Origin of the sequence: Pseudomonas pergaminensis (assembly GCF_024112395.2) — a bacterium.
Taxonomy (GTDB): Bacteria; Pseudomonadota; Gammaproteobacteria; order Pseudomonadales; family Pseudomonadaceae; genus Aquipseudomonas; species Aquipseudomonas pergaminensis.
The window spans coordinates 4,576,477-4,632,393 of sequence record NZ_CP078013.2 but is presented as its reverse complement, the minus strand read 5'-3'; the positions used below and the strand labels follow the sequence as shown (position 1 = coordinate 4,632,393).

Here is a 55,917-nt window from a genome sequence, read left to right as displayed (position 1 = left end):
ATGGCGTTGCTTCCTGAGTGGGCACGACGGGGATCGCGATTTTCCTTGGATACCGTTGTGAGCACTCTCCAATCGGGCATGGGCAAGTCCAATGTCGGCCAGCGCATAGACCGCCCCTACATGCGCCCGCAGTTGGCCCTGCGCAACCAACGTACTCAACTCATCCAGCTTGCCGCGATTCTGCCGCGTGAACACAAAGTGGTAGCTCGCGTTCTTGCCCCAGGCCTGGACCAGGTTCTGCGGCTGCGCTATGTATCAGAGTTTTGATCCACCTCCTATAGCGCGCTGTTCACGACCGTGAGTATCAAACGGCTCGGATGCCCGGCGCCGATATGCACGGTATTGCGCGCCACCTGCGGATGCTCGCCCATGCCTTCGGCCTCGCCACTGTTGGGGTTTACATCGAAGCGCGGAAAGTTGCTGCTGGCGATATCCAGGCGCAGGCGGTGGCCACGCTTGAACAGGTTGCAGGTGGCGAAGGGTTCGATCACCACCTTGAAGGGCTCTCCCGGCGTGAGCGGAGCAGGGTGTTCCCACGAGTCGCGGTAGCGACACCGGATAATCCCGTCGGTGATATTCATGGCGTACCCCTGCGGGTAATCGTCGCTCGGCGGATAGACGTCCACCAGCTTGGCGGTGAAATCGGTATCCGGCGCGCTGCTGTGCACCCACAGTTCGACTTTCACCGGGCCGGCGACCACCCAGTCGTGCTCAAGCGGTTGGGTTTCGAAGCTCACTACGTCATCTCGGTCGCACAGTGCCGAGTGGTCACCCCGGGTGCCGAAAAAGTCCGGGCTTTCGATCTGGTTGAAAGCGCCACCCACGAACACCGGAGCGCCCGATGTCAGCGAGCCGCCAATGGTCGGTACCGGGTGGGCGGGATCGCTTGAGTAGCTCAATGAGCTGGGCGCCCCCACAGGAGCAAGCGGCGAAAGGGCTCTTTGTGCTGTCAGGTAAAGGTTCAGCTGGTGGCTGCCCGCGAGCGGCCAACACGGCGACTTGAGCCAACGCCCGCCATGCTCCAGCCGACCCTGCGCATTTTTTCGGCCGCTGCCGCCGCCCATCAGGAACACATCGACCTGATGAGTGGCGCTCCGTTCGGCGTCGGTCGGTTTGAGCCAGCGTTGCATCCATTCCACTCGGCAACTCAACCAGTCTTCGCCCAGGTTGCCGTCGAAAGGCGCGGCGTTGCCAAATTCGGCGTTGCCGCTGTAGCTGATGTTGCGGTCACCGTGTAGCCACGGGCCCATGATCAGGCGTTGAGGTGACTGCTTGCGTGCGGTGAACGCCGTGAAGTTGTCCAGCGTGCAACTGACATAGGCGTCGTACCAACTGGACATGAACAACACGGGGATGTCCGGGATCTGCTCGTAGAAACCTTCGGCATAGATACCCAGTTGCTTCCAGTACTGATCGAAGTCCCCGTGGGACCACTGCTCGAACAGGTAGTTTTCGTACTCCGGTACATGGCGCAATGGCGAATGCCCTGGGCGCCACGGCATGCGTGCAAACCAATCGAGAATATCTTCCTGGGCCAACGCCTCTCGCAACTGCGGGTCGGCCTGCACGGCGGCGCTTTGCTGGGCTTGCTTGTAGGCCCAGGTCGCTTGCTTGAGTTCGAACGCGCCGCCCTGGCGAATGCCGCACTGGTAGGCGTTGGCGAACCCCCCCGAGTCCAGCACCATGGTCTTGAGACCTGGCGCATTGCAGCAGGCCATCGCCATCTGCGTGTGCGCTGCATAGGACAGGCCCATGCTGCCGATGTGGCCATTGCACCAGGGCTGTTCGACGATCCAGCGCAAGGTGTCGTAGCCGTCTTCGCCTTCATTGATGTATTTGGTGAACACGCCTTCGGAACGGTAACGCCCGCGACAATCCTGGAAGATCGCCACAAAGCCCTGCTCGGTAAAAGCTGCGGCCATTTGCTCGCGGGTAAGGTGCAGCCCGTCCAGGCGTTTTTCCGAGCGTGAGGGGCCGGATTTGTCGTAGGGCGTACGCTCGATGACAACCGGCCAGGGCCCGCTGCCCAGCGGTAGATAAATGTCGGTGGCCAGGCGCACGCCATCGCGCAGGGTGATCATCTGGTTGCGTACGATGTGCATGTTTTCGAATGCAGGGAGGGTCATGACAAAGCCTTGGTCAGTCGAATTCAATAGCCGGTGAGGGCGGCGCAGGCGAGCAGGAGCAACGCCACCGCGGTGCAGATCAGGAACAGCGGCAGCACAAACCGAGCCCACTGCACCCAGCCCACATTGGCCGCAGCAAGCAGTACCAGCAGGCCGCTGGAAGTGGGCGTGATCATGTTGGTCAAGCCGTTGCCCAGCAGGAAGGCATACACCGTGGTCTGCGGGCTCACGCCGGCCAGTTGGCCCAGCGGACCGAAGATCGGCATCGTCACGGCGGCCTGCCCGCTGGTGGACGGAATCACCACATCCAGGCTCATCTGCGCGAAGAACATGCCGAACGCCGCAGGCAGTTGGCCGTGCTGGCCAATGATCTGCGACAGGCCGTGCACGATGGTGTCCAGCACCTGGCCGCTGGCGAGGATCGACTCCACGGCCGTGGCCAGTGCGATCAGCACGCCGGCCATGAGCATCTTGTTCATGCCTTCGACAAAGGTGCTTGCCGTGGTGCTCGGGCTCATGCCTGCGATGGCGGCGAAGACGATGGTCAGCGCCAGGTAATACGAGGACAGCTCGGGGTACTTCCAGTGCCAGGTGTTGGAGGCGTACACCAGGAAGCCGACCCCAACCCCCAGTGTGATCAGGCTGAGAGTGTGCCGCACGGAGAGTTTTTTGCCCGAGTGGGAAAATGTGGCCGAGGTATCGAAGCCGCTCCGGCGGATATAGAACAGGATGTAGCCCACGGCCAGCGTGACAAAAATGAAGTACGCGACGATGCGCATGCTCAGCCCGCTGAACACTGGCAGGCCGACCAAGGGTTGCGCGACAGACAGCGCGATGGGGTTGGAAATCGAGCCCATGTACCCAGTCTTTACCGCCAGCGCGACGATTGCCAAGCCGACGATGTTGGGCAGGCCCAGGCGGTTTGCCATGGCCACCATCACGGGCACGAACATGATGTATTCCTTCGCCAGCCCCATGAAGGTGCTGCCTGCCGACAATGCGAGCATCAGGGTTGGCACCAGAATGTAGACGTTGCCTTTGGTGGCACCGAGCAGCCGGTCCAGGCCGGCATCGATGGTGCCGGTCTTGTTCAGCACGGCAAACATGCCACCGATGAACAGCACCATGAAAATCAGCCCGGCGCGTTTCTCGATGGCCAGGGGAATGGCCAGAAAGGTCTCGGCCAGCGATACCGGTTGTGCCACGGTTTTATTCGACGAGCGCGGCGGCAGGGCGAAGAGTTGGCTGAGCGAGGTGTCTTTTTCCAGTACCTGATAGGTCCCGGGAATCACGCGGACGTCTTGGCGTTCAAACTGGCCGGAGCGCACCACATAAGTCAGCACCATGGCCAGGAACACAATGCTCAGCAAGATGATTGCCGGGTTGAGTTGGCGGGTGTTTTTGGGTGGCGCGGTGTCGGTGACTGTTGGCGCAGTGGATGACATAGCGGTGCTCTCATCTTTTTTTTATGGGGATAGCCAACGGCTACATCGGCACAGTAGGGCAATCATAAATACCTCACAACGTTATGAAGAACGCGTATTGGGCTATGCGTTTCAAGGTGTTGTCGGGTTATCTGTCATAGCCTGATGCGCTTTTGTCATAAGCTTGTCGCCCCTGTTTTAATTCGATAGCGTTGTTTGCTCATTCAGGTCATTAACACCGAAGAACATCGGCCAGGAAATACTTGGTCAAGTTACTTTTCTTACTCTCTGCCACAAAAAATAAAACACAGCTGAGGGCTTAACTATGCGTGCGTTTATAACGACCGGCGGGCTTTTGTGCGCCAGCTTAATGGTGCCTGGTATATCAAGCGTGCGCGCCGAAGGTTTCCTCGGGGATTCCACCGGCCACCTTGCGTTGCGTAATTACGCCTTCAATCATGACAACCGCAGCGGCGGCAACGACCGTGTCGAATGGGCACAGGGGTTGTTGCTGACGATGCGTTCCGGATTCACGCCCGGGGCCGTCGGGTTTGGCCTTGACACCCTTGGCCTGCTGGGGCTGAGGCTTGACTCCAGCCCTGCACACGCCGGTACAGGCCTGTTGCCAGTGCATGATGATGGCCGCGCCGCCCGTGATTTTTCCAGCCTAGGCGTGACCGGCAAGCTGCGTTTTGCCGATGTCGTGGTGAAGACGGGCACGTTGTTGCCCAAGAACCCGGTGGTCAGTTACAACGATGGGCGTTTACTGCCACAGACGTTCCAAGGTACGCAGTTTGAATACACCGGTATCGAACATCTATTTGTGCAAGGTGGGCGACTGGATCAATCAAAGTTGCGTAACTCCAGCGATAACGTCGATCTGATACCGAGCGGTTACAAAGGTCCGAAGCATGGTGATTTTTACTTTGTGGGTGGTACGTATGCACTCAATAAAACCATCAGCCTGTCTTATTACTACGGTGAACTTGAAAACTTCTATCGCCAGCACTTTTTCGGGGTTGTGCATAAAGTGGCTGTCGGGCCAGGTCACTTGACGACGGACGTGCGTTATTACAACAGTTTTGAAACGGGGGCGGCCTATAACGGTGCTGCGGACGCCGACATGTTCAGCGGCTCCTTGAGTTATCGGCTCGGCGGGCATACGTTCGGAGGCGGCTATCAGCAATTGTCCGGTAACGCCGCATTGCCCTATTTGAATGGTGCGGCCACCACGTCCTTTACCAGTCCGGGCGTGAGCAAATTCATCCTGGAGGATGAGAAAACCTGGATGCTGCGCTACGACTATGACTTTTCCGCCCTGGCGATCCCGGGCTTGAGTTTCATGATCCGCTACTACAAAGGATTCGACGCCAAGTATTCTGGCAAACCGGCCGATGAGCACGAGCTGGATACCAGCCTCAAGTACGTGATCCAGGACGGCACGTTCAAAGGCCTGGGGGCAGAATTTCGCAACACGGCGTACCGCTCAAATGTGCTCACCAGTTGGGACTACAATCGCCTGTACCTGACCTACGACATCAAGCTCTGGTAGGGCTGCAAGGCTGGACGCCGCCGGTGTTGCCAGCGGAAACTGCGCCCAGTCGTGTCTGCTTGGAGCCCGAGCGTGAATCTCAAACAACTGGAAGCGTTCCAGGCCATCATGTCGACCGGTTCGACCATCGATGCCGCCACGCGCATGGGCTTGTCCCAGTCGGCCATCAGCCGTTTGCTCAGCCAGCTCGAAGAGTCACTGGGCTTTGCCTTGTTCCTGCGCAGGAAGGGCAGGCTGACGCCGACCTCCGAGGCCGAGGCGTTTTTGCCGGAGGTGTCGGGGCTGGTCGACAACATGCAACGCGTCCAGCGCATGGCCGACGACCTGCGCCTGGGTCACGCTGGCCGGGCGCTGCTGCGCGTGGCGGTGCCCACCAGCATGACCCACCAATGGTTGCCCCGTGTGGTTGCCGAATTCATGCAGGGCCGCGACGACCTTGTTATCGAACTGGTCACCGGTTCCTACGATGCGCTTGAGCGCGCGGTGCTGGACCGCAGCGTCGATTTTGCCTTTGTGCGCCTGCCCACCGAATTGCCGGGCTTCGACGTGGTGCCGGTGTTGCAGGTGCAAGGCGTATGCGTGCTTCCCCAAGCGCACGCGCTGTGCGAAAAGCGCGTTATCCAGGTGAGTGATTTGCGCGGTGTGCCGCTGGTGCTGCTGGGCCGCCAGCGCAACCTGCGCACGGAGCTTGACCAGGTGTTTCGGCAGGCGTCCATTCTTCCCAACGTGCGCATGGAAGTGCATTCGGCAGGTGCCGCCTGCGCTTTCGTCGCCGAGGGCATCGGCGTGTCGATCATCAACGAATTGCTGGCCAATGATTTCTTGGACTTGCCGATCGTGACGCGGCCTTTTCTACCGGTTTTGCCGTATTCATTCGGCCTGGTTTTTCGCAGTGATGTTCCCCGTACGGCCCTGACGCAAGCGTTCTCCGATTTACTTGCCCAGCGTTTGCGAATGGCGATGCCGCAGGTGCATTGACGTCAGCGCAGCCCTTCGAGCGTGCGCCACAACTTCCTCATCGTCGGGTTCTGGTTTTCAATCGCGCAGTACGAGCGAATCTCCAACCGCGTACCCCACTCCTCGCCACCCGCCCGCACCAGCAGCCCACGCTCCAACTCATCCACCACCGCGCTCTGTGGCAACCACGCCACACCGTAACCTTCGATAGCCATGCGCATCAGCAGCATGGCCATGTCGGCTTCGTAGCAGCGCTCCAGCACGGCGGGTGCAGGGCCGTTCTTGATCACGATTTCCGCGACCCTGCCCAGGAACGTGGTGGCCGTGTAAGCCAGATGCGGGACGGGTTTTCCCGTGCTCCCCGGCAGGCGATACAGCGGTCGACCGCGTTTGTCCGGCGCGCACAACGGAATAAACGCATCATGCCCCAGGGCCAGGCTGCCGAAGCGTTGCGCATCCAGCAGGATCGGCGCCAGGGGATGGTGGTAGACGATCATCAAATCGCAACTGCCTTCTTCCAGCGCAATCACCGCGTCATGAATATTCGCCGCCACTACCCGTGCATTGAACTGCTCGGTCTGGCGCTGGAACTGCGCCAGCCACTTGGGCAGGAAGGTCATCGACAGGCTGTGGCCGGCGGTCACCTGGATCGAGCGGCCCGGCATGCGTTCCACCTCGCGCAGGCTGGCGCGCAGGCGCATCAGACCGGCCAGGGCTTCGCGGCTTTCGCTGCAGAAGGCTGCGCCTGCGGCGGTCAGTTGCACCGGGTAGGTGCCACGGTCGACCAGTTCGACGCCCACCCATTCTTCCAGTGAACGAATGCGCCGCGACAACGCCGATTGCGTCACGCAGCGCACTTCGGCGGCGCGGGAGAAATTTTTCCACTCGGCGATGGCCAAGAGGTCGTCCAACCATTTGATCTGCATGCCGGTTCTCCAGGCGATGAGCCCTGAGTGTATGCCGCCGCGCGCAGCCTGGGCTGGGCATTCTACAAACTATTCCAAAAGCGCATGGGGTTAGCTGGATTACTCATCATGGCGGGCGGGGTGGGTCCCTAGAATCCGCTCCATACAACAAAAGCCATCTGAGGGCCGCACCTGTGAAGAAGAACAAACTCCCCCGTCGAATCGCAGTTGGCATCGTCTTGGGCGTGCTGGTGGGTTGGGCATGTCACCACTATGCAGGAAGCGAGCAGGCCGCCAAGGCGCTGGCCGGGTACTTTTCGATGGTCACCGATATTTTCCTGCGCATGATCAAGATGATCATTGCGCCGTTGGTGTTCGCCACCCTGGTGGGCGGCATCGCGAGCATGGGCAGTTCGCGCTCGGTAGGGCGCATCGGCTTGCGTGCGATGCTGTGGTTCGTCACGGCGTCGCTGGTCTCGCTGATGCTTGGCATGGCCCTGGTCAATCTGTTCCAACCGGGGGCCGGGCTGAACATGCAGGTGGCGCAACATGCGACGGCAGCGGTGCCAGTCAACACCGGGGACTTCAGCCTCAAGACCTTCATCAGCCACGTATTCCCGCGCAGCATTGCCGAGGCGATGGCCAACAACGAGATCCTGCAGATCGTGGTGTTTTCGCTGTTCTTCGGCTTCGCCCTGGCCGGGGTCAAGCGCGCCGGCTACACGCGCATCACCGACACCGTGGACGAGCTGGCCAAGGTCATGTTCAAGATTACCGACTACGTGATGGCTTTCGCGCCGATCGGCGTGTTCGCCGCGATTGCCTCGGCGATCACCACCAACGGCCTGGGCCTGCTGGCCGATTACGCCAAGCTGATTGCCGAGTTCTACCTGGGGATCGCCCTGCTCTGGGTATTGTTGTTCGCCGCCGGTTACCTGTTTCTCGGACGCTCGGTGTTCACCCTCGGCAAGCTGATCCGCGGGCCGATCCTGCTGGCGTTTTCCACGGCCAGCAGCGAGTCGGCCTACCCCAAAACCATGGAGGCGCTGGAGAAGTTCGGCGCGCCCAAGCGGGTCTCCAGTTTTGTGTTGCCGCTGGGCTATTCCTTTAACCTTGACGGCTCGATGATGTACCAGGCGTTCGCGATCATGTTCATCGCCCAGGCCTACAACATCGACCTGAGCTTCACCCAGCAACTGCTGATTTTGCTGACGCTGATGATCACCAGCAAAGGTATGGCCGGCGTGGCGCGGGCGTCGGTCGTGGTGGTGGCGGCGACGCTGCCGATGTTCAACCTGCCCGAGGCGGGTTTGTTGCTGATCATCGGTATCGACCAGTTCCTCGACATGGCGCGCACCGCCACCAACGTGGTGGGCAACAGCATCGCCACGGCGGTGGTGGCCAAATCCGAGAGCGCGGAAGAACCCGCTGAACTGCCGCAGGGAGTGCACGCATGAAAACCACCTCCCGGCTGGGCATCGTCGGCGGGCTCGGTTCGCTGGCGGGCGGCGATCTGTTCTACAAACTGGTCAAGTCCCGTGCCGTGCTGGAGGACCAGGGGCGCTATCACTTCCTGTTCGAGCAGCACCCGTTCAAGGATGTACTGCTGCCCCTGGACCGTAACGCGAGCATGACCGCGCGCAAGTTCTATGTGTTCCAGGTATGCAAGACCTTTGAAAACACCGGGGTGGATGCGGTGCTGCTGCCGTGTTTCGCCAGCCAGACCTTTCGCGCTGAAATCCAGCAGGAACTGGGCATTCCCGTGCTGGACATGATGCACGCGCTGGTCCGGCACATCACCCGTCGAATAGCGCCTGGCACCACCCTCGGCGTGATCGCATCGGACTTCGTGCGTCACAGCGGCTTGTTTGAACAGCACCTCGGTCAGCACTTCAACCTGGTGTACCCGGAGGACCACGCCCAGGCCGCCTTGATGGAGGCGATGTACGGCGTCAACGGCATCAAGGACGGCCACCTTGACGGTGTGCCGCTGGAGTCGGTGTACCAGGCGTGCCTGTCGCTGCAAGGGCAGGGCGCCACGGTGATTGTGCCGGGCATGACCGAGCTGTCGCTGGTCTGCGGCGACCTGCAACGGCGTGGCATCAGCGCCCTCGACATCAACCAGATCTACGCCGAGTTCGCCACCCAGGCCGATGGTCCGGCGCGTCAGCCGCCGTTCAAACTGGGCATCGTCGGCGGCGTCGGCCCGGCGGCTACCGTGGACTTCATGGGCAAGGTGGTCGCCCATACCCCGGCCGGCAAAGACCAGGACCACATCAAGATGGTGGTGGAACAGAACCCGCAGATCCCCGACCGCACCGCCAACCTGCTGCGTGATGAAACCGACCCGACCCTGGCCCTGTACGCCACCTGCAAACGCCTGGAAAGCGCCGGCGCCCAGGCCATCGCGATTCCGTGCAACACCGCCCATGCGTTTGTCGAACGCATCCAGGCGCACCTGCGCGTGCCCATCGTCAACATGCTCAGCGAGACGGTGGAGTGGATCGTGCAGACCTACGGCAGCGGCCAGGCCGTGGGCTTGCTGGCGACGTCCGGCACCCTGCAAAGCCAGGTCTACCACCAGGCCGCGCGAGGCTGCGGCTTGCAACTCATCACACCTGGCTTTGATTACCAGGCGCTGGTGATGGAGGCGATCTACGGCGAACGGGGGATCAAGGCGGGGTTTACCGCTGGCGTGTGCCGTGAGCAGTTGCTGCTGGCGGCAGAGCATTTGTGTGAACAAGGGGCGAAGGTGTTGATTCTCGGGTGTACCGAGTTGCCGTTGGTGCTGGCGCATTGCGAGGTGTTCGAGATCGGCGCCCACCGGGTCGCCCTGGTTGACCCCACGACGGTTCTGGCGCGCCGTTGTGTCAGCCTTTCGTCGGGAGCTCATCGTGTCGGATAAAAAAATTTTGTGAGCGCCGCTTGAAAATTTCCAGCCTGAACCTACTTAGGTTTTACGCGATGCCGAATGCGGGTCGCGTATCAAATCACTTGGAGAAACCTCAGGAGATTTTGCAATGGCTACTACTCTTTCGTTGGCCCCACTGTTCCGTCACTCTGTCGGCTTTGACCGTTTCAACGACCTTTTCGAATCGGCGCTTCGCAGCGAGGCCGGCACCACCTACCCACCTCACAACGTCGAAAAGCACGGTGACGATCATTATCGGATCGTGATTGCGGCCGCAGGCCTGGTGGAGGATGACCTGGAAATCCAGGTGGAAAAAGGCGTGTTGACCGTCGCCGGCGGCAAGCGCGAACACGATGAGGGCATCACCTACCTGCACCAGGGCATCGCCCAGCGCGCGTTCCGCTTGTCGTTCCGCCTGGTCGACCACATCGAAGTGCAGGGCGCGCAGCTTTCCAACGGCCTGCTGAGCATCGACCTGCTCAGGGTGGTACCGGAGGAAGCCAAGCCAAAACGCATTGCGATTGGTGGCGCTGCCAAGGCGGATGTGAAATCCATCAGCGAGCAGTGAGTTGAAATGAATAAAGGCGCTCTTTGGAGCGCCTTTATTTTGCCCAATGATTAACAGTCATTTTCTATCTTATTTGCGCTCGTCGTTTGAGCCCGAGTCCACCCCTGCGCGGCCGGGCACGATGCCAAGGGCTCGGGATCGTCCGGTGCATATGGGGTCAGGCCTTTATGAAGAATTATTTAAGAATGACCTGGCACATCCTGTCGGCGTGAGTGCTTTCTGGGCGTACCGCGTTTTTGACTCCCTTCATTAACCCCTAATAATCAATTGCTTGAAAAAGAATAGTCAGTGTCGGATCGGGAAACCGTTCATAAGCTGGCTATCTTTTTATGCGCGTTTTATTCCAAAAAGGTCTTTTGTCGAAAAAGCGGCGACATGATTGATTCACGTTGAAGTGTAATAACTTGTTTCAGATTTTTTGCCGCTTTTGGGTACCGATCTGAGGGCTTTGTGTCGGCTAACAGGGGGATATCCGTTCGTTGCGATGCGGTGGTTTCGGCCTGTGACATTGATGATTTTGCTTCCACCCACGCGGTGGAGTGCAAACAAGGGATCTGTATTAATTATCGAGGCTTGAACCGATGAACCTACAAGGGCCAGGACTACACACTTGGTAAAGCACCCGCCGACAGCCGGGGCGACCTGGCTGTCGGCGCGGTTGTGCGCCTTTCAAGAGGATCACAAGCATGGCATTCACCACCCTGATACTCGATGCACCCGGCCCGCCGTTGTTATTCGAGGAAGTCGACCGATTCCTCGCGTTGGGCCTGGTCGTCACCCTGAATCTCTACTATTTCACTGATAAGGATGGTATCCGCGAGCACTATGGCGAGCGCATTCACTACACCGAGATCAACGGTCACGACCGGCAGGCTTTCATGGGGGCCGTGATGTTGGCCGGAGGGTACAGCGTGTTCAAGACGCGCCTGAATATTCCCATTGAGGGCGAACTGATTCGCAACGCTGCGTCACCGGCTCTGCCAACGCCGCTGCGCGCTATTGCTCAAGCCGGTACGGGTGTCAACCATATCGACCGGCAAGCGGCCCAGCAGTGTGGCGTGACCCTGCTGAACACTCCAGGCGCCAACGCGGCTGCGGTTGCTGAATATGTCCTGGCCCAGGCGTTGTATTTATCCCGGGACCTGGACCACTACAACGCTGAAACGCACAAGGGATGCTGGTCCAAGGGCACCTTGGCGCCAGGCCTGGAGTTCGGCGAACTCACGCTAGGGGTGGTCGGCACGGGCAGCATCGCTCAAGAGGTCGCACGCAAGGCGGGAGCGCTCGGTCTCAAGGTCATCGCCACCGGTTCGGAACGCTTTACCGACCAGGTCGCGCGCAGCCTTGGCCTTGAGCGCCGGCAAACCCTCGAAGCATTGCTGAGGGAGGCCGACGTGGTCTCGATCCACGTACCGTTGACCCCGCTGACCCGCGGCCTGTTTGGGCTGACCCAGTTCAGGCAGATGCGCCAAGGTTCGATACTGATCAATACCGCGCGCGGCGGCATCGTCGATGAAGCGCAGTTGGCGAGTTTCATGACGGCGTTTCCCAGGCATATAAAAGCAGTCGCCATCGATACCTTTGCCCTGGAAAAAGACTGCTTCCACTCGCCACTGGCAGGCGTCGGCAATGCCCAGCTCACACCGCATATTGCAGGCACCACAACGACGGCAATCCGCAAGGCTTCGCGGCAGATTGTCGACAAGATCCACGCGCTCAGCCTGGCGGCGAACGCAGGTTAACCCCTCGACACAAGGAAGCCTTCCTCATGCAACGCTCTATTCATCAACGCCTGGACGCCCTCAGTTGTACCGACCTCAGCGATGCCATGGATCGCCTGAAAATCCTTTGTCAATGTACCGACATCAAGCCGCTGGACCGGTCCTTCAGCCTTACGGGCAAAGCCTGGACCCTGCGCTACGGACCTGTTGGCCTGGAGGGGGGCTCGGTGGGCGACGGCCATCGACGCCGGTGTCCCATTGCGGCAAGCGCGCGCAGACTACGGGTACCACGCCTTGCAAACCCCGCGCGGCTGACAACCCTGATCGAGCCAACGGCGTAAGCAAGCAGTGGCACACTGGGCGCGGACGTGTTGCAATCCCCCGCAGCCGTAACCGGGTGGACCCAGTGTGAAACGCCATTTCGAAGACCTGCAGCTCGGCAGCATCGAGCTGTTTTGCCTCGCCGCCGAAGCCAACAGCTTCACCGCCGCCGCGCAGGTTGCCGGTGTCACGCCGGCGGCCGTGAGCCGCAGCATTTCACGCCTGGAAGAGCGCCTGGGCTCGCGGCTGTTTGTGCGCACCACGCGCAGCATCCGCCTCACTGACAGTGGCCGCACCTTCTTCGAACAATGCCGCCAGGCCCTGACCCAACTGGTGGAAGCGCAACAGGAGGTGATGGGCGCGCAAGCAGTGCCGTCCGGCCTGTTGCGCATCAGTATTCCCACCACCTACGCCCATCACCGTCTGCTGCCGCTACTGCCCAGGTTTCGTGCGCTGTACCCGCAGGTGACGGTGGATATCCACATCAGCAATCGCAATATCGACTTCGTCGCCGAAGGCTACGACCTGGCGGTCCGTGTGCGCGCCCAGCCCGACTCATCGCTGATTGCGCGCCTGCTGGAAGACGCCGAGTTGGTGGTGGTCGCGGCACCGTCCTATCTTGAACGCGCCGGCATCCCACAGACGCTGGAAGATCTGCCCGCCCATGAATGCATCCAGTACGAATTGCCCAGCAATGGCCGGCGTATCTCCTGGCTGTTTCAGGTGGATGGCAAGGCGCAAGAGTATGCGGGGCAGGCGGGGTACAGCTGCTCCGATGATGTGCTGGGCGGGGTGACCCTGGCCAGGCACGGCGCGGGGTTGTTTCAGACCTACAAGTTTATTGTCGAGCAGGAACTGGCTGACGGCAGCCTGGTAGAAGTCCTGCAGCCGTTCGGTGGGCGTTCACGGCCGTTTACCTTGTTGTATCCCCATGGTCGCTATGTGCCGCATCGTGTGCGGGCGTTTGTGGATTTCCTGATGCAATGCCGGGACGAATCGGCGGCGCCGTAGACGCGGCAATATCCCAGGTCAGCAGCAGTTGGCTGATCGCCGCGTCGATGCTGGCGTGGGGTACGTTGTCGCGCGCAAGGATCGAAATGCCCTGCAGGAAACTGTCAAATACCGTCGCCATCACCGCCGGGTCAATCGTGCCTGGCAATTGCCCTGCACGTATCGCACGCTGCACACAGGTCACAATCCCCGCCCGTGTGCGCAGCCGCGATTGCGTCAATCCATTCGCCACCCGCGCATTCTCGGGGCTCGGCGCACTCATCACGCCCAGCGCCACCATGCAGCCCTTGGGATGCCCGTCTTCACACTGCATGCGTGCCGACTGGCGCAGCGCCGTTTCAACCGCCTGACGCGGCGACAGGCTTTCGTCCCACAGGCATTCGGTGACCTGTGCGTAGGTCGTCAGGTAGCGCTGTACACATTCGTCGAACAGCGCCTCTTTGGAACCGAACGCCGCATAAAAACTCGGCGCGGAGATACCGCCACCCAGGCCAGCCTTGAGTTGGGCGAGTGAGGTGGCGTCGTAGCCGTGCTGCCAGAACAGGTGCAAGGCCTGGTCTACGGCGTGATCGCGGTCGAAGGTGCGGGGGCGGCCCATTTGTGCCATGGCGGATCTCCGGTGGAGGAAGCGAGATAAATACTAGTCGATACATAAGTCGTTGACAACACGCTATGTCCAGACGCAACATTTGTATCGATCAGTATTTAAATCTCGCTCAAGGAGTTACCTGTGACACCTCCACTCACTTTATCGGCGTCATCCGACCGCCTGCCCATCGGCGCCTTGCTCGCCCTGGCCATGACCGGCTTTATCTGCATCGTCACCGAAACCCTGCCCGCCGGCCTGTTGCCGTTGATCAGCGACGGTCTGGCGATTTCCCCGTCGATGGCCGGGCAGATGGTCACCGCGTATGCCTTGGGCTCGGTGCTGGCGGTGATCCCCATGACCGTCGCGACCCGTGGCTGGCGCCGGCGCAATGTGCTGTTGCTGACCATCGTCGGTTTCCTGCTGTTCAACTCCATCACCGCGCTGTCGTCCCACTACGGTGTGACCCTGGTGGCGCGTTTTTTTGCCGGTGTGGCAGCGGGGTTGGCCTGGAGCCTGCTGGCCGGTTACGCCCGGCGCATGGTCGCGCCGCACCAGCAGGGCAGGGCGCTGGCGTTGGCGATGGTCGGCACGCCGATTGCGCTGTCGTTGGGTGTACCGCTCGGCACTTGGCTGGGTGGGTTGGTGGGATGGCGCACCACGTTTGGCCTGATGTCGGCGGTGAGTCTGGTGTTGATTGCGTGGGTGTTGGTCAAAGTCCCGGACTACGCTCCCCAGCCCGCCCATCAACGTATGTCGCTGGGCCAGGTGCTGAGCACGCCGGGCGTACGGCCGGTGCTGGCGGTGGTGATCAGTTGGATGCTGGCGCACAACATTCTGTACACCTACATTGCACCCTTCGTGGCGCCGGCGGGGTTGGCCGAGCGGGTCGACCTGGTGCTGTTGGTGTTCGGGGTTGCCGCGCTGGCAGGGATCTGGCTCACGGCCAGGCTCGTTGAGTCGTTGTTGCGCAAGACCGTGCTCGTCAGCCTGGCGGTGTTCGCGGTCGTCTCGCTTGGGCTGGGTCTTTTTGGCAGCCTGCCGGAAGTGGTCTACCTCGGCGTGGCCGTGTGGGGCCTGAGTTTCGGCGGCGCCGCGACCCTGCTGCAGACCGCCCTGGCCGATGCGGCGGGCGATGGCGCCGACGTGGCGCTGTCGCTGAATGTGGTGGCCTGGAACAGCGCTATCGCCGGCAGCGGTGTCGTCGGTGGGGTGTTGCTCGAGACCTGGGGCGTGGCCTCGTTTCCGTGGGCGATGTTGCTGTTGATCGGTGTGTCGCTGGCGATTGCCTGGAGCGCCCGTGCCCATGGTTTCAAACCCGGGCGGCGCATGGGGGCGCAGATAATGGCTCATTAAACCCTCGGACGAATGCCAGAGGGTGTACGCTGGGTATCAATTCATCGGATATCAGCCCTTCATGTCCACGCTAAGCGAAGAGAGCCGCCAGATCGTAGCTTCTCTGGCGCACCGTGTTGGTCCCTCCGCGGATATCGCAGGCATCGCCGAGGCGATCACGTCGATATTGCAGGACATGGACGCAGCACTCACGCCCATCATCGGGCAGCAAGGCTGTGTCGCCTTGCTGCGCCGCAGCCTGCACCTCAGCGCCTCGGCCCATGCGCGATTGGCCGGCATGCACGATCGTGTGCAAGCCACGCCTGACAGATCCGGGCTCAAAGCCGTACTGCTTGAGCAGACTGAGGCCGATGCGCTGTTTTTCGGTGAGGTGCTGCTGACCACTTTTTACACTTTGCTCACCACGCTGATCGGGCCTTCGCTGACCGCGCGTTTACTACGCGACGTGTGGGAACCTTCTTTGAGCGACACCCCTTCGCAGGAAAATTCGCCATGAGCACCAAAGTAACGATCAACCGCCTGGCTACCGGTGTGCCAGGGCTGGACGAGGTGCTGGGCGGAGGTTTGCCGGAGTTTTCGTTCAACCTTATCGCCGGTCCGCCTGGCTGTGGCAAGACCACCCTGGCGCATCAGATGATGTTTGCCCTGGCGACACCCGAGCGTCCGGCGCTGTTTTTCACCGTGCTGGGCGAGCCGCCGCTGAAGATGCTCCGTTATCAGCAGCAGTTCGACTTCTTCGACAGCGACGCGATCAACCAGTCGATCCGCTATATCAACCTGGCCGACGACACCCTGGCCGGCGACCTGGACGAAGTGCTGCGCCGGATTGTCAGCGAAGTGGAGGCGCATGCGCCGTCGTTGGTGTTTGTCGACTCCTTTCGTTCGGTGGTGCTGGCCAGCCAGACCCAGCACAACCCCAATAACAACCTGCCGCAGTTCGTACAACAATTGGGTATGTTGATGACCACGTGGCAAGCGACCACCTTCCTGATCGGCGAGTACTTCACCGAGACCGACACCAACCCGATCTTCACCGTGGCCGATGGATTGATCTGGTTGCGCCAGAGCGTCGAGCGCAATTCGATGGTGCGCAAGATGGAAATCATGAAGATGCGCGGCCAACCGACCTTGCCGGGGCTGCACACCTTTCGTATCGCCAGTTCAGGCATCAGGGTGTTCGCACCGGCCCCGCTCAACCCGGACGAGACGCCGAGATCGCTGCCCATGCAGCGCCTGAAAATGGGCGTGCCACGCCTTGATGAGATGCTCGGTGGCGGCCTGCCCCGTGGCTATTCGTTGCTAGTGGCGGGGCCTTCGGGGTCGGGTAAGAGCATCCTGGCAGCGACCTTCCTGGCCGAGGGCGCGCGCAATGGCGAAGCCGGTGTGATCGCGGTGTTCGAGCAACGGCCCAACCACTCGCAAAACGCAACGCTGGCCGACTTGATCCGCAGCGGCCAGGTCAGCCTGGTAGACAGCCGGGCGCCGGACCTGTCGATCGACGAAATTGTCCAACTGCTGCTCAGCGAAATCAGCCGCTTGAACGCCACGCGGGTGGTCATCGATTCGCTGTCGGGCTTTGAGCTGGCCCTGGCGCCGACCTTCCGCGCAGACTTCCGTGAGTCGTTGTCACGTATGGTCACCGCGTTGACCCGCGCCGGGGTCAGCGTGTTGATGACCTCAGAGCTGGAAGACCGCTACACCGACCTGCGCTTCAGCCCCTACGGCACCGCGTTCCTGACGGACGCGATTATCGTGCAGCGCTACATCGAAGTGCGCAGCCGCCTGCTGCGCATCATGGCCGTGGTCAAAGTGCGCGCCAGTGCCCACTGCGACGAGCTGCGCCAATACCACATCAATGACGATGGCCTGCAGATCGGCGAGATGCTCGCTGACCAGGAGGGGCTGCTGGGTGGGCGTCCGACGACCCAGCGCACAGGAGACCACAATGATTGAACTGACCCATGAGTAATTCGGCGGGAGAGGACGCGCGTAAAGTGGCCAATGCGGCCCATGAGCTGTTCCTGCTCGGCCAGAAAATCGTTGAAGCCCGTGCAGTACTGGCTGCGCTGCAGCAACAACTGGAAGGCGCCAACACTCGCCTAGAGGATACCCAGCATGTCGAGCAACTGATCGAGGCCAACCAGCAGTTGGTGCTGGCACTGCTCCTGGCCCAATCCGACACTGTCGCGGCGCCGAAGGTAGAGGACCAACTGCTGTTCCAGAAGCTGCGCGAAGCCAATGCGCAACTGGTGTTCGCCGCACTCAGCGCCCAGGACCTGCAGGTCACCGCCGAACGTGCGTTAGGTCAGCAGAAACGCATCCTGGCGATGGTCGCCCATGAACTGCGCAACCCGCTGACGCCTATCAGTCTGATTGCCGAGCGCATGGTCCGGCTACCCAGCGACGAACTGCCGCGTATGCGTGAATTGATAGAGGGCCAGGTCCAGCATATTTCCCAACTGGTCGATGACTTGCTGGATGTCTCGCGTGCCAGCACCGGCAAGCTGCGCATCCACCGTCGCGAGGTGGACATGCTGCGTATCCTGAATGCCGCTGTCGAGGCCTATAGCCCAGTGATGATCGGTCGAAAGCAGCAATTCGATGTGGTGTTGCCGGATGTTATCCCGAGCCTGTACGGCGACCCCGTACGGCTTGCGCAGATCCTGCACAACCTGCTGGGCAACGCAGCCAAGTACACGCAAGCGGCTGGCCGTATCGCGATGGTGGTGAGCGTAGAGGCCGGGCAACTGAAGATCAGCATTGCCGACAACGGCATTGGCGTGACCGCCAAGGCCTTGCCGTTCATTTTTGATCCTTATGTGCAAGATGCCCACGCCATCGGTTTCAACAGCGCCGGCCTGGGTATTGGCTTGACCGTGGTGCGCGAACTGGTCGAAGCCCACGGCGGTACAGTGACGGGCATGAGTGAAGGACACGGCAGGGGCAGCGAGTTTGTGGTCGTGCTGCCGCTATCCAGTCAAGGGATCAGCCGTGCATCGCGCAACTGATCGAACACGTCGAAAAAGGCCTGGTCGCTGGCCTGGTAAGCGGTGAAACCCAGTTGGCGGCTCTTGGACATATCGGTGACCACCTCGATCGGCCGTCCCAGGTCGGCGTCGGTGTGCCATGGCGAAATGAGTCGGCTGATGTCGGCTTCTTTCAGCCCGTACTGCGCCGCGATCTGGTTCCAAGTGGCCTGGTCGTCGGCCATCTGGCGCTCGAGTGGGGCGGGCGCGGCTGGGAACGGTGCTGGTGCAAGGCCGAAGTAATCGGCAATCTGCCCCCACATCCATTGCCAGCGGAAAACATCGCCATTGGTGATGTTGAACGCCTGGTTGGCAGCCGCTGACGTGGTGGCTGCCCATAGCTGTTGCTGGGCCAATTGCCGCGCATCTGTCATGTCGGTGAGGCTGTCCCATTGCACGCGGGAGCCTGGGAACACAAATGGGCGCCCGGTGTATTTGCACACGCTGGCGTAGACGGCGAGGGTGGTCGCCATATTCATCGCATTGCCCACAGCGACACCCGTGACGGTGTGCGGGCGGTGCACGCTCCAGGTGAAACCATCTTTCTCGGCCGCAGCGAACACTTCGTCTTCCTGGGCGTAGTAGAAATTCTCCACGTCCAGGCGGCCTTGGTCTTCGCGGAACGGAGTTTGCGGCAGGCTGCCCTTGCCATAGTTTTCAAAGGGGCCGAGGTAGTGCTTCAGCCCGGTGACCAGCGCTACGTGTTGCACACTGCCGGTGGGGCGTACGGCGTCCAGCACGTTGCGCACCATGGCGGCGTTGACGCGGATGTTCTCGACTTCCGTGGCCTGGCGCGACCAAGTGGTGATGAATACGTGGGTGGGTTTTAACGCGGTCAGTGCCTGCTGTACGGTGGCCGGGGATTGTAAGTCGGCGCTTATCGGGATCACGCCGGGCACCTGGGAGGGGCTGCGTGAGAGCGCGGCAACCTGCCATTGGTTGTCCAGCAGTAATTGGGTGATGGCGCTACCAACGATGCCGCTGGCGCCGACGACTAAGGCTGTCTGGGTCATAAAATTCCTCCGAGGATGTAGGGTTCTGAACCCTTGCATGTAGGAGAGGTTCAACCTTTACCGAAAGCCTGGCGGCACCAAACAGGTATCTGAGGGTCCATAGGCCCCGCACGAATATTCGCGCGTGTCCGTTTACCCTTACCATAAGATCTAACGCATGTACCTACGCAACGTTGCAGTCGGGCTGTCGGCCCTCGTTTTGCTCTCCACCGCTGTAGACGCACGCAGCCTCGCCAATCCCTATACCCCCACCCAGCAGCGCAGTTCGTTTGACGGTTGCGCCCAACTCTTTCCTGCCACCAGACCGATCAACACCGCCACCGTCCCGGCGTCTATGAAGCCTCTGGCCCTGTGTTCGGACACCTTTGCGGTGCTGTACTCGCAAACCAGCAAGACCCCGCTGGTGGTCGTCGAGCGCTTGAATGCCGCGCAGTTGAAAGACGCCAAAGGCGAGGAGCGCACCAACCAGTTCTATGCGGACCCGCGCATTCCCCAGGGTGGCCGCGCGGAGCTGAGCGACTACCGCAGCCAGCACCCGGCCGTGGACCGTGGTCACCAAGCCCCGGCCGCCGATGCGCCTGACGCGCACGCCATGGCGCAGTCTTTTGCCCTGTCGAACATGGTGCCCCAGGACCCCACCAACAACCGCAAGGTCTGGAGCAAGGTCGAGGCCGACGTGCGCAAGTTTGCCGTGCGTGCCGGTGGCGACGTGTATGTGTTCACCGGCCCGTTGTTCGACCCGGGTTACGGCACCATCGGCCACAACAAGGTCTGGGTGCCGACGCGGTTGTTCAAGCTGGTGTATGACGCCTCCAGCAAGCGCGCCTGGGCCTATGTGCTGCCCAACGCCGAGACGCGCATCCAGAAACCGATGGACTACGCGACGTTTGTGAAGAGCACCGGGCTCAAGCTGCTGGGTGATCTTCCGGTGTCGGGGTCGGTGGGGCGGGGTTGACCCCCATCTTGCGGGCCAATTGTGGTGAGCAGGCATCTGTGGCAAGCCCGCTCGCCACAGATGCATGAACAGCCTCACCTGGCTTTTTTCAACGCCTTGAGGCGCTGTGTCGCACGCTGTACGGCCGCCATCTTCTCCGGGCGTTTCATGCGTTTCCATTTGCGGATGTCATCCTTGGTGCGTCCGCAACTGACGCAGAGGTCGCCGCTGAGCTGGCAGAGGGAAACGCACGGGTTCTCGATGTCTTTGGCCACGGGTTCACCGGCTGATGGAGGAAAGGGGCGACGTCAGGCCACACGCATCCCGGGATTATCTACACACAAGGGTATACTCGCCACCCTCGCAGCCTACTCCTTTCAAACAGACCGAGATTCCCCATGAGTACCTCTCTGCCTCTCACCCCCGCGCGCAAACCCGTCGCGCCGCTGGTGGCCTTTATCATCCTGGTGCTGGGCGCCCTGTTCCTGCAAAACAGCGTCGGTTCGCACCAGGTGTTGTTGCTGGTGGTCGGCGCGGCACTGGGCTTGACCCTCTACCACGCCGCCTTCGGTTTCACTTCGGCCTGGCGCGTGTTCATCAATGATCGCCGTGGCGCCGGTTTGCGCGCGCAGATGGTGATGCTGGCGCTGGCGGTGCTGCTGTTCTTCCCGGCGCTGGGGGCGGGCACGCTGTTCGGGCAGCCGGTGACCGGGCTGGTGGCGCCGGCCGGGGTGTCGGTGGTGTTCGGGGCATTTATTTTCGGCATCGGCATGCAGCTGGGCGGCGGTTGTGCGTCGGGTACGCTGTTCACCGTCGGCGGCGGCAATGCGCGCATGCTGGTCACGTTGCTGTTCTTTATCTGCGGTTCGTTGATCGCCACGCACCATGTTGACTGGTGGTTCGGGCTGCCGGCGTTCCCGGCGGTGTCCATCGTCAAGAGCTTCGGCGTGGTGCCGGCATTGGGCTTGAGCCTGGCGGTGTTCGCGATCATTGCGCTGGTGACCGTACGGCTGGAGAAGGGTCGCCATGGTCAATTGGAAGAGGGCGTGAAAAGTGAGCACCGAGGCCTGCGCCGCTTTCTGCGCGGGCCGTGGCCACTGGTGTGGGGCGCCATCGGCCTGGCCCTGCTCAACTACGCCACCCTGGCGCTGGCGGGACGGCCCTGGGGCATCACCTCGGCGTTCGCGCTGTGGGGCGCCAAAGTCGCCAGCGGCCTGGGTGTGGACGTGGCCAGCTGGGCGTTCTGGCAGATGCCGGGCAATGCCAAGGCCCTGGCCGCGCCGGTGTGGGAAGACATCACCAGCGTGATGGACATCGGCATCGTCCTCGGTGCGCTGCTGGCCGCCGGCCTTGCCGGGCGCTTTGCCCCCAGCCTCAAGATTCCGGCGCGCTCGCTGGTGGCGGCTGTGATCGGCGGCCTGCTGCTCGGCTACGGCTCGCGCCTGGCGTACGGTTGCAACATCGGCGCGTACTTCAGCGGCATCGCCTCGGGCAGCCTGCATGGCTGGGTATGGCTGGTGGCGGCGTTTATCGGCAACAGCGTGGGCGTGCGGTTGCGGCCGTTTTTCTTTGCGGGGGAGCGGCGGCAGGTGGCGTTGAGCGGTTGCTGAGTCAGCTTTCCGGGGAAAGGCTTGGGTCCTGGGCAGCTTCGGCCGCGAGCTTTTCCCGGTCTGCCTTGCTGATGTACTTGTCCTTCTTCTTCGGCGCCAATTTGGCGTTGGCCTTCCTGGCTTTTTCCTTGAAGAGCTGCTGGAGTTTTTTCTGGCGGTTCATGTGGTTCTCCCCGGGTTGTACAGGCCCGGGATGATACCAGCTAAAAATCGGCCGCCGCGCGCCGTGCCGCTGTCCGCCCCAAAAAACCGGTGATCAGATCCAGCACCTGTTGCTGAATCACCGCCCTTGGCCGAGCCCCCTCGCCATCGCGGCAAATCATGCCATCGCCCGGCGAGTCTTCTTCGATCAACGCCATGCCACCCGGCTTGCAGATCGACATAAAGCTGAAGTGCGTAGCGTCGCTGATCTCCACATACTCGGTCGAGGCCTTTGGCATACGCCTGACCATATCGGCGGACTCCAGGTTGGGGTCCATATCTTCCGTTGGCACGCCCCCCGCAATCACCAGCGCCGGCACCGGCAGGGCGGCCAGGCTGGCGTCGGTGAAGCCGCGCGACAGGCCCAGGTCCAGGGTCACCACGGCGCCGACGCGTGGGTCGCGCAGGTCAGCGGCCAGTTGGGCCTTCGCCGCCGGTGTCGCGGCGGGTTTGATCTGCTGGTAGCCAATGCAGCCGCCCAATTTAGGGTGAGTGTTGCAGTCGCGGGCGAAGAGGTCCGTGTCGAAACGCGCGCCGGCGATTTCCATGGCAGTCCAGCCACCGATGGAGTGGCCGACCACGGCGATACGGTTGTTTGCCACGGTGCCGAACTGCGTCGGCTGGGCGATCACCGCATCGATGGCCCGGCTCAAGTCTCTGGGCCGTTGCCACAACTGCGCAGCGGCCTGGGGGCTGCGATCCTTGCTGGTGGTGCCGGGATGGTTGACCGCCGCCACGATGTAACCCTGATGGGCCAGGGCGCTGGCCAGCCACACCTGGTTGCCCCAGTTGCCGCCGTAGCCGTGGGAGAGCACCACCAGCGGATGTTCGCCGCTCGCTGCCGGCGCATCGGGCACTGCCAAGGCACCGAAAAACACGGCGTCATCGCGGATCAACTCAGGCGTAGCTGCGGTGGCGGCGGGGTACCAGACCACCATTTGCAGCGGGCGTTGTGCATCAGGGACGTTGATGCTCTTGAAGCCGATGGGCGTGGTGTCGGCGAATGCAGGCATCGCCAAGCCAATCAACAGCAGCGCGGTGAGGGTGGTTTTCACGGTTTTATCGTCCTTGATGTGAGGGCGGCATCATGCCTTGGAACAGGGGTTTTTAATAGAGGGGAGGCGGGACTAGGAAGTTACTGACAAAGTCCTACTTGTAAGTATTACAGATAAGGGCTTCATGTTTTTAGGAAGCGGGTGCCTTACTTGAGTTGAAAAATCGTGCAAGGGTAGTGGTGTGATTCCTACTGCTGGAATGATTGGAATCTCAGGTATTAATTTGTGAACTAGGGTGAAGATTATGAAGAGCTCGAAAAGTATCAATAAGATTTGGCTTGCTGTGGGTGTTGTTTTAACTTTTTTTACAAAAAATTCCGTGTTGGCGGCGGAGGGCGTCTTTACTAAAACGGTGGCACCAACTCCCGTATTGGTACTGTCCAATTCTAATACTGTGCCGAGTCGTGAATTCGCAAACTTTAGTGTGCTGGCTGCGGATATTCCCTCAGGAACACTCCAAGACCCCAAGCAGATATCAGAAATTCGGTGGAGTACAACGTACTATCCTGGGACACTGAGTGAGAAGGTTGAGCTGTGTTACTTTCGCTCCTTCAGTGCTGAAAAAGATTGTCGTGATATCTTTCCGAGTTCTTCGGGTGTGCTGATGGATTTTAACAATCAGTCATTCGGTCATGGTTCAAAAGTTACGATTTTTCATACGGTATTGGGCGGCACTCCACCTTACGCTCGTCCTGCCGGCGTTGATTCTGTGACAATTAAATATAGCTATTAGTGTGGTGTGATGCCCGCAGCCAATTTGGCTACGGGTATTTGGATAGGTAAGAAACTTTTACATGACCATTCACATGCCTAACGCAAGGTGAATACTAATGATCACTATCAGCCCTAATACCCCCTCGTCTAACAGTCGCGTGATGAATGAATCCGGCGGCATTGTTATTCCGTCAACAGTCTCGCCTGACAACGCCCAGGCTGATGCTCCCCTCTCTACACGTAATGCCGGCACCACCACCGTCTCAATCCTGGCGCGTCAACTGAGTGATGCGGCACAACGGGCGGAGACACCCGTTGGCCAAAAGAACGCCGACTCCCTAGAACCCATCACCGACGAACAGTATTTCGCCAACAAGGCACAACACGACGCAGAGACTCCAACGGCCAATGACCCAGAACTCCTGGCCCGTGCGCGACAAGCGACCGGTTTCCTCAACGGTCATGACAGCAACCCCTTCAAGGGACTAGGGCGAGATCAACTCAACCTGATCGCCCGCGACAACGGCGGCGCCTTCACGGTTAACGAGCGAAGGGTGGCGTGGGAAACCGTCCAGTCGATGGCGCCTTCAGGTGTTTCTTATCCTGAGCCAGTCCCCATTAACGGTCGTGAGACCTTCATTTCGCGCATGTTTCACAATGGCGAACCACCCGTTGCCCTTCCACCCGCGACCTTTGAAAACGGCACTCAAAATCGCAACGACTTTCTCACCCTCGATGACCGTGCCTTGATCTCGGATATGTACGCTTATGCACATTCAGAAGGTGCGGATCTACGTCACGTCGACCGATTGGTTTATGCACTCGCTGACTATCGTTATTTCAGCGACGGTCGCCAACTCATTAGCAATAATGGCTATTACGTCGATGAGTATTGGACGACGTTCGATTTCAAGCCGGAGGACGCCACCATCGCTTCACGGATACTGTCCAGTTCAGCGCTCGGCAGCAGCCGTATTGACCCGGGTTTTGTGAAGCACATCCTGGATCCGGGCATTGGGGTGTACTCCCACTTTGGCGGCATACCGTTCCTGGAGCGTATGGTGAAAAAATTCTCCAGTGAAGGTGCGGATCAACCCCCCCTCGGCAGTGAGTACGTCACCTTCAACTACGCCAAGGCGGCGGACCATATCGTCACCACCACGCACAAGGACATAAAACTCCCCCCCTCCGAGGCTCTCTTCGAAGTCGTCAACGGGGTGTGGAACCTCACCGAATACGGCAAGGCCGCCGGCTATGTACTGGATGTGGCTAACCGCCGTGTCTATAAGCCAGAGGAACCAGCAAGCGTTCCAACTCACCCGGTTTCAAACGTGAACGGGCCTGACGGTGAAGCTTCCAACAAAACCTTTCTGGACGCTCTCGGTGAGACTCGCGACCCGCCCCAAGCACACTGGATCTGGCCCGGCCACCTGTTCAAATTGATGAAAAACTTCAAACCCTGAGCTCCCGGCGCACTGCGTAACAAACCGTAAATCTTGCTATTGGCCAACACGGCCCCATAACTAGGCAGGTATTCACTTAACGCAAGGGCAGACCATGACCAACTCAACCGAAACCGCCATCCTCGCCGGCGGTTGCTTCTGGGGCATGCAGGACCTGTTGCGCCGCTACCCCGGCGTGCTGCACACCCGCGTCGGCTACACCGGCGGCGATGTGCCGAATGCCACCTACCGCAACCATGGCAACCACGCCGAAGCGATTGAAATCGTGTTCGACCCGGCAGTGATCAGCTACCGGCAGATTCTGGAGTTCTTTTTCCAGATCCATGACCCGAGCACGCCGAATCGGCAGGGCAATGATTTGGGGCCCAGTTATCGTTCGGCGATTTATTACCTGAGTGAGCAGCAGCGGGAGGTGGCCGAAGATACGGCGGCGGACGTGGATGCATCGAAGCTGTGGCCGGGGAAGGTGGTGACGGAGATCGAGCCGGCGGGGCCGTTTTGGGAGGCGGAGCCGGAGCATCAGGATTATCTGGAGCGGATTCCCAATGGCTATACCTGCCACTTTATTCGGCCGAATTGGAAGTTGCCCAAGCGTGGCTGAAAGCACTGCCTGGAAGCGCGAGTCGTTGTAAGGGGCAGCCCTTTCAAGGTCGTTAGGTAGAACTGACGATAAGTACCCTGTGGCGAGCGGGCTTGCCCCGCGTTGGGCTGCGAAGCAGCCCCAAAACCCGCGGCCGAAGAGGGCCTGACTCCGCGCATTCCTCCTTCCAGGGTTGCTTCGCAACCCAACGCGGGACATGCCCGCTCGCCACAGTTGCAGTGTTCGCCCTTATGGGACGGCATCAGCCGGATATGGCCGGTTTCTCAAAGACCTGGATCGGCTAGCGTAGCTTCGCGCTCCATCAGCTTATCCACCAACAAAACCCCCAACTCACTCAACTGGTGAATGGCCAGCACCACATCCCGCTGTTTACCCGTCAACGCCTCCGACAGGTCGAGCAGCAAGGCGCTGACCGAGGAAAAGGTTTCGTAGCTGTTGACGATCAATGTTTCGTTGCTGGCATCGCTGGCGATGCTGAAGAGTGGCGCAGGTGGTGCTTCGGCACCGGGGTTGAGGTAATGGTCAATCCCACGATTCGCCGCATGATTGAGCTTCAGGTCCGGACCGTTTGGAGGATTGGGCGTGACTTTGAACATGTGTGTTGTACCTGTTTTAGGGCCAACACCTTTTCGCTACTAAACGAGAGGGTGGCGGCTGTACGCAGGTTAGTAGACCGGGGAAACACACAAAGCCGGCGCGCCCGAGGGCGCCCTGCGCACAGCCACCATCAAGCACAGACAAGAACATCTGATCGATGAGGCTCATGCACTTTATGTTGTCACTCGGGCTACTAAACCCGATCACTGAGTGTTCAGCGACCGAGCCACCTTAGAGACGCTCACCCAAGCGCACAAGCCGGCGGATTCTGACGCAACTGTAGGCAACGGGGCAAGGTGCGGTCGACCTGCCCTAAGCGTCTGAGGACTTGTCGTACGCCATGTACGCGTTCTGCAGCACGATATGGTCCGCCACGTACTTCGCATCGTGCCAAACCCCATAGATAAATGAAGATGCGCGGTTGACCAGGTTCGGCAAACCCAGGAAGTAAATTCCGCTCTGTGCCGAGATCCCGCGTTTGTGGAACGGCTCGCCTTTCTCGTCGAACGCGTCCACCTTCAACCAGCTGAAATCGAACTTGAAGCCGGTGGCCCAAAGGATTGTGGTCACGCCCGCTTCAGCCAGGTCCAGGCTCAACATCGGGTTCACCAGGCACTCTGGATCGGGCAACAGTTCCCAGGCCTGTGGCTCCGGCGGGAACGGCAAGCCATTGGCCTCGATATACGCATCCGCATCGCGCAGTACGTCAAAGTAAGCGCGGTCGCCTTCAGCCACGTTCTCGGCCAACCCCGGTTGAAACCTCATCACGCCTTCCGCCCAGTCCTGGGTAACGCCCACCAATTGAATGCCTTGATGTGCCAGTCGGCGAAAGTCCACCGTCTTGCCGCCTTCGTAACCACTCACCGCAAACGCCACGTGCTTTTTCTTCGGCTGGATCTTGACTTCATCCCACAAGCCCAACGCGCCCAGCCACCAGCAATAGTCGCGGCCACGATAGGCGCGGGGCGGGCGGTAGTGTTCGCCCACCGAGAGGTACACGGTCTTGCCGGCCTTTTGCAGTTCTTCGGCAATCTGCGAGCCGGAGGCACCGGCGCCGACCACCAATACGGCGCCTTCGGGGAGTTGGCCGGGGTTCTTGTAGGCGCAGGAATGCAGTTGGTGCAACGGTGCGCTGGCGGGGACGATGTTCGGGATTGACGGGCGCTGGAACGGGCCGGTGGCAGCAACGACGTTGGCGGCTTCGATCACGCCCGCGGAGGTGGTGACCTTGAAGCCGGGGCGACCTGCGTGGCGTTCCACCGACTGGACTTCCACGCCCGTGCGGACAGGGGCCTGCAACTTATCCGCGTAGGCCTCGAAGTAGTCGGCCATGCGCTCTTTTGGCGGGAAGGCTTCCGGCGAAATGCCTTCGAAGGTGAGACCGGGAAAGCGGTCATGCCACGCCGGCCCGTTGGCGACCAGAGAGTCCCAGCGTTCCGAGCGCCAGCGTTCGGCAATGCGGTGGCGTTCCAGCACGAGGTGGGGCACACCCATCAAGGACAGGTGCTCGCTCATGGCGACGCCGGCCTGGCCTGCGCCGACGACCAAGGTGTTGATTTTTTCGACGGACATAGGCGGTTCCTGAACAGTCATTAGGCGGTTTGGCCTAGCAATTCGGCCACAGCCGTGATTGCCAGTTGGTAACCCAGCGCCCCCAACCCGGCGATCACACCGGTGGCGGCCCTGGACACATAGGAGTGGTGCCGGAAGCTTTCGCGCTGCCAGATATTGCTCATGTGCGCTTCGATGATCGGGCCGTCGAACGCCAGCAACGCATCGAGGATCGGCACCGAGCTGTAGCTGAGCCCGGCGGCGTTGATCACGAGGGCGTCGGCGTGCAGGCGTGCTTCCTGAATCCAGTCCACCAGCACGCCTTCATGGTTGCTCTGGCGAAAGTCCAGCGTCAGGCCCAGGGCGGCGGCGTGGCGTTGGCAGCGGGCGTCGATGCTGGCGAAGCTTTCGCTGCCATAGGTGCCGTTTTCATCCAGCCCATACAGGTTGGCGTTAGGCCCGTTGAGGAAAAACACACGATGAGTCATAGGGCACTCCAGGCAATCAGCGCTTTCATACGGCCCAATCGTCCGGCACCACGGCGATCACATCGATCTCCATCAACCACTCCGGCTGGCCCAGCCCGGAGATCACCAACCCAGTGGAAATCGGGAACACACCTTTGAGCCACTTGCCCACCTCCTGGTACACCGGCTCGCGGTAGCGCGGGTCGATCAGATAGGTGGTGGTCTTCACGATGTGCGACAGGTCCGAACCTGCTTCTTCCAGCAGTTGCTTGACGTTCTTCATCGCCTGCTCGGCCTGGGCGCGCGGGTCGCCGAGGCCGACTAGGTTGCCGTCGAAATCGGTGCCGATCTGGCCGCGCACGTAAATGGTGTTGCCGGCGCGCACGGCCTGGCACAGGTCGTTGTCCAGCGCCTGGTTGGGGTAGGTCTGTTGGGTATTGAACATGCGGATGCGGGTGTGGGTCGGCATAACTGCAACTCGTGGGAAGCGGGATAGATCCAGCTTCACACCGCCCCGGCTGCGGCGAAACCAGCATTTGCGCGGGGTAGTGCTTAGGAAAAACCGAAGCCCGTGCAGGTCATCGGTTTGCGCCTGACCCGGCACGAACCCTGCAACACCACCGGTACAGTCATTGTTGAGGGGCAGGCGTCATGCTCAGTCGTATTACTCAGCGTCAACTGGAGTATTTCGTTGCGTCGGGAGAGGCGGGCAGCATCAGTGCTGCCGCTGAACGCATCCACGTGTCGTCGCCTTCGATCTCGGCGGCGATCACCCATATGGAGGCCGAGCTGGGCATCCAGCTGTTTATCCGCCACCACGCCCAGGGCATTTCCCTCACGGCGGTGGGGCGCCTGGTGATGCAGGAAGCCAAGCTGATCCTGGAGCAGATGACCAACCTTTACACCATCGCTTCGGAGTCGTTGAACACCATGCGCGGGCCGTTGCGGGTGGGCTGCCTGGAGTCGCTGGCGCCGATGATCACGCCTGAATTGGTGTTTGGTTTCGGCCGCGCGTTTCCCGGCGTGCGCCTGACGCAAGCCGAGGGCAACCACGAGGAACTGCTGGAAAAACTGCGCAGCGGCGAGCTTGATATCGCCCTGACCTACGACCTGGTGACCAGCCCGGACATCGACTTCCAACCCCTGGCGCAGTTGCCGCCTTATGTGATGGTGGGCGAATACCACCCACTGGCGAGCTTGCCGGCAGTGAGCATGCAAGACCTTGAGGCTTACCCGGTGGTGCTGCTCGACACGCCCTGGAGCCGCGACTATTTCCTCAGCCTGTTCATCCAGGCCGGCACCACGCCGAACATCATCATGCGTTCCACCAACCTCGAAACGGTGCGCGCCATGGTCGGCAATGGGATCGGCTATTCCTTCGCGAATGCGCGCCCAAAATCGAACATGTCCCAGGACGGCAAACGCGTGATTCGCCTGCGCCTGGCGGGCGCTCACCGGCCGATGCGCCTGGGCTACGCCACCGCCAGCAATACCCAGTTGTCGCGGGTGGTGTCGGCGTTTGCCGAGCGCTGCCGCATGTTTGTGTCCGACCAGTACATCCCCGGCATGGCGCCGCCGAGCTTTTTTGACCCGCATGCGGTGCGGGCGATGGCGGTGTGAGCTGAGATTGCACCAGTAAGTGGCGTGCGCGATACGGCCAACTCAAGCCTGCACCAAAGGTGGGAGGGGCCCCCCCACATTGGATTTTGGTTGCTCTCAGGCTGCATAGGTTCTGCCTACCCAGTGCCCCGGCTTTTACGAATTGACCCCAACCGCCTCCCCCCACGACTCTGAACCCATCGATGTAGATCAACTTCTCAGGGCACAGCGACGATGACATTCGACTGGAATTACATGTTTGGTTTGCTGGGCGATGCCGAGTTCTGGCGCGCGACGTGGACGGTGATCAAGCTCAGCACCCTGACCTGGGTCTTGAGCATTGGCCTGGGCTTTCTGCTGGCACTGGCCAAGCAATCCAGGCATGGCCTGCTCAGCGTGCCGGCCCGTGGCTACATCTGGCTGTTCCGTAGCCTGCCGCTGTTGGTGCTGCTGATCTTTATCTACAACCTGCCCCAGGCGCTGCCCGGCACCTCGGCGGTGCTGGCTGACCCGTTCTGGTCGGGCTTGCTGGCGCTGGTGATCTGCGAAACCGCCTATGTGGCCGAGATCCATCGCGGTGGCCTGCTCTCGATTCCCAAAGGCCAGGGCGAGGCGGCGCGGGCGCTGGGCCTGAAGTTTTTCGGCACGCAATGGCGCGTGGTGATTCCCCAGGCGCTAAGAGTGGCCTTGCCGTCGCTGGCCAACGAATACATCTCCATCGTCAAGCTCACCTCGCTGGTGTCGGTGATCTCCCTGACCGAGATCCTGATGGTCGGCCAACGCCTGTATTCACAGAACTTCCTGGTGATCGAGACCATGGCGGCGGTGGCGTTCTTCTACGTGTTTATCGTCACGGTGTTCGACTTCCTGCTCAAGCGCCTAGAGCGCTTCCTCGACGTCAACCAGCGCAACGTCTCCCGTGTTCCCGATGCAGCGGTGCTGGCCCTGGCCACCCAACAGCGCATCGCCTTGGCGCGCCCGGCCAGCAACGGCGAACCCGCGTTGCAAGCCGCACGGCTGCACAAGGCCTACAACGATATCGAGGTGCTCGGCTCGGTCAACCTGCAGATCCAGCCCGGTGAAGTGGTGTCGGTGATCGGCCCGTCGGGCTCCGGCAAGACCACGCTGATCCGCCTGCTCAATGGCCTGGAGCAACTGGACAACGGCGAGATCAGGATCAACGGCCAGCCGTTCATTCACCTGAACAAGGTCGGCGCGCAGAAGCCCCAGTACATCGAACACGCCGAGCATCGGCTGAACATCGGCATGGTGTTCCAGAGCTTCAACCTGTTCCCGCATTTGAGCGTGCTCGACAACCTGCTGATGGCGCCGAAATACCATCGGCTGGGCGCGACGTCCGAGCTCAAGCAACAGGCCTACGCACTGCTGCACAAGGTCGGCATGCTCGACCATGCCTGGAAATACCCGCACCAGCTGTCCGGCGGGCAACAACAACGCGTGGCCATCGCCCGCGCGCTGATGATGCGCCCGCAGATCATGCTGTTCGACGAGCCCACCTCGGCCCTCGACCCGGAGAAAGTCAACGAAGTGCTGCAGGTGATCGAAGCCCTGGCGGAGGAGGGCATCACCATGGTGATCGTCACCCACGAGATGAACTTCGCCTTCAAAGTGTCCGACCGCATCGTGTTCATGGAGAAGGGCCGCGTGGTCTGCGACGACACGCCGGGCGCCCTGCGCAGCGGCCACAACCCACGCGTGGAGGCGTTCCTCAAGGACGTCTCGCTGGCGTGATCTCTTTAACGTTCAGGAAACACTAAAATGATCGAGCAATCGCAAATCGAACAATTCCAGCGCGACGGATTCCTGGTAGTAGAAGGCGTGTTGTCGGTGGAGGAAGTGGCCGCGCTGCAGCATGACTTCGACCAGTGGGTTGAAGAAAGCCGCAGTCATGACCGGGGTTGGGGCGCCACCGTCGATGGCCGTGAGCGCTTTGACCTGGAGGGCGACCACCGCGCCGATCACCCGTCGCTGCGCCGGGTCAGCTCGCCCACGGAGATTTCCCCAGCGTATGAACGTGTGGCGTTGCACTCGCGGATGGCGGCGATTTCCGCGCAGCTGATCGGCGCCCAGGGCACGCGTTTTCACCACAGCAAAATCAACTCCAAACTGCCCCACACCGCCACCCAGGTGAAGTGGCACCAGGACTTCCTGTTCACGCCCCACAGCAACGATGACATCGTCACCGCCTTGTTGATGGTCAGTGAAGTGACCCCGGAAAACGGCCCGTTGAACGTGATTCCCGGTAGCCACAAAGGCCCGCTGTGGTCGCACTGGCAACACCAGCGCTTCACCGGCTCGGTGGACGATGCGGTCGTCGAGGAACACTGCCAGCAACCGGTGGCCTGCTATGGCCCGGCCGGCTCCGTGTGCTTCATGCACACCCGTCTTCTGCATGCTTCCAGCCCCAACGAGACCGAACTGCCGCGCACCCTTTTCATCAGCGTATATGCCGCTGAAGACGCGCTGCCATTCGGCGAAAACCCGTTGCCCAGCACACATGCCGGCCTGCTGGTGGCCGGTGAAGAAAGCGGCTTGGTGCGCTCCACCGACAACCACATGCGCTTGCCGCAGAAACCCCGTGGAGCCTCATTCTTCGTGCAACAGGCGGGACAAGATTCAGCCACTGCCTAGCCACATTCCTTGCTACCTACTAAAACCTTGCAGGTAATCACCATGACAGCGTTTCGTAAAAGTGTTCGTCCCCTTGCCGTGTGCCTGTTGGGCGCAGCGGTTGCGATGACTTCGTTGGCGGCTTCGGCGTTCCAGCAGGACGGCAAGATCATCGCCGGTTCCGATGTGACGTTCTTCCCCTATGAGTACATGGATAACAACAAGCCGGCAGGCTTTGACATCGAGTTCATGGACGGCCTGGGCAAGGTCATGGGCCGCAAGGTCGAGACCCTCGACACACGCTTCCCCAACCTGATCACCGGCTTGCAGGCCGGGCGTTTCGATGTGACCAACTCGTCGATGTACATCACCGCCGAGCGGGTCAAGGTCATCGACATGATCCCCTACCTGAAAAGCGGCGAGTCGATCCTGACCCTCAAGGACAGCACCTTCCAACCCAAGACCCCGGAAGAGTTCTGCGGTCACAAGATCGGCTCCATGGGCGCCACCTCGTGGCTGGCGCAGATGAACAAGCTGTCGGCGGAGTACTGCGTGGCCAAGGGCTTGAAGCCGATCCAGATCAGCGAATACAGCACCGACCCGCAAACCACCCAGGCCCTGCTGGCCCACGCCGTTGAAGCGCAGATCACCGACGCCGCCGTCGCCCGTGGCGTGATCGACAAGCTCGGCAACCGCGTGGTGATCTCGTCCGACACCCTGATCTACCCGGTTCTCAATGGCTTCGGCGTGAAGAAGGGCAATGACACAGTGAAGAAGGCCTTGCTCGACGGCCTGGAAAAATACCGCGCCACGCCTGAGTACGCCGCCTTGCTCAAGAAGTACAACTTCGAAGCGCCTACCGATGCGGACATCGCCGCACTGATGCCGAAGTAAACCTACAAGCGCGCGCCGCATTCGCGTGCGGCCGCGCCCTGCGGAGACCGATTCATGGCGTTATCCCACGAAGAAAAGACGCGCATCGACCTGGCAGCGACCTTTCGCATTATCGCGCACTTGGGCATGCACGAAGCGGTAGCCAACCACTTCAGCGCCGCCGTATCGGCCGATGGCAAACAGTTTTTGCTCAACCCGAAGTGGAAGCACTTCTGCCGTATCCGCGCCAGTGACCTGTTGCTGCTGAACGTGGACGACACCGCTTGCGCCGAAAACCCCAACGTGGACGCCACCGCCTGGTCGATCCACGGGCAGATCCACCGGCTGCTGCCGCACACCCGTGCGGTGCTGCACTTGCACCCGGTCTACACCACGGCGGTGGCGTGCCTGGCCACGCCGCACATCCCGCCGATCGACCAGAACACCGCGCGCTATTTCAACCGCGTGGCCGTGGACGAACTGTACGGCGGCATGGCCGACACCGAGGCCGAAGGCGCGCGCCTGGCCGGTCTGCTCGACGGCAAGAGCCGCCTGCTGATGGGCAACCACGGCGTGATGGTGACGGCGGGGTCTATCGGTGAGGCGTTTGACGATATCTGGACCCTGGAACGCGCCTGCCAGATCCTCGTGACCGCCTGGTCCACCGGGCAGCCGTTGCGGGTGTTGTCCAATGAAGTGGCGGAGAAGACTGCACGGGGCTGGGAAGGTATCGCGGACTTCTCGCGCCAGCACTTTGAAGAAATGAAGCAGTTGATGATCGACGCTGACCCTTCCGTGCTCGACTGAGGAAACCCCATGACTTTTTCCGTTGTCGCCCGCTGCGCCGAGACGGGCCAGTTGGGTATCGCCATCAGCTCATCAAGCATTGCGGTGGGCGCGCGTTGCCCGTGGCTGCGGCCCGGCGTGGGCGCGGTGGCGTCGCAGAACATCACCTTGCCGAGCCTGGGGCCGCAGGTGCTCGACTTGCTGGAGCAAGGGATGGCGCCGAGTGAGGCGCTTGCCGCCTTGGCTGGGCAGGATCACAGTGAATACCGCCAGGTGACGGTGATTGATAACGCAGGCCGCACGGCGCATTTCAGCGGCGCGCAGACTCTGGGCATCCACCATGCGGTGAGTGGCGAGCAATGCGTGGCGGCGGGGAACATGTTGGCCAACCCCGGCGTGATCGAGGCCATGGTGACGGCGTTCGAAACGACCTCTGGGCACCTGGCCGATCGCTTGCTCGCCGCGATGCACGCCGGCGTGGCAGGCGGTGGTGAAGCCGGGCCGGTGCATTCGGCGGCGCTGGTTATTGTCGATGACCTGTTGTGGCCCATCGTCAACCTGCGCGTGGACTGGGCGGATGAAGACCCCATCGGCGCCCTCGACCACCTTTGGCAGGCCTATCGCGGGCAATTGCAGGCCTACATCGACCGCGCCATCAACCCACAGGTCGCACCCGGCTACGCCGTACCGGGAGACGACCGATGAACAGCCGCGACCTGCTGGCGCAACTGGTGCGTTTTGACACCACCAGCCGCGAATCCAACCTGGCCTTGATCGACTTTGTGCGCACGTATTTGCAGGACCACGGCGTGGCCTGCGAGCTGGTGTACAACGAACACAAGAGCAAGGCCAATCTGCTCGCGACTATCGGCCCGGCAGAAGTGCCCGGCATCGTGTTATCCGGGCATACCGACGTGGTGCCGGTGGATGGGCAGCGCTGGAGCGTGGCGCCATTTGACCTCACCGAGAAAGACGGCAAGTTGTACGGCCGTGGCACGGCAGACATGAAGGGTTATATCGCCTGTGTGCTGGCCTGCGTGCCGGCTTTGGTGCAGGCAACGTTGCGCATGCCGGTGCATATCGCGCTGTCCTACGATGAGGAAGTCGGCTGCCTGGGTGTGCGCTCGTTGATCGAGCGATTTCACGGGCAGCCGGTCAAGCCGCTGCTGTGCGTGATCGGCGAACCCACCGAACTCAAGCCGGTGCTCGGCCACAAGGGCAAGCTGGCGATGCGGTGCCAGGTGCATGGGGCAGCGTGCCATTCGGCCTATGCGCCTACGGGCGTGAATGCCATTGAATACGCCGCGCGGTTGATCGGCGAACTGGTGCGGCTCGGCGAAGCGCTCAAGGCGCCGCAGCATCTGGATCAGCGTTTCGATCCGGCATTTTCCACGGTGCAGACCGGCCTGATCAACGGCGGCAAGGCCCTGAATATCGTCCCGCAGGACTGCAGTTTCGACTTCGAAGTGCGCTCCTTGCCGACTCAGGATCCCTGGCAGGTTGCCCGGCAATTACAGGTATACGCCGAGCAGACCCTGCTGCCGGCGATGCGGGCGGTGAGTGCGCAATCGGCGATCAGCATCAGCGAGCTGTCGAGTTACCCGGGCCTGGCCACTTCGCTGGAAAGCCAGGCCGCCGAGTGGGTTGCACAGTTTTGCGGCTCGCAGGATTTCGGCACCGTTGCCTTTGGCACGGAAGGCGGCCTGTTCGACCAGGCCGGCATTCCCACGGTGGTGTGCGGGCCTGGCAGCATGGAGCAGGGGCACAAGCCGGACGAGTTCATCAGCGTGGCGCAGTTGCAGGCCTGTGATCGGATGCTAGCGCGGGTGCTGGGGTTTGTGAGCCAGTAGCATCTGTGGTGATCGCCTTTATATTTTTGCGACGCCTACTCGCCATTGCGCAGGCGGCAAAATCCCATTCACCAGGTAATTTCCCGCAATCCGCGATTTGTACACGCGCGGGTTGTGGTTCGCCAGGGTTCGCGCGTTTCGCCACAGCCGGTCCAGCGCCTTGTTGCTGGCCGTGGCACTGGCGCCCAGTGCATCGAACAGCGCCGTGGTGGCCGCCAGTGTCGCATCCACCACCGGGTTCACTGCCAGGCACACTTCCAATTCAGCCAGCGCAACCTGCGGATCGTCATCGTGCAACGGCTGGTCATGGGCGATCACATACCGCGCGGTGTGCTCCAGCCGTTGCGCCGCTTGCTGGGCGATGGCTTGCGCGGCGTAGGCCTGGCTGGCGACTTCACCGATCACTTGCAGCAGTTGTACGTCCTGGCCGGCGGTGTCGGCATTGCCGGTGGTGAAGGTGCGCGCGCGTTGGCTGAGTTCCTCGGCACCGCTGAGGGCGGCGCGGCGGGCGATGCCGGCGAGGGTGCTGAGGTGGTAGAGCTGGAAGAACGACTGGCCGTGGCCAAAGCGCTGTTGGGTGGGGCGTACATCGTCATCCACCACGGGCGCATTGTCGAAGAGGCAGGTGCCGCTGGCGGTGAGGCGTTGGCCGAAGCCATTCCAGTCATCGACGATCTGCACGCCGGGGGCCTTGAGGTCGACGACTACGCTGTAGATCGTGCCGTCTTCGCCCGTCGCGATGGTGTTGATCAAGTCGCTGTAGAGCGCGCCGGTGGTGTAGAACTTTCTGCCGCTGATGCGCAAGGCGCCGGCTTCGTCACGGTGCAGGCGGGTGTCGAAATCGCCACGGGCCTGGTTGCCGACTTCAGTGCTGCCGGGAGAGAGCAGGGCACCCTGGCCGAGCCGGTCCAGCCACTTGGCGCGCCAATCCAAGTCCTTGGCGCTGAGCACGTCTTCGCAAAAACCGAAGTGCCCGCGCAGGGCTTGGGTGATGTTGGAGTCGGCGGCGGACAGCTCTGTGAGCAGCGCCAGCAATTCGACCAACGTTGCATCCTGGCCGCCATAACTGGCTGGCAGGCGCCAGCGCGGTAGGCCCAAGGCGTTCAGTTGCTGGATCACGGTGGCGAGGCTGCCGCGTGTCTGATCCGCCACCGCCGCCTGCGCGAGAATCTGCGCAAAGAGCGGGCGAAACGGTGCGGCCAGTTGTTCGTAACGGGCAGTGGGCGGTACGCCCCAGATGTTCAAAGCGGGAATCGACATGCAATGGACCTTGCAGAAAATGGTTCAGGTGCTGGGGTCCAGTGGTCTGGTGAGCTCACCCTAACTCAGGCGCGGCGAAGTTTTTAATACGAAAAGCAGCTAGCGACCTGTACGACGGTTCTATCGATAGTGCCCAACAGTATTAAACCCCGCGCTTTTATTGCGTTAGCTTCTACGACAAACGACCAGACTGCACGCCCACGGATGGTTGAACCAACCCTCCAACCCTGTGGGATTTTCCATGATCAATCGTCGAACACTGCTGTCTTTGCTGGGCCTGGCCTCTCTTGCGCTGTATGGCCCATCGGCCGGCGCCGCCGAACCGCTGACCCTTACCGTGGGTGACCAGTTCTTCTCCAACCGCATCGTGCTGGAGCTGTCGGGCGAGCTGAAAGACTTGCCCTATAAAATCGACTTCAAGCGCTTCAACACCGGCTCGCCGGTGGCCTCGGCCGTGGCCAGCGGCGCGCTGGACGTAGGCATCGTCGGCGACACCCCGGTGATCAGCCTGGCCGCCAATGGCGCGCCGGTCAAAGTCGTCGCCAGCACCCAGACCAGCCTCGATGGCGTGGGCATCGTGGCGCGCAAGGGCATTCAGTCGGTGGCCGACCTCAAGGGCAAGACCGTCGCCATCTGGAACGGCTCATGGAGCCAGCAACTGGCCTATAAAGCGCTGGATGAAGCCGGGGTGCCGCGCAGCAGCGTCCACTTCAAATACCTGCTGCCGGCCGAGGCCAGCCTGGCGCTGACCCAGGGCGACATCGACGCCTTCGGCACCTGGGAACCCTACGTGTCGTTGCAGGAAAAAGAAGGCAGCACCCTGATCCGCAACGCCAAGGGCCTGATGAGCGCGCCCACCTACATCGTCGCCTACGAGCCGGCGCTGGCGCAGAAAAGCGCGATCATCAAGGACTTCATCGCCCGCCTGACCCGCGCCCGGGTGTGGAGCAACACCCACGTGGATGAGTACGCCGAAGCCTGGTCGAAGGCCAACCAGTCGGCGCCGGAAATCGCCAAAGTGTGGTTCAAGCGCGATGCGATCAAGGTGCTGCCGATCTCACCGACGATCATCAGCGAGGCCCAGGCCACGGCGGATTTTCTGGTGGATGCACAGATGCTGAAGCAGCGTTATGACGTGGCGCCGTTGTTTGATCGGGTGCTTTAAACGCGGGGGAAATAAGCGCTCACAGTATCCACCGGCTGTTTGTATAGGTGCTGAACTAGGATTTTTTACTCCGGCGCTCACCGGAAACAAAATTCCACTGGCATCGACAAGGAGTAGCCAGTAGGCTACAAGTGATACTGTGACTAATTCAATCGGCAGGACGCCGGAGTTTGATACATGGCTCGACGGTATGCGGGATATTTGGGGAAAAACGGCGATTCTTACTCGCTTGGACCGGGCGGAGGAAAACAATTTTGGGGATTGTGAATCCGTAGGTGACGGCCTGAGTGAGATGCGTGTGTTTGTCGGGCCCGGCTACAGGATGTATTTCGTGCGTACGGGAATCACTGCTTACCTGATGCTGTGGGGGAGCGATAAAACCGACCAGAAAAGAGGAATCATGCGGGCAAAAGAGATTCTTGATGCCCTGAGAGGTAGATGAAATGAGCGAATCGAAATTCAAACCCGAGGATATGCCGATCCTCGATCTGGATACGTCCGGCACCCGCGGCTATGAAGCGTCGCGCTTCCTAGACAGCCCGGAAACCATCAGTGCGTATCTGGCGCAGAGCATGACGTCTCAAGACCCGCAGGTACTGATGAAGGCGCTTGCCGAGGTTGCCAAGGCCCAAGGCGTGAACAAAGTGGCGGAAGCGGCTGGGGTGAATCGGGAGAGTCTTTACAAAACCCTGAAGGGTGGCTCGAAGACGCGCTATGAAACGATCCAGAAGCTGATGCTGGCGCTAGGGATTGAGCTGACTGTGCGGCCGATTGCAGGAGCGAGCAAGCCCGCCCCTACAAAAATCTAAATCAGCGCACCAGGCACGGCTGCTTGTTGTTGAAGCGCCACCCCGGAATCAAAAACTGCATCGCCACGCTGTCATCGCGCGCGCCGAGGCCCATGCCTTTGTACACCTCATGGGCCTTGGCCACGGCGTCCATGTCGATCTCCACCCCCAGGCCAGGCTTGCTCGGCACTTTTACATAACCCCCTTCGATTTTCAGCGGCGCCTTGGTCAGGTGCTGGCCGTCCTGCCAGATCCAGTGGGTGTCGATGGCGGTGATGTCGCCCGGTGCTGCGGCGGCGACCTGGGTGAACATCGCCAGGGAAATGTCGAAGTGGTTGTTGGAATGCGAGCCCCAGGTCAGGCCCCATTCATGGCACATCTGCGCCACGCGTACCGAGCCCTGCATCGTCCAGAAGTGTGGGTCGGCGAGGGGGATGTCCACCGATTGCAGCTGGATCGCGTGACCCATTTCGCGCCAGTCGGTGGCGATCATGTTGGTGGCGGTTTTTAGGCCGGTGGCACGGCGAAATTCAGCCATGACTTCGCGGCCCGAGTAGCCGTTTTCGGCACCGCAGGGGTCTTCGGCGTACGCCAGTACGTGGTGCTGGTCGCGGCACAGGCGGATGGCTTCTTTCAATGACCAGGCGCCGTTCGGGTCGAGGGTGATACGCGCATCCGGGAAGCGTTCGGCCAGGGCGGTGACGGCTTCGATTTCTTCGTCGCCGCTCAGCACGCCGCCTTTGAGCTTGAAGTCATTGAAACCATATTTGGCTTTGGCGGCTTCGGCCAGGCGCACCACGGCGTCGGCCGTCAGCGCGGTTTCGTGGCGCAGGCGGAACCACTCATCGTCGCTGTCGGCTTCGTTGCGGTAGGCCAGGTCGGTGGCACCGCGGTCGCCGACATAAAACAGATAGCCGAGCATTTTTACCGCGTCGCGTTGCTGGCCTTCACCGAGCAAGGCGGCCACCGGGACTTCGAGAAATTGACCCAGCAGGTCAAGCAGCGCGGCTTCCATGGCGGTGACGGCATGGATGGTGATGCGCAGGTCAAAGGTCTGCAAACCACGACCCGCCGCGTCGCGGGAAGCAAAAGTGCTGCGCATCTGGTTGAGGATGCGCTGGTACTGGCCGATGGGTTGGCCGACCACCAGGCTGCGGGCGTCTTCCAGGGTTTCGCGGATGCGTTCGCCGCCGGGTACTTCACCCACGCCGGTGTTGCCGGAGCTGTCCTTGAGGATGACGATATTGCGTGTGAAGTACGGGCCGTGGGCGCCACTGAGGTTGAGCAGCATGCTGTCGTGGCCGGCGACGGGGATAACCTGGAAGTGAGTAACGACGGGCGTAGTCATGGCAAGTTCCTGAATAGTCTTAAAGAGGTTTGCTGAGGGCGACGCGGGTAGGCACGGCGCTCGGTGAAGTCAGCGCGGCAGAGGGCGCGGTCTTGGCGAAAAACACCAGGATCGCGGCGAGCACCGACGTGCCGGCCAGGCCATAGAGCCCGCCCTGGATCGAGCCAGTGGTCTGTTCCAGGAAGCCGAAAGTGGTGGGCGCAACGAAGCCGCCCAGGTTGCCGATAGAGTTGATCAACGCGATCACGGCGGCGGCGATACGCACATCCAGGTAGCCCTGGGGAATCGGCCAGAACAGCGACGACGCCGACTTGAAACCGATGGCCGCGAAGCAGATCGCCACAAAGGCGAAGATCGGCCCGCCGGTGGTGGACATGAACATGCCCGCTGCCGCAATCAACAGCGCCGCCGCGACCCAGGCCTGCTGGAACTTGAACTTGCCCGACAGCGAAGCGAAGGCGTACATGGCGATGATCGAGATCAACCAGGGGATGGAGTTGAAGAAACCAACCTGCACATCACTCAGGTCGCCCATCTTCTTGATGATGCTCGGCAGCCAGAACGTCGCCGCGTAGATCGTCAGCTGGATGCAGAAATACAACGCGCAGAACAGCAGGATCTGGCGGTCCCTGAGCAGTTTGCCGAGGGTCGGCTTGACGCTGGTGAGGGCTTCACGGTCGCGCTGTTCCTGGTCGATGGCATTGACCAGCGCATCCTGTTCTTCGCGGGTCATCCATTTGGCGTCGTGGGGTTTGGAGTCCAGCCAGAACCACACAAAGAAGCCAATCACCACCGAAGCCAAGCCTTCAATGGCGAACATCCATTGCCAGCCGTGGAAGCCAAAGCCTTCGATCTGCAACAACACGCCTGACAACGGGCCGGAAATCAGCGACGCAACCGCCGAGCCGCTCAAAAAGATGGCGATGGCTTTACCGCGTTCCACGCCAGGCAGCCAGCGCGTGAAGTAGTAGATCACCCCAGGAAAGAAGCCGGCCTCGGCCACACCCAGCAGGAAGCGCAGGATGTAAAAGTGGGTTTCGTTCTGGATGAACGCCATCAGCGTGGCGACGATGCCCCAGGTGAACATGATGCGGGTCAGCCAGATACGCGCACCGACCTTTTGCAGCAGCATGTTGGAGGGCACTTCGAAGAGGGCATAGCCGATGAAGAACAGTCCGGCGCCGAAGCCATAGGCGGCGGCGCCAATGCCGAGGTCATGCTCCATGTGCGTGCGCACGAAGCCGATATTGACCCGGTCGATGTAGTTGAGGATGAACATGATCACGAACAGTGGCAGCACATGGCGCTTCACTTTGCTCACGGCGCGCGCGAGTACGGGATCACTTTCGGGTACGGCAGATACATGGATTGAATTGGTCACAATTCAAAACTCCCCCTGATTATTTTTATGCGGGTTTGCGTGTCTTGTTGATAGACATCATACAAGTAGGTTTCTTGAGACCGCAATCCAGGGGCGAGTGTTTTTCTTCTTATAATGCGGTGTGTCGGACAGAGGTTTTGGTTATTTGTGCAGCGTTTACTAGGTGTTGTGCTGATTTTTTAACGAGATTCTTCCCGGTGGATGCCGTGAGGGGCGTACTTGTGACAGTGAGCGTTAAGTTTGGTTGTCATACAAGTTGAGGTTTTTTCAATCAACCCAGGTTTGACGCCGGACTGGGTGTTAAGCTCCGCACAGCTCAACCCCGTGGATCTGTTGCAATGCCCATTGAAAGTGGAATCCCCCTGCGTAAACGCTCCACCAACCTGGCCCAGGGCGTGGTCGACGCGCTGACCCAGCGCATCCTGCTCGGCCAGTTGAAACCCGGCGAAAAGCTGCCTTCGGAATCCACCATCGTGGCTGAGCATGGCGTGAGCCGAACCGTGGTGCGCGAAGCGATTTCCAAGTTGCAGGCGTCCGGTCTGGTGGAGACACGTCACGGCATCGGCACCTTTGTGCTGGAACAGCACGCCCAGAAGGGCCTGCGCCTGCATGTGGATACGGTAGCCAGCGTGCGCAACATGCTCGAGCTGCGCCTGGGCCTGGAGGTCCAAGCCGCCGCACTGGCCGCCTTGCGCAGAACCGACGAACAGCTGGCCCACATGCGCCAGGCACTCGACGACTACCAGGCCTCCCTGGCCAACAACGACAGTTGCGTGGAGGAAGACAAACGCTTTCACCAACTGATCGCCGAGGCCACCGGCAATACCTTTTTCACTGAAATCATGCTGCACCTGGGCAATGCGATGATCCCGCGCACCCAAGTGAAGGGCGCTGAACGTGGCGGCGCGGATTTCACCCAGTTGGGCCAGTTGGCCAACCTGGAGCATGAAGCGATCTTCAACGCGATCAAACGCCAGGACCCGGACGCTGCCCGCGCGGCCATGGTGTTGCATCTGACTAACAGCCGAGACCGTTTTTCGGGGGAGCAGGGGCGTTGAACGAACACACTTTATCCCTGCGTCTGGAGCGCGTCGCCGCCAATGTACCGGAGGGCGCGCGCCTGGCCGATATTGGCTCCGATCACGGTTATTTGCCGGTGGCATTGATGCGCCGTGGCCTGATCACGATGGCAGTGGCGGGGGAGGTCGCGACCACGCCCTTCCATGCGGCGCAACGTACCGTGAGCGACAACGGCCTGGAGCGGCAGATCACCGTACGTCTGGCCGATGGTTTGGCGGCCATGAAGCCCGATGACGGCATCACCGCGATCAGTGTGTGCGGCATGGGCGGCGAGACGATTCGCGACATTCTCGAAAGCGGTAAGCGGCACCTGAGCGGCCAAGAGCGATTGATCCTGCAACCCAACGGCGGTGAGCAACCGTTGCGCCAATGGCTGATGGACAACGGTTACTCGATCCTTCGAGAAGAGCTGCTGCGCGAAAACCGCTTTTACTACGAGATCATCGTCGCAGAGCGCGCCGGGCCAGTGGCTTACACCGCTGAGCAGCTGTACTTCGGGCCGCTGCAACTGCAGGCACACAGCCCGGTGTTCATTGCCAAATGGCAACGTATGTTGCACCAAAAGCGAAAGACCCTGGCCAGCCTGGAGCATGCACGACAGACAGTGCCGGAGGAGAAGGTGCAGGACATTGCTCGGCAGCTCGGGTGGATTACTCAGTTGTTGGCTGAACCTCAACCGTAGGCGCGTCACGGCGCAATCGACCGGCATCCTTGGCCGGCGGCAAACCAAACATGCGTACATAGTCACGGCTGAACTGCGAAGGGCTTTCATAGCCCACGCGAAAACCAGCACCGGCGGCGTCCACCGCCTCGGCGACCATTAATCGTCGGGCTTCCTGCAAGCGCAATTGGCTGCGAAATTCCAGCGGGCTCATGGAGGTGACCGCCTTGAAGTGAGCGTGGAAGGTGGAGCGGCTCATGCCCGCGATATCTGCGATGGCATCGATCCGGCAGGGTTCGTCGTAATGCTGCCGTAGCCACGCGATGGCTTTGGCGATCTGGTTGAGCCGGCTGTCGGCCTTGGCCATCTGCCGCACCGCGCCATGGCCGCTGCCGGTGAGCAATCGATAAAGCACCTCGCGAATCGTCAGCGGTGCAAGTTCTTGAATGTCTCTGGGTGCATCCAGCATTTTGGCGAGGCGCACAGCCGCGTCCAGCAGTTCAGGCGTGGTGGCGTTGAGCTCGATGCCTGCGGTGGGCAGCGCGGGTTCATGCTCCGCCGCCGGGTGCCGCAGCGCCAGATCCGTCAACGCCGCCATGTCGAGGTCGAGTACCAGGCACAGATAAGGCGCGGCCTCGCTGGCCTCGATCACCGAACCCATCACGGGAATATCCACAGAGGCCACCAGGTAAGTGGCCGCGTCATACACGTAGGAGGTTGCGCCCGCGACCACCTGTTTGCGGCCCTGAACAATCAGGCACAGCGTCGGCGCGTAGACAACCGGCATAGGCAACGTGGGCGTGCCCGAACGTACCAGGCTTACGCCGTCAATCGGTGTGGCGTGGGTGCCGTCGCTCGGTGCGTGCCGGCTGATCAGCTCGATTAACTGTTGCAACGCATCCATGAGGGCTCCGGAGACAGGCGGATGAGCATAGCGCCCCGGACAATCGTGCAAGAACACGGGACGATCCTGTTACAGGCGGCGAGCCGGTGGGGGGCAGACTTGTCTTCACCGGCTTAACGCCATCGCTGACAGGAGTTCATCATGCCCACTCTCAACGCACTCGACCACTACCGCCTGCTCGGACGATCCGGTATGCGTGTTTCGCCGCTCGCCCTCGGCACCATGACGTTCGGCGCCGACTGGGGGTGGGGCGCGGATGAAAGCGAAGCACGCCAGATCTTTGATACCTACGTCGACCAAGGCGGCAACCTGATCGACACCGCCGTCAACTACACCAACGGGGCTTCGGAGCGCATCCTTGGCCAATTCCTCAAGGCCAAGCGTGATCGCCTGGTCGTCTCGACCAAATACACCATGGCCCGCGAGCCGGGCGACCCCAATTCCGGCGGTAACCATCGCATGAACCTGATGCGCTCGGTGGAGACCAGTTTGCGCCAGCTCGACACCGACCGCATTGAGTTGCTGTACCTGCATGCCTGGGATTTCACCACGGGCGTCGAAGAGGTCATGCGCGGGTTGGATGACTTGGTGCGCAGCGGCAAAGTGTTGTACTTGGGTATCTGCAATACCCCGGCGTGGAAAGTGGCCCAGCTACAAACCCTTGCCGAGCTGCGCGGCTGGTCGCCGTTGGTGGCACTGCAAATCGAATACAGCCTGGTCGAACGTAGCGTCGAACATGAACTGATCCCGATGGCCGCCGAAATGGGCCTTGGCGTGTTGCCCTGGTCACCGCTCGGCGGCGGAATCCTGACCGGCAAATACAGCCGCGACGATTTGAGCCAGGCCAGTGAGGCGAACGTGTCGGCAACGCGCAAGGGCGTGATCAGTTCATCGGGGCATATGAATGCTCGCTCACTGGAGATTGCCAGTGCGGTCACCGCCATCGCGGCCGAAACCGGCGCCACACCGTCCCAGGTCGCGCTCGCCTGGACGCTGTGCAACCCGGCCGTTGTTGCACCTGTGATGGGCGCCAGAACCTTGGCCCAGGCCCAGGATAACCTGGGGGCGCTGAGCATTGAGCTGGACGCTGAACATATCGCCAGACTCGATCGGGTCAGTGCGCCCGAGCCGATCTTTCCGGAGCGTTTCGTTGCCCGGCCGATGGTGCAGCAATTGATTTTCGGCGGTGCTCGGCTTCAGCCCCAGAAGGCGTACCTGAAATGAAACGATCAATCTTTCAACACGTGGTCTTGGTCATCCTGCTCGGCATGGGGTCGTGTTCGGCTCATGCCAATACGCAAGTCGAGGACCGCAACAAGCAGCGCGTGACTGAAGCCTTCGAGCGTTGGCGCGGCGGTGGCACCACTTTTTTCAGCGACATACTGACGCCGAATGTCATCTGGACGATCAAGGGTTCAGGCCCTAGTGCGGGGGTTTATCGAGGCGTCGATGCGTTTGTCGACGGCGCAGTAAAGCCGTTCGTGTCGCGCCTATCCCGCCCGGTCAGGCCTGTGAGCCAGCAGGTCTGGGCTGACGGTGATCACGTGATTATTCAGTGGGAGGGCGCAGGTGTTGCGCGTGACGGTCAGGCCTACCGCAACAGTTATGCCTGGATCTTTCATATGCGCGATGGCAAAGCCTTCGAGGTGACCGCCTTTCTGGACTTGACCCCTTATGACGATGTGTTGCGGCGTATCCCGGAGTGACAGGGTGATTGCTGACAGCGGTCAGTCGTGCATGCTCCAATGGCCGACTTACGACTGATCACCCAGGTAACACGCAATGGCAGATGCTACTGACTCCACCTTCTACGACCGCGCCGACGCGCACATCGAATTGTCGAACGAGCAACTTCAGGCTCACGAAAACCTCGGCCAGGTCAGCGCCTCGATGATGTTCGGCACCACGCGCTTCAATGCCTGGGCCAGCGCGCGCAACTTCAAGTCCGGCGCGGAAATGGCCGAGGCGCGGGAGGCGATGTTGAAGTACTTCTGTGACCAGTACCGGATGATGCTTGAAGATAATCTGGATGATCACATCAATCATTTCGACCGATACATGGGCGTGAAACAGCCGGAGTGAGCATCGAGATGTGGGCGCTGGCTGGCCTGCGATGGCGGTGGGCCAGTTGCACTTAAGTGTCTGCTGCACCGCTTTTGCAGGCAAGCCAGCTCCCACACTGGATGTGCGTGGTTTTTGAGATGTGCGCCATTAGTTACAGGGGGGGGCGCTGCGATGAGTGTTTTTGCCCCATTTTTGGGCGATTTACGTTAATTGTTGGGTGCGAACCCGTCTATTCTCTGGCTTCATCCAGCGGCCCATATCTTGCTAGAGCCTTCCCAATCAATGACATGGCATTTTGCCGTTAGTTATTTCAAGGCTTCACCCCGCGGTGCACCGCGTGGGTCGTTTTTGGGGAGTGGTTGGACATGCACAGCCTTTTATCACCGGGTATCCGCCTGTTGGGGCGATTCGGCTTTGCGCGTAAATTCCAGATTCTGTTTTTCCTGTTCATGCTGCCCCTGGCGGGTAGCCTGTGGATGATCGGCTCGGACTATCGTGACAAATTAACCGTGATTTCCAGCGAGCAGTCCGGCGTACGGCAATTGTTGGCCCTGGACGCGCTGGATGGCCAGTTGACGGCCCAGCGTAATCTGGCCGCACGCTGGAAAGCGGCGGATATCCTGCACGCCCCGACGCCGGCGGCGAAGGCGGCGATGGACAAGGTCGATGCCAATTTCCCGCTGATCCAGCAAAGCCTGCAAGCCTTGGGCGACGCGCTCAACGCCCAGCACGCCAGCGCCGACATCCTGACCCGCTTTGAAGCCCTGCAGGCCACGGTCAAGGGCATGGACTCTCAATCCCTGCGCACGGTGGGCTGGTGGCCGGACGGTTATGACCGTTTCACCTCGGCGCTCACCGCCATGCAAACCCTGCGCGAGCAGATCACCCTGGATGCTGGCCTGATCCTCGACCCGTGGCTGGAAACCTACCTGCTGATGCAGATTTCGACCCAACACACCCCTGACCTGATCGAGCGTATCGGGCGCATGGCCAGTGTCGGCCAGTCGTCTATCGCGTCGGGGCAGTTCACGTTGCAAAGCCGCTTGCAGATGCGTGACCTGCGCGGTCGGATCGGCGACGCGCGGGACCAGTTGGTCAAGGCGGCGGCCTCGCTCAAGGCCAAGCAATACGCCGGTCTTGAACCCTGGACCGCGCAGTACGACGACAGCCTGCAACGGCTGGACAACGAACTCAAGGTGCTCGACGACGGCGTCTTCGGCGGCACCATCAAGCTCGACACCGCAGGCTTCGAACGCAGTGTCGACGCGATGCTCGACAGCCTCGGCGCGCTGCGTAACCAGTCGCTCCATTCGCTGGACGCGCGCCTGGCTTACTACCGTGATCGTTCGCTGCAGAAATTCATTCCCGTCGCCGCGACGTTCAGCCTGCTGGCCTTGGCCGCGCTTTACCTGTTCATATGCCTGCAAGCCTCGATTCGCCGCAGTGCCAGTGGCATCACCACGCTGGCCGAGTCCCTGCGCGACGGCAACCTGTGCGTCGAGGTGGCGGTGGAAGGGCGTGACGAACTTGCGGCCATCAGCACCGCGCTCAACGTCGCGGTGGTGCAACTGCGCACCAGCCTGCTGGGGGTCAACCACGAGACGCAGCAACTCGGCTCGGCGGTGCTCACCCTCAATTCGCAATCGGGCAGCACCCTGACCGAAGTCGAAGACCAGCAACTGCAAATCAGCCAGATCGCCGCCGCCGCGACCCAGTTGGCGGCCACCTCCCTGGGCGTCGCCAAAAGCTGCGAACAGGCCTCGGGCAGTGCCCAGCAAACCCGGCGTATTGCCGAAGACAGCAGCCGTGACAGCCAGCGCACCACCGCCAGCATCCAGCAACTCAACCTGCGCCTGACCGACACCGCCGATGCGCTGGAGCAGGTCAGCCAGCAGGGCCAGCAGATTCAGTCGGTGGTCGACACCATCCGTGGCATTGCCGAGCAGACCAACCTGCTGGCGCTCAACGCCGCGATCGAAGCCGCCCGCGCCGGTGAGCAGGGCCGGGGGTTTGCCGTGGTGGCCGATGAAGTGCGCAGCTTGTCGCAACGCACCCAGGCGTCTACGGCGCAGATCGCCGGCACGGTCGACAGCCTGCGCGCCACGGTCAGCCAGGCGGTCACGTTGATGGGCGCCGCGTGTGAACAGGCACTGACGGATGCTGAATCCGTCACCGGGCTGGGCACACGTTTGGGCGAGATTGCCGGTGCGGTGCAACACGTCACCGACACCCTGGCGCAAATCGCCACCGCCGTAGAGGAACAAGCGGCGACGGCAGATGAAGTGAGCGGCAATATCCAGCAAGTGGACCAGGCGGCCGGGCGTTTGCTCGACGGCGCGCGGGCAGTGAACCGGGCGGCCGACACCTTGAGCAAAGGCAGCCAGGCATTGAGCGACAACACCGCGCGGTTTCGCCTGGGCTGAGCAGGTTTTTGTGGTGACCAGGCTTCCAGTGGTGAGCGGGCTCGATGTGGTGAGCGGGCTTGGTGTGGTGAGCGGGCTTGCCCCGCGCTGGGCTGCGCAGCAGCCCTAAATTCTGGCGACTCGGTTTAACTGACGATGCGCGGTGTTATTAATGGGGCCGCTTCGCAGCCCAGCGCGGGGCAAGCCCGCTCACCACAGGAACCTTCGGCTTCTACAGGGCTCACTTACTAGGTCGCCCTGTTTCGTCGCCGAAAGGACTCCGCATGACTTCAGCCCCGCCAACGACCCTCCCGCACGGCCCCGTCACCCGCGAACTCAGCCTGCGCGCCGTCATCACTGGCAGTGTCCTCGGCATCCTGCTCACGCCGTCCAATGTCTACGCCGGGTTGAAAATCGGTTGGTCGTTCAACATGTCGATCATCGCGCTGTTGATCGGCTACGCCATCTTTCAAGGAGTGGCCAAGCGTTCCACCGACCACCTGCCGTGGACCTTGCATGAAAGCAACATCAACCAGACCGTCGCCTCGGCCGCTGCTTCAATCATTTCCGGCGGACTGGTAGCGCCGATCCCGGCCTATACCTTGCTGACGGGCAACCAGTTGGACGCTATCCCCATGATTGCCTGGGTGTTCTCGGTGAGTTTCCTGGGCATCTGGATCGCCTGGTATCTACGGCCCTCGTTGCTGAATGACAAGGCGCTGAAATTCCCCGAGGGTATGGCCACCCTGGAAACCTTGCTGCACATCTACAACCATGGGCGCGAAGCCGCGACGCGCTTGAAGGTGCTGCTCAGCGCCGCGTTGCTCTCCGGGCTGGTCAAGTGGGTCGATACTTTTATGTGGGCCTTCCCGCGCTGGTCGCCCAGCGCTCAGTTGGAGCGCCTGACCTTCACCGCCGACCCTTCGCTGTTGCTGGTGGGCTTCGGCGGTATCATCGGCATTCGTGTGGGCCTGACCCTGCTGCTCGGCGCCTTGCTCGCGTGGGGCGGCCTGGGCCCCTGGTTGTTGGCGCAACACCTGGTGACCTTGCCTGCGGGCAGCAGCGGCCCGCAGTTCGCCGCGTTGGTGGAGTGGTTGCTGTGGCCGGGCGTGAGCTTGATGGTGTGTTCCACCTTGGCCTCGCTGGCGATTCGTTTGTGGGCGTTGTACCGATCAACGCACTCCGACGGCGAATCGACCTGGACGGTGCCCAAGCCGGGGCCGGCCGCCGGTTTTGTGCTGGCGATTGTGCTGGTGGTGAGTCTGCAGGCGCTGCTGTTCGGCATTAATCTCGGCATGGCGTTGCTCACCATCCCATTGGCGATCTGCCTCGCCGCCGTCGCCGCGCGCGTGGTGGGCGCCACCGGCATTCCGCCCATCGGCGCCATCGGGCAGCTGTCCCAATTGAGCTTTGGCATCGTCGCGCCAGGGCAGGTGCCGATCAACCTGATGAGCGCCAACACCGCCGGCGGCTCGGCTGGGCAATGCACCGACCTGATGAATGACTTCAAAGTGGGCAAGGCCATTGGCGCCACGCCCCACAAGCAAGTGATCGCGCAGATCCTGGGGATTTTCATCGGCAGCATCGTTGGCGTATTTGCCTACCTGGCACTGATCCCCGACCCGCAATCCATGCTGCTCACCGAAGAGTGGCCGGCACCGGCAGTCGCCACCTGGAAAGCCGTGGCGCAAACCTTGACCCATGGGCTCGATTCGCTGTCGACCAGCATTCGCTGGGCAATCGCCATTGGCGGCCTGGTCGGCGTGCTGCTGGGCATCCTCGACAGCACCTTGCCCGCCCATCGCGCTCGTTACTTGCCGAGTGCCGCGGCCTTGGGCCTGGCCTTTGTACTGCCGGCCTCGGTGTCGCTGATGATGGCGTTGGGCGCGATCCTCACCTGGCTGGTGAGCTGCCGCTGGCCGAGCCTGACCGAACGCTTCGCGATAACTGCCGCCGCCGGGTTGATCGCAGGAGAAAGCATCACGGGCGTGGGGGCGTCGTTGTGGTCGATGGTGGGGAGTGGGTGAAGCGTGGCTCGGCAATGGCCGAGCCTGTCGATGACCGCTAGGCGATTTTTACGTTCATGGTGATCTTCGCCGTGAACACCTTCACTTCGCCTTCATCGAAGATATCCACCGGTACGATCTTGTCCCCCGCGGTTGACCAATCAATGCCACTGCCGTCCGCCACCGCGCGGATATTCGACTTGGCCTTTGCCAGGTACTCCACGGTCATGCCTTTGGGAATCCATCTGGCACCGGGCGGGATCGACACGTCGGTCATCGTCCCACCTGCCAGCTCGGCCGCGTTGCACAAGGCGATGGCGTGCACGGAGGCGAGGTGGTTGGTGATTTCCTTGCGAAACGGCACGTTCACCACGGCATGCCCTGGGCGCAGTTCGGCGATTTCAGGGTTGATGGTGCTGAAGTAGGGCGCCACCTGGCAGGCCATTTGACTGAACGCTGCAGGGCCTACGCTGTTGAACATGCTGAGAAACTGACTCATGGATTATCCTCCTGATGGGTTTACAGAATAAAATTCTGTAACAGAACAATATTCTGTTAATTCCAGGGGTGTCAAGCCATGCCTTCTCTAGCGACTGCTGTACCTTTAAACTCCGCACATTTGGCGAGCCACTCCATGCACGCACCTGATCTGATCGAGCGCACCTTTGCGGGCAAGCGCAGCGACCTCAAACGCAGCATCCTGCGCGAGGCCCTGGCCAGCTTTAACGAGGTCGGTATCGAAGCCACCAATATCGAAACCATCCGCGCGCGGTGCGAGACCAGCGTCGGCGCCATCTACCATCATTTCGGCAATAAGGAAGGCATTGTCGCCGCGCTGTTTTTTGCCGCGCTGGAGGACCAGGCGACCTTGCGAGATCGCTACCTGCAGCAGGCGCAAACGGCGCAGGCAGGCGTGGAGGCGCTGGTGCGCAGTTACGTGGAATGGGTTGACGCGCAACCTGAATGGGCGCGCTTCATGTTCCAAAGCCGCTTCGCCGTGGCCAACGGCCCGCACAAGGATGAACTGCTCACCCGTAACAAACAGCGCAACCGGCAATTGACCGAGTGGATGAGCGACGAAGGCCGTCGCGAGGCGTTCAGTCATATCCCTGCCGAGCTTTTACTGTCGCTCATCATCGGTTCGGCCGAAAGCTACGCCCGGGCGTGGCTGTCCGGGCGGGTCAAGAAAAGCCCGAAGGACTATGCGCAGTTGCTGGCACAGGCGGCGTGGGCGTCGATCAACGCGGCAGATATTTAATTGTTGGCACTCCCCGGCACTGGCGTAGTCTCTTTCCAAGACACCCCCCAGGCCCTTCGGAGTACAGCATGATCATCGTCCACCACCTCAACAACTCACGCTCGCAACGCATCCTGTGGCTGCTCGAAGAACTCGGCCTGCCCTACGAAATCAAGCGCTACCAGCGCGACCCCAAGACCAATCTCGCACCGCCCGAGCTCAAGGCCATTCACCCACTGGGCAAATCCCCGGTAATCGAAGACGGCGGCCAAGTGCTGATCGAATCCGCCGCCATCATCGACTACCTGATCCGCCGCCACGGCCACGGGCGCCTGCAACCGGACCCTGCCAGCGCCACCTATGACAAGTACGTGCAATGGCTGCACTTCGCCGAAGGCTCGGCCATGTTGCCGTTGATGCTCAACCTCTACGTCGGCCGCCTCGGTGATGCCGGTGCGCCGTTGCACCCGCGCATCGAATCGGAAGTGGCCAACTACCTCGGTTACCTGAACGACGTGCTGGGGCAGGCGCCGTACCTGGTGGGCGATGAGCTGAGTGGCGCGGATATCCAGATGAGCTTTATCGGCGAAATCGCCAAGGCCCAGGGCAAGCTGCAGGCCTACCCGAACCTGGCGGCCTGGGTGGCAAACTTCCAGGCGCGGCCTGCGTATCGCAAGGCGGTGGAGCAGGGTGGGGAGTATGCGTTTGCCAAGTGATGTGAACTAAGCGAGGCGGGCCCGGTTGATCATCCACGTGGCCCGCCTCTGATTTCATTCAGGTGAGCAGCGTGACCGCCCCGGTCAGCAACGACACCCCGATCATCAACAGCGAGAGCAAAACCGCCCACTTGATCGTGCTCTTCTGAAAGTCCCCCAGGTCCCGGTCGATCATGCCGACCAGCAACAAGGTCGACGCCACCAGCGGGCTGATCTGATGCACGGGCTGGCCGAGCACCGATGCGCGGGCGATGTCCATCGGGCTGATGCCATACGCCGCCGCGGCGTTGGCCAGGATCGGCACCACGCCAAAGTAATAAGCGTCGTTGGATAGCAAAAACGTCAGCGGCATGCTGGTGATCGCCACCACCAGGGGGAACAGGTGCCCCCAGGACGGCGGGATGGCATGGACCAGCAATTGGGCAATCGCGTCAACCATCTTGGTGCCGGAAAAGATCCCCGCAAATACCCCGGCTGCAAACACCAACAGCACCACGACCATGGCATTCCCTGCATGGGCGAGCATCCGTTCTTTCTGCAGGTTCAGGCGCGGGTAGTTCATCACCAGCGCCACCATGAAGCCCAGCAGAAAACTGATCACCGAATTCAGCAGACCGGTGACCAGGCACACCATCACGATCAATACGAGGATCAGGTTGGGCACCACCATCCGTGGTTTTTTATGTTCTCCCTGGCCGATGATCGATTCGATGTAGCAATCATCGCCGCCACTGGCCAGGTTCACCACGCCCAGGCGCCTGCGCTCTCGCCGCCCCAGCAGGAATGCGGTATAGAGCACACCGAGCGCACCCACTGCCATGGTCGGTAGCAAGGGGATGAAGTACTCGGCGGCATCCAGCCCGAGTACGGCGATCACGCGTGTGGCCGGGCCACCCCAGGGGGTCATACCGCCCATGACGCTGAGCGACAACACGCACAGGCTCGCCAGGATCATCGGGTTCATGCCGATCCGCTTGTACAGCGGCAGCATCGCCGCGCAGGTGATCATGTAGGTGGTGGTGCCGTCGCCATCCAGGGCGGTGGTCAGCGACAGGATCGCGGTGCCCATGGCGATCTTGACCGGGTCACCGTTTACCACCCTGAGGATCAGCTTGATCATGGGGTCGAACAAGCCGGCGTCAAACAGCACGCCAAAAAACAGAATCGCGAACAGCAACAAGGCAGCCGATGGCGCGACCATCTTGATGCCATCGAGCATCATTTTGTCAGTGGTGAGCGCGAAGCCTGCCAGGATCGAAAAGATCACTGGCACCACGACCAACGCCACAATCGGCGAAAGCCGCTTCGCCATGATCAGGTAGGTAAACACCACGACCATCAATAAGCCGAGAAATGCCAACATGTCAGGTACTCTTGTTTTTATTGGGGACGTCGCAGGCGCTGTCAGTGGGCGACGGTGGCACCCACGATGCCGTGGCGCTCGAGGGCTTCGGCGACGAAGCCGCTAGCCTTGGCCCGCTCGACGAATTGGTGCAGCACGTCAGCGGCTTCCTTGCCATACGCACGGGGAACGCCCATGGCCTGGCGGATCTGCATGAAGCGCCCCGGCAGCAAGCGCAGCCCGGGGAACCGCGCGGCATCGAACTCCAACTGCTGCTTCACGCCCGCCGCCAGATTGGCGCCACTGGCCAGGAAAGTCTCGACGACGGTAGGCGAGGTGGGTGAGCGAACAATCGTGGCGTGCTTGAGCTCGCGGGTCAGGTACAAGTCATAGGCGCTGCCTTTGCCCACCACCAGTTCAATCCCCGGCATGTCGACTTGGGCATTGTCGTCCAGGGGTGAGTCCTCCCGGACCAGGTAGCAGCCTTCGATCAACACGTAGGGCTTGGTAAAGGCCAGTTGCTCGTCCCGCGCCGGGTCAATGGCGAAGAAGCCGAAATCGGCACGGCCTGCGCAAACCGCCGCAACCGATTCGCCGGCACTCTTGAACACGCACAGCTGCAGTGTCAGCCCGAGCTCGGCGGCGAAGGCGTGGGCCAGGTCCACCGATACGCCAGCCGCCTGGCCGACGTCATCCAGACGCGCGAGGATGGGGTTGCCCACATTGATCGAGGCGCGGAGCACGCCGGTGGGCGCCAGTAGGCGAGGGGATCGGCTCATCTCAGGCCACCCGGCTGGCATACAGGTCAAGCAGGCGCTGGGTGGTGGGGTCCACCGGCACGCCGTCGCGCAGATAGCGCTGCATCTTCTTCAGCTCGATTTCACCCGGGACAATCACCGGCGCGGCCGGGTCGATGGCCGGGCTCTGGTGCAGGATGGCGGCGAAGTCGGTCATGCGTTCCTTGAGCCAGGCCGAGGAGCCCAGGCGGGAGGTGTCGATCAGAATGAAGAAGTGCCCCAGGTTCTGCGGCTCATCCGGCGCATCGACCCAGGACTTCACGTGGGTCAGGTAGGCCGCGTCCGAGAGCAGGCCCGCCAACAGGTCCACCACCAGCGCCAGGCCGTAACCTTTGTGAGCGCCGATGGGCAACAGGA

At 61.2% G+C, this 55,917-nt stretch carries 57 protein-coding genes and 1 pseudogene (3 of these 58 running past the window's edge); 36 read left to right on the top strand and 22 right to left on the bottom strand.

Going from position 1 to position 55,917, the window contains the following annotated elements; genetic code table 11:
• Positions 1–2, bottom strand: a 2-nt sliver of a protein-coding gene (locus tag KUA23_RS20960) for an antibiotic biosynthesis monooxygenase family protein (protein ID WP_252992791.1). The gene continues 298 nt to the left of window position 1, outside the view; only 2 of the gene's 300 nt are visible here; the start codon is cut by the window's left edge — 2 of its three bases fall inside, at positions 1–2; the stop codon falls past the left edge of the window.
• A pseudogene (locus KUA23_RS20955) lies at positions 1–252 on the bottom strand (zinc-binding dehydrogenase); its annotated part reaches 2 nt to the left of the window's first position; the annotation flags it as partial. The gene KUA23_RS20960 and the pseudogene KUA23_RS20955, both read right to left, overlap by 4 nt.
• A gap of 23 nt (positions 253–275) precedes the next feature.
• Positions 276–2,102 carry a CocE/NonD family hydrolase gene (locus KUA23_RS20950; protein WP_252994302.1) on the bottom strand — a complete coding sequence of 609 codons (1,827 nt, stop codon included), beginning with the start codon at positions 2,100–2,102 and terminating at the stop codon, positions 276–278.
• 47 nt (positions 2,103–2,149) lie between these two features.
• Positions 2,150–3,571: a YfcC family protein gene (locus KUA23_RS20945; protein ID WP_078049506.1), complete on the bottom strand. Its 1,422-nt coding sequence runs from the start codon at positions 3,569–3,571 to the stop codon at positions 2,150–2,152.
• Between the two features lie 304 nt (positions 3,572–3,875).
• Here KUA23_RS20945 and KUA23_RS20940 point away from each other — a divergent pair, with 304 nt between their 5' ends.
• Together KUA23_RS20940 and KUA23_RS20935 are read left to right on the top strand one after the other, a co-directional pair.
• Positions 3,876–5,102: an OprD family outer membrane porin gene (locus KUA23_RS20940; RefSeq protein ID WP_071490194.1), complete on the top strand. Its 1,227-nt coding sequence runs from the start codon at positions 3,876–3,878 to the stop codon at positions 5,100–5,102.
• Positions 5,103–5,174: 72 nt separating this feature from the next.
• Entirely contained in the window at positions 5,175–6,080 is a 906-nt protein-coding gene (locus KUA23_RS20935; RefSeq protein WP_252992790.1) for a LysR family transcriptional regulator, read from the top strand.
• Between the two features lie 2 nt (positions 6,081–6,082).
• Here KUA23_RS20935 and KUA23_RS20930 read toward each other — a convergent pair whose 3' ends face one another.
• On the bottom strand, positions 6,083–6,985 hold the full coding sequence (locus KUA23_RS20930; RefSeq protein ID WP_252992789.1) for a LysR substrate-binding domain-containing protein: 903 nt from the start codon (positions 6,983–6,985) through the stop codon (positions 6,083–6,085).
• Between the two features lie 173 nt (positions 6,986–7,158).
• Between KUA23_RS20930 and KUA23_RS20925 the strand changes: the two genes are divergently transcribed.
• The 6 genes from KUA23_RS20925 to KUA23_RS20900 all read left to right on the top strand — a co-directional run bounded on the left by KUA23_RS20925 (position 7,159) and on the right by KUA23_RS20900 (position 13,496).
• Positions 7,159–8,421: a dicarboxylate/amino acid:cation symporter gene (locus KUA23_RS20925; protein ID WP_252992788.1), complete on the top strand. Its 1,263-nt coding sequence runs from the start codon at positions 7,159–7,161 to the stop codon at positions 8,419–8,421.
• Positions 8,418–9,869, top strand: a complete 1,452-nt coding sequence (gene cuyB, locus KUA23_RS20920) for a cysteate racemase (protein WP_252992787.1) — start codon at positions 8,418–8,420, stop codon at positions 9,867–9,869. The genes KUA23_RS20925 and cuyB overlap by 4 nt, the downstream gene beginning before the upstream one ends.
• 115 nt (positions 9,870–9,984) lie before the next feature.
• Positions 9,985–10,443 carry an Hsp20 family protein gene (locus tag KUA23_RS20915; RefSeq protein WP_071490189.1) on the top strand — a complete coding sequence of 153 codons (459 nt, stop codon included), beginning with the start codon at positions 9,985–9,987 and terminating at the stop codon, positions 10,441–10,443.
• A 686-nt stretch (positions 10,444–11,129) separates the two neighbouring features.
• Positions 11,130–12,185 (top strand): NAD(P)-dependent oxidoreductase, encoded by a 1,056-nt coding sequence (locus KUA23_RS20910; protein WP_252992786.1) that lies wholly within the window; start codon positions 11,130–11,132, stop codon positions 12,183–12,185.
• A gap of 26 nt (positions 12,186–12,211) precedes the next feature.
• Positions 12,212–12,505 (top strand): RraA family protein, encoded by a 294-nt coding sequence (locus tag KUA23_RS20905; protein ID WP_252992785.1) that lies wholly within the window; start codon positions 12,212–12,214, stop codon positions 12,503–12,505.
• A 67-nt stretch (positions 12,506–12,572) separates the two neighbouring features.
• Positions 12,573–13,496, top strand: coding sequence for a LysR family transcriptional regulator (locus tag KUA23_RS20900; RefSeq protein WP_100490118.1), 924 nt, complete (start codon positions 12,573–12,575; stop codon positions 13,494–13,496).
• Here the strand turns inward: KUA23_RS20900 and KUA23_RS20895 are convergent.
• Positions 13,399–14,103: a TetR/AcrR family transcriptional regulator gene (locus KUA23_RS20895; protein WP_078049500.1), complete on the bottom strand. Its 705-nt coding sequence runs from the start codon at positions 14,101–14,103 to the stop codon at positions 13,399–13,401. The genes KUA23_RS20900 and KUA23_RS20895 overlap by 98 nt on opposite strands.
• 123 nt (positions 14,104–14,226) lie before the next feature.
• Here KUA23_RS20895 and KUA23_RS20890 point away from each other — a divergent pair, with 123 nt between their 5' ends.
• The 4 genes from KUA23_RS20890 to KUA23_RS20875 all read left to right on the top strand — a co-directional run bounded on the left by KUA23_RS20890 (position 14,227) and on the right by KUA23_RS20875 (position 18,446).
• Positions 14,227–15,438, top strand: coding sequence for an MFS transporter (locus KUA23_RS20890; protein WP_252992784.1), 1,212 nt, complete (start codon positions 14,227–14,229; stop codon positions 15,436–15,438).
• A gap of 61 nt (positions 15,439–15,499) precedes the next feature.
• Positions 15,500–15,934, top strand: a complete 435-nt coding sequence (locus KUA23_RS20885; RefSeq protein WP_100490119.1) for a hypothetical protein — start codon at positions 15,500–15,502, stop codon at positions 15,932–15,934.
• Positions 15,931–17,391 (top strand): ATPase domain-containing protein, encoded by a 1,461-nt coding sequence (locus tag KUA23_RS20880; protein WP_071490183.1) that lies wholly within the window; start codon positions 15,931–15,933, stop codon positions 17,389–17,391. The genes KUA23_RS20885 and KUA23_RS20880 overlap by 4 nt, the downstream gene beginning before the upstream one ends.
• Before the next feature lie 8 nt (positions 17,392–17,399).
• A complete protein-coding gene (locus tag KUA23_RS20875; protein WP_071490182.1) occupies positions 17,400–18,446 on the top strand; it encodes a sensor histidine kinase in 1,047 nt (348 codons plus the stop codon).
• On the opposite strand, the gene KUA23_RS20870 is transcribed toward KUA23_RS20875, so the two are convergent.
• Positions 18,416–19,477, bottom strand: coding sequence for an SDR family oxidoreductase (locus tag KUA23_RS20870; RefSeq protein WP_071490181.1), 1,062 nt, complete (start codon positions 19,475–19,477; stop codon positions 18,416–18,418). The two genes, KUA23_RS20875 and KUA23_RS20870, sit on opposite strands and share 31 nt — an antisense overlap.
• Before the next feature lie 157 nt (positions 19,478–19,634).
• Here KUA23_RS20870 and KUA23_RS20865 point away from each other — a divergent pair, with 157 nt between their 5' ends.
• Positions 19,635–20,432, top strand: a complete 798-nt coding sequence (locus KUA23_RS20865) for a DNA/RNA non-specific endonuclease (RefSeq protein WP_071490180.1) — start codon at positions 19,635–19,637, stop codon at positions 20,430–20,432.
• Positions 20,433–20,506: 74 nt separating this feature from the next.
• On the opposite strand, the gene KUA23_RS20860 is transcribed toward KUA23_RS20865, so the two are convergent.
• Positions 20,507–20,686 (bottom strand): DUF1289 domain-containing protein, encoded by a 180-nt coding sequence (locus KUA23_RS20860; RefSeq protein WP_058425670.1) that lies wholly within the window; start codon positions 20,684–20,686, stop codon positions 20,507–20,509.
• A gap of 123 nt (positions 20,687–20,809) precedes the next feature.
• Here KUA23_RS20860 and KUA23_RS20855 point away from each other — a divergent pair, with 123 nt between their 5' ends.
• Positions 20,810–22,021, top strand: a complete 1,212-nt coding sequence (locus KUA23_RS20855; protein WP_071490179.1) for a YeeE/YedE family protein — start codon at positions 20,810–20,812, stop codon at positions 22,019–22,021.
• Between the two features lies 1 nt (position 22,022).
• Here the strand turns inward: KUA23_RS20855 and KUA23_RS20850 are convergent, their stop codons facing one another.
• Both KUA23_RS20850 and KUA23_RS20845 read right to left on the bottom strand, forming a co-directional pair.
• Complete coding sequence (locus tag KUA23_RS20850) at positions 22,023–22,184, bottom strand: DUF2986 domain-containing protein (protein ID WP_071490178.1); 162 nt, start codon at positions 22,182–22,184, stop codon at positions 22,023–22,025.
• A gap of 40 nt (positions 22,185–22,224) precedes the next feature.
• Positions 22,225–23,277, bottom strand: coding sequence for an alpha/beta hydrolase family protein (locus KUA23_RS20845; RefSeq protein WP_252992783.1), 1,053 nt, complete (start codon positions 23,275–23,277; stop codon positions 22,225–22,227).
• 244 nt (positions 23,278–23,521) lie between these two features.
• On the opposite strand from KUA23_RS20845, the gene KUA23_RS20840 reads away from it, so the two are divergent.
• From KUA23_RS20840 to msrA, 3 genes are all read left to right on the top strand, one after another.
• Entirely contained in the window at positions 23,522–24,010 is a 489-nt protein-coding gene (locus KUA23_RS20840) for a hypothetical protein (RefSeq protein WP_252992782.1), read from the top strand.
• 97 nt (positions 24,011–24,107) lie between these two features.
• Complete coding sequence (locus KUA23_RS20835) at positions 24,108–25,454, top strand: hypothetical protein (protein WP_346356354.1); 1,347 nt, start codon at positions 24,108–24,110, stop codon at positions 25,452–25,454.
• Between the two features lie 94 nt (positions 25,455–25,548).
• Positions 25,549–26,055, top strand: coding sequence for a peptide-methionine (S)-S-oxide reductase MsrA (gene msrA / locus KUA23_RS20830; protein ID WP_071490175.1), 507 nt, complete (start codon positions 25,549–25,551; stop codon positions 26,053–26,055).
• Between the two features lie 263 nt (positions 26,056–26,318).
• Here the strand turns inward: msrA and KUA23_RS20825 are convergent, their stop codons facing one another.
• The 4 genes from KUA23_RS20825 to KUA23_RS20810 form a co-directional block, all read right to left on the bottom strand.
• Positions 26,319–26,651 (bottom strand): DUF6124 family protein, encoded by a 333-nt coding sequence (locus KUA23_RS20825; RefSeq protein WP_252992780.1) that lies wholly within the window; start codon positions 26,649–26,651, stop codon positions 26,319–26,321.
• 313 nt (positions 26,652–26,964) lie between these two features.
• A complete protein-coding gene (locus tag KUA23_RS20820) occupies positions 26,965–28,224 on the bottom strand; it encodes a flavin-containing monooxygenase (protein WP_252992779.1) in 1,260 nt (419 codons plus the stop codon).
• A 20-nt stretch (positions 28,225–28,244) separates the two neighbouring features.
• Positions 28,245–28,691, bottom strand: coding sequence for a type II 3-dehydroquinate dehydratase (locus KUA23_RS20815; protein WP_071490172.1), 447 nt, complete (start codon positions 28,689–28,691; stop codon positions 28,245–28,247).
• Positions 28,692–28,716: 25 nt separating this feature from the next.
• Complete coding sequence (locus tag KUA23_RS20810; RefSeq protein WP_058425659.1) at positions 28,717–29,139, bottom strand: RidA family protein; 423 nt, start codon at positions 29,137–29,139, stop codon at positions 28,717–28,719.
• 182 nt (positions 29,140–29,321) lie between these two features.
• On the opposite strand from KUA23_RS20810, the gene KUA23_RS20805 reads away from it, so the two are divergent.
• From KUA23_RS20805 to argE, 7 genes are all read left to right on the top strand, one after another.
• The gene (locus KUA23_RS20805; protein ID WP_252992778.1) at positions 29,322–30,290 is read left to right on the top strand and encodes a LysR family transcriptional regulator; all 969 of its coding nucleotides are present in this window, start codon (positions 29,322–29,324) and stop codon (positions 30,288–30,290) included.
• Between the two features lie 213 nt (positions 30,291–30,503).
• Positions 30,504–32,021, top strand: a complete 1,518-nt coding sequence (locus KUA23_RS20800) for an amino acid ABC transporter permease/ATP-binding protein (RefSeq protein WP_099492326.1) — start codon at positions 30,504–30,506, stop codon at positions 32,019–32,021.
• Positions 32,022–32,048: 27 nt separating this feature from the next.
• Complete coding sequence (locus KUA23_RS20795; RefSeq protein ID WP_100490128.1) at positions 32,049–32,921, top strand: phytanoyl-CoA dioxygenase family protein; 873 nt, start codon at positions 32,049–32,051, stop codon at positions 32,919–32,921.
• 42 nt (positions 32,922–32,963) lie between these two features.
• Positions 32,964–33,794: an ABC transporter substrate-binding protein gene (locus KUA23_RS20790; protein ID WP_015885045.1), complete on the top strand. Its 831-nt coding sequence runs from the start codon at positions 32,964–32,966 to the stop codon at positions 33,792–33,794.
• Between the two features lie 54 nt (positions 33,795–33,848).
• Complete coding sequence (locus tag KUA23_RS20785; protein WP_252992777.1) at positions 33,849–34,580, top strand: class II aldolase and adducin N-terminal domain-containing protein; 732 nt, start codon at positions 33,849–33,851, stop codon at positions 34,578–34,580.
• A gap of 9 nt (positions 34,581–34,589) precedes the next feature.
• Positions 34,590–35,264 carry a DUF1028 domain-containing protein gene (locus KUA23_RS20780; protein ID WP_252992776.1) on the top strand — a complete coding sequence of 225 codons (675 nt, stop codon included), beginning with the start codon at positions 34,590–34,592 and terminating at the stop codon, positions 35,262–35,264.
• Positions 35,261–36,409, top strand: a complete 1,149-nt coding sequence (gene argE / locus KUA23_RS20775) for an acetylornithine deacetylase (RefSeq protein ID WP_252992775.1) — start codon at positions 35,261–35,263, stop codon at positions 36,407–36,409. The genes KUA23_RS20780 and argE overlap by 4 nt, the downstream gene beginning before the upstream one ends.
• 18 nt (positions 36,410–36,427) lie before the next feature.
• Here the strand turns inward: argE and KUA23_RS20770 are convergent, their stop codons facing one another.
• Entirely contained in the window at positions 36,428–37,669 is a 1,242-nt protein-coding gene (locus tag KUA23_RS20770; protein ID WP_252992774.1) for an acyl-CoA dehydrogenase family protein, read from the bottom strand.
• A gap of 241 nt (positions 37,670–37,910) precedes the next feature.
• On the opposite strand from KUA23_RS20770, the gene KUA23_RS20765 reads away from it, so the two are divergent.
• The 3 genes from KUA23_RS20765 to KUA23_RS20755 all read left to right on the top strand — a co-directional run bounded on the left by KUA23_RS20765 (position 37,911) and on the right by KUA23_RS20755 (position 39,643).
• The gene (locus KUA23_RS20765; RefSeq protein ID WP_122725889.1) at positions 37,911–38,834 is read left to right on the top strand and encodes an ABC transporter substrate-binding protein; all 924 of its coding nucleotides are present in this window, start codon (positions 37,911–37,913) and stop codon (positions 38,832–38,834) included.
• 139 nt (positions 38,835–38,973) lie between these two features.
• Positions 38,974–39,276 carry a type II toxin-antitoxin system RelE/ParE family toxin gene (locus KUA23_RS20760; protein ID WP_252992773.1) on the top strand — a complete coding sequence of 101 codons (303 nt, stop codon included), beginning with the start codon at positions 38,974–38,976 and terminating at the stop codon, positions 39,274–39,276.
• Position 39,277: 1 nt separating this feature from the next.
• Complete coding sequence (locus tag KUA23_RS20755) at positions 39,278–39,643, top strand: addiction module antidote protein (protein WP_252992772.1); 366 nt, start codon at positions 39,278–39,280, stop codon at positions 39,641–39,643.
• Position 39,644: 1 nt separating this feature from the next.
• Here KUA23_RS20755 and gudD read toward each other — a convergent pair whose 3' ends face one another.
• On the bottom strand, positions 39,645–40,970 hold the full coding sequence (gene gudD, locus KUA23_RS20750) for a glucarate dehydratase (protein ID WP_100490136.1): 1,326 nt from the start codon (positions 40,968–40,970) through the stop codon (positions 39,645–39,647).
• A gap of 19 nt (positions 40,971–40,989) precedes the next feature.
• Entirely contained in the window at positions 40,990–42,351 is a 1,362-nt protein-coding gene (locus KUA23_RS20745; protein ID WP_252992771.1) for an MFS transporter, read from the bottom strand.
• A 338-nt stretch (positions 42,352–42,689) separates the two neighbouring features.
• Between KUA23_RS20745 and KUA23_RS20740 the strand changes: the two genes are divergently transcribed.
• Complete coding sequence (locus KUA23_RS20740; RefSeq protein ID WP_252992770.1) at positions 42,690–43,409, top strand: FadR/GntR family transcriptional regulator; 720 nt, start codon at positions 42,690–42,692, stop codon at positions 43,407–43,409.
• Positions 43,406–44,113 carry a tRNA (adenine(22)-N(1))-methyltransferase gene (locus KUA23_RS20735; protein ID WP_100490141.1) on the top strand — a complete coding sequence of 236 codons (708 nt, stop codon included), beginning with the start codon at positions 43,406–43,408 and terminating at the stop codon, positions 44,111–44,113. The genes KUA23_RS20740 and KUA23_RS20735 overlap by 4 nt, the downstream gene beginning before the upstream one ends.
• On the opposite strand, the gene KUA23_RS20730 is transcribed toward KUA23_RS20735, so the two are convergent.
• Positions 44,082–44,996: an AraC family transcriptional regulator gene (locus KUA23_RS20730; RefSeq protein WP_252992769.1), complete on the bottom strand. Its 915-nt coding sequence runs from the start codon at positions 44,994–44,996 to the stop codon at positions 44,082–44,084. The two genes, KUA23_RS20735 and KUA23_RS20730, sit on opposite strands and share 32 nt — an antisense overlap.
• A 141-nt stretch (positions 44,997–45,137) precedes the next feature.
• Between KUA23_RS20730 and KUA23_RS20725 the strand changes: the two genes are divergently transcribed.
• From KUA23_RS20725 to KUA23_RS20705, 5 genes are all read left to right on the top strand, one after another.
• The gene (locus KUA23_RS20725) at positions 45,138–46,220 is read left to right on the top strand and encodes an aldo/keto reductase (RefSeq protein WP_078049470.1); all 1,083 of its coding nucleotides are present in this window, start codon (positions 45,138–45,140) and stop codon (positions 46,218–46,220) included.
• A complete protein-coding gene (locus tag KUA23_RS20720; RefSeq protein WP_078049469.1) occupies positions 46,217–46,702 on the top strand; it encodes a nuclear transport factor 2 family protein in 486 nt (161 codons plus the stop codon). The genes KUA23_RS20725 and KUA23_RS20720 overlap by 4 nt, the downstream gene beginning before the upstream one ends.
• A gap of 76 nt (positions 46,703–46,778) precedes the next feature.
• Positions 46,779–47,078, top strand: a complete 300-nt coding sequence (locus KUA23_RS20715) for a DUF3144 domain-containing protein (protein WP_078049468.1) — start codon at positions 46,779–46,781, stop codon at positions 47,076–47,078.
• 347 nt (positions 47,079–47,425) lie between these two features.
• Positions 47,426–49,483 carry a methyl-accepting chemotaxis protein gene (locus KUA23_RS20710; RefSeq protein ID WP_214497920.1) on the top strand — a complete coding sequence of 686 codons (2,058 nt, stop codon included), beginning with the start codon at positions 47,426–47,428 and terminating at the stop codon, positions 49,481–49,483.
• A gap of 263 nt (positions 49,484–49,746) precedes the next feature.
• A complete protein-coding gene (locus KUA23_RS20705) occupies positions 49,747–51,489 on the top strand; it encodes an OPT family oligopeptide transporter (RefSeq protein ID WP_252992768.1) in 1,743 nt (580 codons plus the stop codon).
• 37 nt (positions 51,490–51,526) lie between these two features.
• Here KUA23_RS20705 and KUA23_RS20700 read toward each other — a convergent pair whose 3' ends face one another.
• Positions 51,527–51,967, bottom strand: coding sequence for a hotdog fold domain-containing protein (locus tag KUA23_RS20700; protein ID WP_078049465.1), 441 nt, complete (start codon positions 51,965–51,967; stop codon positions 51,527–51,529).
• Between the two features lie 135 nt (positions 51,968–52,102).
• Between KUA23_RS20700 and KUA23_RS20695 the strand changes: the two genes are divergently transcribed.
• Positions 52,103–52,726 carry a TetR/AcrR family transcriptional regulator gene (locus tag KUA23_RS20695; RefSeq protein ID WP_252992767.1) on the top strand — a complete coding sequence of 208 codons (624 nt, stop codon included), beginning with the start codon at positions 52,103–52,105 and terminating at the stop codon, positions 52,724–52,726.
• 68 nt (positions 52,727–52,794) lie between these two features.
• Positions 52,795–53,421 carry a glutathione S-transferase family protein gene (locus KUA23_RS20690; RefSeq protein WP_099492340.1) on the top strand — a complete coding sequence of 209 codons (627 nt, stop codon included), beginning with the start codon at positions 52,795–52,797 and terminating at the stop codon, positions 53,419–53,421.
• Positions 53,422–53,479: 58 nt separating this feature from the next.
• Here KUA23_RS20690 and KUA23_RS20685 read toward each other — a convergent pair whose 3' ends face one another.
• The 3 genes in view from KUA23_RS20685 to KUA23_RS20675 are tightly spaced (at most 41 nt apart) and all read right to left on the bottom strand, a layout consistent with a single transcriptional unit that may run on beyond the window.
• The gene (locus tag KUA23_RS20685) at positions 53,480–54,784 is read right to left on the bottom strand and encodes a CitMHS family transporter (RefSeq protein WP_214497915.1); all 1,305 of its coding nucleotides are present in this window, start codon (positions 54,782–54,784) and stop codon (positions 53,480–53,482) included.
• Between the two features lie 41 nt (positions 54,785–54,825).
• On the bottom strand, positions 54,826–55,542 hold the full coding sequence (locus KUA23_RS20680) for an ABC transporter substrate-binding protein (protein ID WP_252992766.1): 717 nt from the start codon (positions 55,540–55,542) through the stop codon (positions 54,826–54,828).
• 1 nt (position 55,543) lies between these two features.
• Positions 55,544–55,917: the final stretch of an Ldh family oxidoreductase gene (locus KUA23_RS20675; RefSeq protein WP_214497913.1), read on the bottom strand. The gene runs 673 nt beyond the window's last position; only the last 374 of its 1,047 coding nucleotides appear in the window; its start codon lies beyond the right edge, outside the window; its stop codon occupies positions 55,544–55,546.

Bases quoted from the DNA above. Each gene is read 5' to 3' on its own strand.
- KUA23_RS20815 (WP_071490172.1), bottom strand. From the start codon at position 28,691: ATGACTCATCGTGTGTTTTTCCTCAACGGGCCTAACGCCAACCTGTAT.
- KUA23_RS20945 (WP_078049506.1), bottom strand. From the start codon at position 3,571: ATGTCATCCACTGCGCCAACAGTCACCGACACCGCGCCACCCAAAAAC.
- KUA23_RS20895 (WP_078049500.1), bottom strand. From the start codon at position 14,103: ATGGCACAAATGGGCCGCCCCCGCACCTTCGACCGCGATCACGCCGTA.
- KUA23_RS20695 (WP_252992767.1), top strand. From the start codon at position 52,103: ATGCACGCACCTGATCTGATCGAGCGCACCTTTGCGGGCAAGCGCAGC.
- KUA23_RS20785 (WP_252992777.1), top strand. From the start codon at position 33,849: ATGGCGTTATCCCACGAAGAAAAGACGCGCATCGACCTGGCAGCGACC.
- KUA23_RS20685 (WP_214497915.1), bottom strand. From the start codon at position 54,784: ATGTTGGCATTTCTCGGCTTATTGATGGTCGTGGTGTTTACCTACCTG.
- KUA23_RS20710 (WP_214497920.1), top strand. From the start codon at position 47,426: ATGCACAGCCTTTTATCACCGGGTATCCGCCTGTTGGGGCGATTCGGC.
- KUA23_RS20755 (WP_252992772.1), top strand. From the start codon at position 39,278: ATGAGCGAATCGAAATTCAAACCCGAGGATATGCCGATCCTCGATCTG.
- KUA23_RS20810 (WP_058425659.1), bottom strand. From the start codon at position 29,139: ATGCCGACCCACACCCGCATCCGCATGTTCAATACCCAACAGACCTAC.
- KUA23_RS20740 (WP_252992770.1), top strand. From the start codon at position 42,690: ATGCCCATTGAAAGTGGAATCCCCCTGCGTAAACGCTCCACCAACCTG.
- KUA23_RS20835 (WP_346356354.1), top strand. From the start codon at position 24,108: ATGATCACTATCAGCCCTAATACCCCCTCGTCTAACAGTCGCGTGATG.
- KUA23_RS20930 (WP_252992789.1), bottom strand. From the start codon at position 6,985: ATGCAGATCAAATGGTTGGACGACCTCTTGGCCATCGCCGAGTGGAAA.
- KUA23_RS20820 (WP_252992779.1), bottom strand. From the start codon at position 28,224: ATGTCCGTCGAAAAAATCAACACCTTGGTCGTCGGCGCAGGCCAGGCC.
- KUA23_RS20905 (WP_252992785.1), top strand. From the start codon at position 12,212: ATGCAACGCTCTATTCATCAACGCCTGGACGCCCTCAGTTGTACCGAC.
- KUA23_RS20825 (WP_252992780.1), bottom strand. From the start codon at position 26,651: ATGTTCAAAGTCACGCCCAATCCTCCAAACGGTCCGGACCTGAAGCTC.
- KUA23_RS20870 (WP_071490181.1), bottom strand. From the start codon at position 19,477: ATGACCCAGACAGCCTTAGTCGTCGGCGCCAGCGGCATCGTTGGTAGC.
- KUA23_RS20800 (WP_099492326.1), top strand. From the start codon at position 30,504: ATGACATTCGACTGGAATTACATGTTTGGTTTGCTGGGCGATGCCGAG.
- KUA23_RS20950 (WP_252994302.1), bottom strand. From the start codon at position 2,102: ATGCACATCGTACGCAACCAGATGATCACCCTGCGCGATGGCGTGCGC.
- KUA23_RS20765 (WP_122725889.1), top strand. From the start codon at position 37,911: ATGATCAATCGTCGAACACTGCTGTCTTTGCTGGGCCTGGCCTCTCTT.
- KUA23_RS20850 (WP_071490178.1), bottom strand. From the start codon at position 22,184: ATGAACCGCCAGAAAAAACTCCAGCAGCTCTTCAAGGAAAAAGCCAGG.
- argE (WP_252992775.1), top strand. From the start codon at position 35,261: ATGAACAGCCGCGACCTGCTGGCGCAACTGGTGCGTTTTGACACCACC.
- KUA23_RS20700 (WP_078049465.1), bottom strand. From the start codon at position 51,967: ATGAGTCAGTTTCTCAGCATGTTCAACAGCGTAGGCCCTGCAGCGTTC.
- KUA23_RS20680 (WP_252992766.1), bottom strand. From the start codon at position 55,542: ATGAGCCGATCCCCTCGCCTACTGGCGCCCACCGGCGTGCTCCGCGCC.
- KUA23_RS20730 (WP_252992769.1), bottom strand. From the start codon at position 44,996: ATGGATGCGTTGCAACAGTTAATCGAGCTGATCAGCCGGCACGCACCG.
- KUA23_RS20795 (WP_100490128.1), top strand. From the start codon at position 32,049: ATGATCGAGCAATCGCAAATCGAACAATTCCAGCGCGACGGATTCCTG.
- KUA23_RS20720 (WP_078049469.1), top strand. From the start codon at position 46,217: ATGAAACGATCAATCTTTCAACACGTGGTCTTGGTCATCCTGCTCGGC.
- KUA23_RS20915 (WP_071490189.1), top strand. From the start codon at position 9,985: ATGGCTACTACTCTTTCGTTGGCCCCACTGTTCCGTCACTCTGTCGGC.
- KUA23_RS20770 (WP_252992774.1), bottom strand. From the start codon at position 37,669: ATGTCGATTCCCGCTTTGAACATCTGGGGCGTACCGCCCACTGCCCGT.
- KUA23_RS20885 (WP_100490119.1), top strand. From the start codon at position 15,500: ATGTCCACGCTAAGCGAAGAGAGCCGCCAGATCGTAGCTTCTCTGGCG.
- KUA23_RS20940 (WP_071490194.1), top strand. From the start codon at position 3,876: ATGCGTGCGTTTATAACGACCGGCGGGCTTTTGTGCGCCAGCTTAATG.
- KUA23_RS20715 (WP_078049468.1), top strand. From the start codon at position 46,779: ATGGCAGATGCTACTGACTCCACCTTCTACGACCGCGCCGACGCGCAC.
- KUA23_RS20910 (WP_252992786.1), top strand. From the start codon at position 11,130: ATGGCATTCACCACCCTGATACTCGATGCACCCGGCCCGCCGTTGTTA.
- KUA23_RS20855 (WP_071490179.1), top strand. From the start codon at position 20,810: ATGAGTACCTCTCTGCCTCTCACCCCCGCGCGCAAACCCGTCGCGCCG.
- gudD (WP_100490136.1), bottom strand. From the start codon at position 40,970: ATGACTACGCCCGTCGTTACTCACTTCCAGGTTATCCCCGTCGCCGGC.
- KUA23_RS20875 (WP_071490182.1), top strand. From the start codon at position 17,400: ATGAGTAATTCGGCGGGAGAGGACGCGCGTAAAGTGGCCAATGCGGCC.
- KUA23_RS20880 (WP_071490183.1), top strand. From the start codon at position 15,931: ATGAGCACCAAAGTAACGATCAACCGCCTGGCTACCGGTGTGCCAGGG.
- cuyB (WP_252992787.1), top strand. From the start codon at position 8,418: ATGAAAACCACCTCCCGGCTGGGCATCGTCGGCGGGCTCGGTTCGCTG.
- KUA23_RS20840 (WP_252992782.1), top strand. From the start codon at position 23,522: ATGAAGAGCTCGAAAAGTATCAATAAGATTTGGCTTGCTGTGGGTGTT.
- KUA23_RS20865 (WP_071490180.1), top strand. From the start codon at position 19,635: ATGTACCTACGCAACGTTGCAGTCGGGCTGTCGGCCCTCGTTTTGCTC.
- msrA (WP_071490175.1), top strand. From the start codon at position 25,549: ATGACCAACTCAACCGAAACCGCCATCCTCGCCGGCGGTTGCTTCTGG.
- KUA23_RS20790 (WP_015885045.1), top strand. From the start codon at position 32,964: ATGACAGCGTTTCGTAAAAGTGTTCGTCCCCTTGCCGTGTGCCTGTTG.
- KUA23_RS20725 (WP_078049470.1), top strand. From the start codon at position 45,138: ATGCCCACTCTCAACGCACTCGACCACTACCGCCTGCTCGGACGATCC.
- KUA23_RS20780 (WP_252992776.1), top strand. From the start codon at position 34,590: ATGACTTTTTCCGTTGTCGCCCGCTGCGCCGAGACGGGCCAGTTGGGT.
- KUA23_RS20690 (WP_099492340.1), top strand. From the start codon at position 52,795: ATGATCATCGTCCACCACCTCAACAACTCACGCTCGCAACGCATCCTG.
- KUA23_RS20805 (WP_252992778.1), top strand. From the start codon at position 29,322: ATGCTCAGTCGTATTACTCAGCGTCAACTGGAGTATTTCGTTGCGTCG.
- KUA23_RS20705 (WP_252992768.1), top strand. From the start codon at position 49,747: ATGACTTCAGCCCCGCCAACGACCCTCCCGCACGGCCCCGTCACCCGC.